54 protein-coding genes and 2 pseudogenes (2 of these 56 only partly in view) are annotated in these 57,671 nt (G+C 44.6%); 32 read left to right on the top strand and 24 right to left on the bottom strand.

The window, feature by feature from the left end; genetic code table 11:
- The 3 genes from H6G17_RS02400 to H6G17_RS02390 form a co-directional block, all read right to left on the bottom strand.
- A protein-coding gene (locus H6G17_RS02400; RefSeq protein ID WP_192153784.1) for an NAD(P)H-quinone oxidoreductase subunit 5 crosses the window boundary here: on the bottom strand, nt 1-1,237 show its 5' portion. 827 nt of this gene lie to the left of the window's left edge; the window shows 1,237 of its 2,064 coding nt (coding positions 1-1,237); its start codon is at nt 1,235-1,237; the stop codon falls past the left edge of the window.
- Nucleotides 1,238-1,609: 372 nt separating this feature from the next.
- Nucleotides 1,610-1,972 carry a thioredoxin family protein gene (locus H6G17_RS02395; RefSeq protein ID WP_192153782.1) on the bottom strand — a complete coding sequence of 121 codons (363 nt, stop codon included), beginning with the start codon at nt 1,970-1,972 and terminating at the stop codon, nt 1,610-1,612.
- 297 nt (nt 1,973-2,269) lie between these two features.
- Nucleotides 2,270-2,983: an NnrU family protein gene (locus tag H6G17_RS02390; RefSeq protein ID WP_192153780.1), complete on the bottom strand. Its 714-nt coding sequence runs from the start codon at nt 2,981-2,983 to the stop codon at nt 2,270-2,272.
- 386 nt (nt 2,984-3,369) lie between these two features.
- Here H6G17_RS02390 and H6G17_RS02385 point away from each other — a divergent pair, with 386 nt between their 5' ends.
- The 5 genes from H6G17_RS02385 to H6G17_RS02365 all read left to right on the top strand — a co-directional run bounded on the left by H6G17_RS02385 (nt 3,370) and on the right by H6G17_RS02365 (nt 10,073).
- Nucleotides 3,370-4,377: a LysR family transcriptional regulator gene (locus H6G17_RS02385; RefSeq protein WP_192153778.1), complete on the top strand. Its 1,008-nt coding sequence runs from the start codon at nt 3,370-3,372 to the stop codon at nt 4,375-4,377.
- 196 nt (nt 4,378-4,573) lie between these two features.
- Nucleotides 4,574-5,923 carry a serine/threonine-protein kinase gene (locus tag H6G17_RS02380; RefSeq protein WP_192153776.1) on the top strand — a complete coding sequence of 450 codons (1,350 nt, stop codon included), beginning with the start codon at nt 4,574-4,576 and terminating at the stop codon, nt 5,921-5,923.
- A 102-nt stretch (nt 5,924-6,025) separates the two neighbouring features.
- Nucleotides 6,026-7,447, top strand: a complete 1,422-nt coding sequence (locus H6G17_RS02375) for an ABC transporter substrate-binding protein (RefSeq protein WP_192153774.1) — start codon at nt 6,026-6,028, stop codon at nt 7,445-7,447.
- A 29-nt stretch (nt 7,448-7,476) separates the two neighbouring features.
- Entirely contained in the window at nt 7,477-8,199 is a 723-nt protein-coding gene (locus H6G17_RS02370; protein WP_015157337.1) for an MgtC/SapB family protein, read from the top strand.
- Nucleotides 8,200-8,630: 431 nt separating this feature from the next.
- Nucleotides 8,631-10,073 carry an ABC transporter substrate-binding protein gene (locus tag H6G17_RS02365; protein WP_192153772.1) on the top strand — a complete coding sequence of 481 codons (1,443 nt, stop codon included), beginning with the start codon at nt 8,631-8,633 and terminating at the stop codon, nt 10,071-10,073.
- A 39-nt stretch (nt 10,074-10,112) separates the two neighbouring features.
- Here the strand turns inward: H6G17_RS02365 and H6G17_RS02360 are convergent, their stop codons facing one another.
- The gene (locus H6G17_RS02360) at nt 10,113-11,075 is read right to left on the bottom strand and encodes an AEC family transporter (RefSeq protein ID WP_192153770.1); all 963 of its coding nucleotides are present in this window, start codon (nt 11,073-11,075) and stop codon (nt 10,113-10,115) included.
- 769 nt (nt 11,076-11,844) lie between these two features.
- On the opposite strand from H6G17_RS02360, the gene H6G17_RS02355 reads away from it, so the two are divergent.
- The 3 genes from H6G17_RS02355 (at nt 11,845) to H6G17_RS02345 (ending at nt 14,762) form a co-directional block, all read left to right on the top strand.
- Nucleotides 11,845-12,609 carry an HPP family protein gene (locus tag H6G17_RS02355; protein WP_192153768.1) on the top strand — a complete coding sequence of 255 codons (765 nt, stop codon included), beginning with the start codon at nt 11,845-11,847 and terminating at the stop codon, nt 12,607-12,609.
- A gap of 270 nt (nt 12,610-12,879) precedes the next feature.
- Nucleotides 12,880-13,296 (top strand): hypothetical protein, encoded by a 417-nt coding sequence (locus tag H6G17_RS02350; RefSeq protein ID WP_192153765.1) that lies wholly within the window; start codon nt 12,880-12,882, stop codon nt 13,294-13,296.
- Nucleotides 13,297-13,694: 398 nt separating this feature from the next.
- Nucleotides 13,695-14,762, top strand: a complete 1,068-nt coding sequence (locus H6G17_RS02345; RefSeq protein WP_192153763.1) for a PstS family phosphate ABC transporter substrate-binding protein — start codon at nt 13,695-13,697, stop codon at nt 14,760-14,762.
- A 41-nt stretch (nt 14,763-14,803) separates the two neighbouring features.
- Here H6G17_RS02345 and H6G17_RS02340 read toward each other — a convergent pair whose 3' ends face one another.
- Nucleotides 14,804-15,520: a Crp/Fnr family transcriptional regulator gene (locus H6G17_RS02340; RefSeq protein WP_015157330.1), complete on the bottom strand. Its 717-nt coding sequence runs from the start codon at nt 15,518-15,520 to the stop codon at nt 14,804-14,806.
- 573 nt (nt 15,521-16,093) lie between these two features.
- Between H6G17_RS02340 and H6G17_RS34480 the strand changes: the two genes are divergently transcribed.
- Nucleotides 16,094-17,041 carry a DALR anticodon-binding domain-containing protein gene (locus tag H6G17_RS34480; RefSeq protein ID WP_192153761.1) on the top strand — a complete coding sequence of 316 codons (948 nt, stop codon included), beginning with the start codon at nt 16,094-16,096 and terminating at the stop codon, nt 17,039-17,041.
- A 251-nt stretch (nt 17,042-17,292) separates the two neighbouring features.
- Here H6G17_RS34480 and H6G17_RS02330 read toward each other — a convergent pair whose 3' ends face one another.
- Nucleotides 17,293-18,114 (bottom strand): Cof-type HAD-IIB family hydrolase, encoded by an 822-nt coding sequence (locus tag H6G17_RS02330; RefSeq protein ID WP_192153759.1) that lies wholly within the window; start codon nt 18,112-18,114, stop codon nt 17,293-17,295.
- 157 nt (nt 18,115-18,271) lie between these two features.
- Nucleotides 18,272-18,871 (bottom strand): hypothetical protein, encoded by a 600-nt coding sequence (locus H6G17_RS02325; protein WP_192153757.1) that lies wholly within the window; start codon nt 18,869-18,871, stop codon nt 18,272-18,274.
- 434 nt (nt 18,872-19,305) lie between these two features.
- On the opposite strand from H6G17_RS02325, the gene rpsD reads away from it, so the two are divergent.
- Nucleotides 19,306-19,914 carry a 30S ribosomal protein S4 gene (rpsD, locus tag H6G17_RS02320; protein ID WP_192153755.1) on the top strand — a complete coding sequence of 203 codons (609 nt, stop codon included), beginning with the start codon at nt 19,306-19,308 and terminating at the stop codon, nt 19,912-19,914.
- Nucleotides 19,915-20,093: 179 nt separating this feature from the next.
- Here the strand turns inward: rpsD and moaA are convergent, their stop codons facing one another.
- On the bottom strand, nt 20,094-21,083 hold the full coding sequence (moaA, locus tag H6G17_RS02315; protein WP_192153753.1) for a GTP 3',8-cyclase MoaA: 990 nt from the start codon (nt 21,081-21,083) through the stop codon (nt 20,094-20,096).
- Between the two features lie 93 nt (nt 21,084-21,176).
- Entirely contained in the window at nt 21,177-22,622 is a 1,446-nt protein-coding gene (locus H6G17_RS02310) for an MFS transporter (protein ID WP_192153751.1), read from the bottom strand.
- A 288-nt stretch (nt 22,623-22,910) separates the two neighbouring features.
- Between H6G17_RS02310 and H6G17_RS02305 the strand changes: the two genes are divergently transcribed.
- The gene (locus H6G17_RS02305; RefSeq protein WP_192153749.1) at nt 22,911-23,417 is read left to right on the top strand and encodes a PH domain-containing protein; all 507 of its coding nucleotides are present in this window, start codon (nt 22,911-22,913) and stop codon (nt 23,415-23,417) included.
- A 68-nt stretch (nt 23,418-23,485) separates the two neighbouring features.
- Here H6G17_RS02305 and H6G17_RS02300 read toward each other — a convergent pair whose 3' ends face one another.
- Nucleotides 23,486-26,395 (bottom strand): hybrid sensor histidine kinase/response regulator, encoded by a 2,910-nt coding sequence (locus tag H6G17_RS02300; RefSeq protein ID WP_192153747.1) that lies wholly within the window; start codon nt 26,393-26,395, stop codon nt 23,486-23,488.
- On the opposite strand from H6G17_RS02300, the gene H6G17_RS02295 reads away from it, so the two are divergent.
- Nucleotides 26,396-26,542: a hypothetical protein gene (locus tag H6G17_RS02295; protein ID WP_192153745.1), complete on the top strand. Its 147-nt coding sequence runs from the start codon at nt 26,396-26,398 to the stop codon at nt 26,540-26,542. It begins immediately after the preceding gene.
- A 31-nt stretch (nt 26,543-26,573) separates the two neighbouring features.
- Here the strand turns inward: H6G17_RS02295 and H6G17_RS02290 are convergent, their stop codons facing one another.
- The 5 genes from H6G17_RS02290 to H6G17_RS02270 form a co-directional block, all read right to left on the bottom strand.
- On the bottom strand, nt 26,574-30,197 hold the full coding sequence (locus H6G17_RS02290) for a GAF domain-containing protein (protein ID WP_192153742.1): 3,624 nt from the start codon (nt 30,195-30,197) through the stop codon (nt 26,574-26,576).
- Between the two features lie 96 nt (nt 30,198-30,293).
- The gene (locus H6G17_RS02285; protein ID WP_015157320.1) at nt 30,294-30,818 is read right to left on the bottom strand and encodes a chemotaxis protein CheW; all 525 of its coding nucleotides are present in this window, start codon (nt 30,816-30,818) and stop codon (nt 30,294-30,296) included.
- 13 nt (nt 30,819-30,831) lie between these two features.
- Nucleotides 30,832-31,194, bottom strand: a complete 363-nt coding sequence (locus H6G17_RS02280) for a response regulator (protein ID WP_015157319.1) — start codon at nt 31,192-31,194, stop codon at nt 30,832-30,834.
- Between the two features lie 77 nt (nt 31,195-31,271).
- Complete coding sequence (locus H6G17_RS02275) at nt 31,272-32,510, bottom strand: response regulator (protein ID WP_192153740.1); 1,239 nt, start codon at nt 32,508-32,510, stop codon at nt 31,272-31,274.
- A 778-nt stretch (nt 32,511-33,288) separates the two neighbouring features.
- Nucleotides 33,289-33,840 (bottom strand): hypothetical protein, encoded by a 552-nt coding sequence (locus tag H6G17_RS02270; protein ID WP_199316351.1) that lies wholly within the window; start codon nt 33,838-33,840, stop codon nt 33,289-33,291.
- Between the two features lie 287 nt (nt 33,841-34,127).
- Here H6G17_RS02270 and H6G17_RS02265 point away from each other — a divergent pair, with 287 nt between their 5' ends.
- The 5 genes from H6G17_RS02265 to H6G17_RS02245 all read left to right on the top strand — a co-directional run bounded on the left by H6G17_RS02265 (nt 34,128) and on the right by H6G17_RS02245 (nt 38,067).
- A complete protein-coding gene (locus tag H6G17_RS02265) occupies nt 34,128-34,475 on the top strand; it encodes a DUF433 domain-containing protein (RefSeq protein WP_192153738.1) in 348 nt (115 codons plus the stop codon).
- A 23-nt stretch (nt 34,476-34,498) separates the two neighbouring features.
- Complete coding sequence (gene recQ / locus H6G17_RS02260; protein WP_192153736.1) at nt 34,499-36,625, top strand: DNA helicase RecQ; 2,127 nt, start codon at nt 34,499-34,501, stop codon at nt 36,623-36,625.
- A 190-nt stretch (nt 36,626-36,815) separates the two neighbouring features.
- On the top strand, nt 36,816-37,121 hold the full coding sequence (locus H6G17_RS02255) for an RNA-binding protein (RefSeq protein ID WP_106167977.1): 306 nt from the start codon (nt 36,816-36,818) through the stop codon (nt 37,119-37,121).
- Nucleotides 37,122-37,354: 233 nt separating this feature from the next.
- Nucleotides 37,355-37,867, top strand: a complete 513-nt coding sequence (locus H6G17_RS02250; protein WP_192153734.1) for a hypothetical protein — start codon at nt 37,355-37,357, stop codon at nt 37,865-37,867.
- Nucleotides 37,864-38,067: a hypothetical protein gene (locus tag H6G17_RS02245; protein ID WP_015157311.1), complete on the top strand. Its 204-nt coding sequence runs from the start codon at nt 37,864-37,866 to the stop codon at nt 38,065-38,067. The genes H6G17_RS02250 and H6G17_RS02245 overlap by 4 nt, the downstream gene beginning before the upstream one ends.
- Here the strand turns inward: H6G17_RS02245 and H6G17_RS34475 are convergent.
- From H6G17_RS34475 to H6G17_RS02215, 7 genes and pseudogenes are all read right to left on the bottom strand, one after another.
- A pseudogene (locus H6G17_RS34475) lies at nt 38,020-38,226 on the bottom strand (hypothetical protein); the annotation flags it as partial. The gene H6G17_RS02245 and the pseudogene H6G17_RS34475 sit on opposite strands and share 48 nt — an antisense overlap.
- Nucleotides 38,227-38,267: 41 nt before the next feature.
- Nucleotides 38,268-38,621, bottom strand: a pseudogene (locus H6G17_RS02240) (DUF86 domain-containing protein).
- Complete coding sequence (locus H6G17_RS02235; protein WP_192153732.1) at nt 38,618-38,911, bottom strand: nucleotidyltransferase family protein; 294 nt, start codon at nt 38,909-38,911, stop codon at nt 38,618-38,620. Before H6G17_RS02235 ends, H6G17_RS02240 begins: the two are co-directional and overlap by 4 nt.
- Nucleotides 38,912-39,058: 147 nt before the next feature.
- Complete coding sequence (locus H6G17_RS02230) at nt 39,059-40,345, bottom strand: glutamyl-tRNA reductase (protein ID WP_192153730.1); 1,287 nt, start codon at nt 40,343-40,345, stop codon at nt 39,059-39,061.
- A gap of 123 nt (nt 40,346-40,468) precedes the next feature.
- Complete coding sequence (gene glpX / locus H6G17_RS02225) at nt 40,469-41,506, bottom strand: class II fructose-bisphosphatase (protein WP_192153728.1); 1,038 nt, start codon at nt 41,504-41,506, stop codon at nt 40,469-40,471.
- A 370-nt stretch (nt 41,507-41,876) separates the two neighbouring features.
- Nucleotides 41,877-42,728 (bottom strand): pentapeptide repeat-containing protein, encoded by an 852-nt coding sequence (locus tag H6G17_RS02220; protein WP_192153727.1) that lies wholly within the window; start codon nt 42,726-42,728, stop codon nt 41,877-41,879.
- Between the two features lie 5 nt (nt 42,729-42,733).
- The gene (locus H6G17_RS02215; RefSeq protein WP_192153726.1) at nt 42,734-43,378 is read right to left on the bottom strand and encodes a hypothetical protein; all 645 of its coding nucleotides are present in this window, start codon (nt 43,376-43,378) and stop codon (nt 42,734-42,736) included.
- Between the two features lie 252 nt (nt 43,379-43,630).
- Between H6G17_RS02215 and grxC the strand changes: the two genes are divergently transcribed.
- From grxC to grxD, 7 genes are all read left to right on the top strand, one after another.
- Entirely contained in the window at nt 43,631-43,942 is a 312-nt protein-coding gene (gene grxC / locus H6G17_RS02210) for a glutaredoxin 3 (RefSeq protein WP_192153725.1), read from the top strand.
- Nucleotides 43,943-44,052: 110 nt separating this feature from the next.
- Nucleotides 44,053-44,568, top strand: a complete 516-nt coding sequence (gene tadA, locus H6G17_RS02205; protein ID WP_192153887.1) for a tRNA adenosine(34) deaminase TadA — start codon at nt 44,053-44,055, stop codon at nt 44,566-44,568.
- 11 nt (nt 44,569-44,579) lie between these two features.
- Nucleotides 44,580-44,729, top strand: a complete 150-nt coding sequence (locus H6G17_RS02200) for a hypothetical protein (RefSeq protein WP_192153724.1) — start codon at nt 44,580-44,582, stop codon at nt 44,727-44,729.
- Nucleotides 44,730-44,804: 75 nt separating this feature from the next.
- Nucleotides 44,805-45,605: a 1-acyl-sn-glycerol-3-phosphate acyltransferase gene (locus H6G17_RS02195; RefSeq protein WP_192153723.1), complete on the top strand. Its 801-nt coding sequence runs from the start codon at nt 44,805-44,807 to the stop codon at nt 45,603-45,605.
- Between the two features lie 191 nt (nt 45,606-45,796).
- Nucleotides 45,797-46,453: a hypothetical protein gene (locus H6G17_RS02190; RefSeq protein WP_192153722.1), complete on the top strand. Its 657-nt coding sequence runs from the start codon at nt 45,797-45,799 to the stop codon at nt 46,451-46,453.
- Nucleotides 46,454-46,524: 71 nt separating this feature from the next.
- Nucleotides 46,525-46,785 (top strand): BolA family transcriptional regulator, encoded by a 261-nt coding sequence (locus H6G17_RS02185; protein ID WP_015157300.1) that lies wholly within the window; start codon nt 46,525-46,527, stop codon nt 46,783-46,785.
- A 64-nt stretch (nt 46,786-46,849) separates the two neighbouring features.
- A complete protein-coding gene (grxD, locus tag H6G17_RS02180) occupies nt 46,850-47,173 on the top strand; it encodes a Grx4 family monothiol glutaredoxin (protein WP_015157299.1) in 324 nt (107 codons plus the stop codon).
- 237 nt (nt 47,174-47,410) lie between these two features.
- Here the strand turns inward: grxD and H6G17_RS02175 are convergent, their stop codons facing one another.
- The gene (locus H6G17_RS02175) at nt 47,411-47,662 is read right to left on the bottom strand and encodes a DUF6761 family protein (RefSeq protein WP_106544800.1); all 252 of its coding nucleotides are present in this window, start codon (nt 47,660-47,662) and stop codon (nt 47,411-47,413) included.
- A 530-nt stretch (nt 47,663-48,192) separates the two neighbouring features.
- Between H6G17_RS02175 and H6G17_RS02170 the strand changes: the two genes are divergently transcribed.
- The 3 genes from H6G17_RS02170 to H6G17_RS02160 all read left to right on the top strand — a co-directional run bounded on the left by H6G17_RS02170 (nt 48,193) and on the right by H6G17_RS02160 (nt 51,012).
- Nucleotides 48,193-48,999: a response regulator gene (locus H6G17_RS02170; RefSeq protein ID WP_192153721.1), complete on the top strand. Its 807-nt coding sequence runs from the start codon at nt 48,193-48,195 to the stop codon at nt 48,997-48,999.
- Between the two features lie 159 nt (nt 49,000-49,158).
- A complete protein-coding gene (locus tag H6G17_RS02165) occupies nt 49,159-50,274 on the top strand; it encodes a Gfo/Idh/MocA family oxidoreductase (protein ID WP_192153720.1) in 1,116 nt (371 codons plus the stop codon).
- A 42-nt stretch (nt 50,275-50,316) separates the two neighbouring features.
- Complete coding sequence (locus H6G17_RS02160; protein ID WP_192153719.1) at nt 50,317-51,012, top strand: Eco47II family restriction endonuclease; 696 nt, start codon at nt 50,317-50,319, stop codon at nt 51,010-51,012.
- Here the strand turns inward: H6G17_RS02160 and H6G17_RS02155 are convergent.
- A complete protein-coding gene (locus tag H6G17_RS02155) occupies nt 50,984-52,069 on the bottom strand; it encodes a DNA cytosine methyltransferase (protein ID WP_192153718.1) in 1,086 nt (361 codons plus the stop codon). The genes H6G17_RS02160 and H6G17_RS02155 overlap by 29 nt on opposite strands.
- Before the next feature lie 199 nt (nt 52,070-52,268).
- Between H6G17_RS02155 and H6G17_RS02150 the strand changes: the two genes are divergently transcribed.
- The 5 genes from H6G17_RS02150 to H6G17_RS02130 form a co-directional block, all read left to right on the top strand.
- Nucleotides 52,269-52,472, top strand: a complete 204-nt coding sequence (locus H6G17_RS02150) for a hypothetical protein (RefSeq protein WP_192153717.1) — start codon at nt 52,269-52,271, stop codon at nt 52,470-52,472.
- A 526-nt stretch (nt 52,473-52,998) separates the two neighbouring features.
- Nucleotides 52,999-55,305: an ATP-binding protein gene (locus H6G17_RS02145; RefSeq protein WP_192153716.1), complete on the top strand. Its 2,307-nt coding sequence runs from the start codon at nt 52,999-53,001 to the stop codon at nt 55,303-55,305.
- On the top strand, nt 55,253-55,693 hold the full coding sequence (locus H6G17_RS02140; protein ID WP_192153715.1) for a response regulator: 441 nt from the start codon (nt 55,253-55,255) through the stop codon (nt 55,691-55,693). Before H6G17_RS02145 ends, H6G17_RS02140 begins: the two co-directional genes overlap by 53 nt.
- Before the next feature lie 144 nt (nt 55,694-55,837).
- Nucleotides 55,838-57,019: a hybrid sensor histidine kinase/response regulator gene (locus H6G17_RS02135; RefSeq protein WP_192153714.1), complete on the top strand. Its 1,182-nt coding sequence runs from the start codon at nt 55,838-55,840 to the stop codon at nt 57,017-57,019.
- Nucleotides 57,020-57,239: 220 nt separating this feature from the next.
- A protein-coding gene (locus H6G17_RS02130; protein WP_192153713.1) for a ferredoxin--nitrite reductase crosses the window boundary here: on the top strand, nt 57,240-57,671 show its 5' portion. The gene runs 1,137 nt beyond the window's last position; the window shows 432 of its 1,569 coding nt (coding positions 1-432); it begins with the start codon at nt 57,240-57,242; its stop codon lies beyond the right edge, outside the window.

Here is a 57,671-nt window from a genome sequence, read left to right as displayed (position 1 = left end):
CAGCAAAAGGCGGAATTCCCGAAATTGCCAAACAGCCAATTAAAAAAGTAATTGCCGTGACTGGCATATAGCGCCGCAATCCTCCCATGAGTCGCATATCCTGCGCCAAAACGGGGTCGTGACCGACAACAGCTTCCATCCCGTGGATGACTGAGCCGGAGCCAAGGAAGAGCATTGCTTTGAAGTAAGCGTGGGTCATTAAGTGGAACAATCCCGCACCATACGCGCCTAAACCCATTGCCATCACCATATAACCCAATTGGGAGATGGTGGAATAAGCCAAGCCTTTCTTAATGTCGTTTTGAGTAATTGCGATCGTTGCCCCTAAAAATGCTGTAAACGCACCAGTATAAGCAATCACATTCATTGCTGCTGGTATGCCTTCAAACAAGGGATACATCCGAGCGATCAAAAATACCCCAGCTGCCACCATCGTCGCCGCATGGATCAAAGCTGAGATGGGGGTGGGACCTTCCATCGCGTCCGGTAGCCAGACGTGTAAGGGAAACTGAGCTGACTTGGCAACTGGTCCTAAGAAGACGAGAACGGCGAATACAACTGCCAAGAAACTGCTGATGGAACCTGATTCAACCAGAGTTTGCAACCGTTCGCCAATTTCACCAAACTCAAAACTGTTGGTTGCCCAGTAAAGTCCTAGAATACCCAACAGCAAACCAAAGTCACCCACACGGTTAACGACAAATGCTTTTTGACAAGCATCTGCTGCTGCCTTGCGATCGTACCAGAACCCAACGAGCAAGTAGGAACACATCCCTACTAATTCCCAAAAAATATAAATCTGGACGATATTTGGGCTGACCACCAGACCGAGCATGGAAGAACCAAACAAACTCAGGTAGGAATAGAAGCGCACGTAACCTGGGTCGTGAGCCATGTAGCCATCGGTATACACCATCACTAGAAGCGCCACTGTGGTCACTACTACTAACATCATGGCTGTCAGATGGTCGATCGTATATCCCATACTTAAATGGAAATTTCCGGCTGCTGCCCATTCCAGGGTTCTGGTATAGGGCGCGTGTCCTTGGATTTGACTCCAAAGAATCGCGAAAGACAGTGCCGTTGCTGCTCCCATTAAAGAGATGACAAATACAGCATTGAGTTGCCGCAGGCGGTTAGTCGCCTGATTTGCCGATATTAACCCCAGACCGACCAGCATCGCCCCGACCAAGGGTAACACCGGAATCAGCCAGGCATATTGATAGATAGCTTCCATCACTTGCGCCTACTTTGAGAACTTTACTACTAACTTAATGAAGCTATTAGCTTTTTTGTCTTTTGTCATTTGTCATTTGTCATTTGTATGGAACTGATTACAAACAACTGATGATGAATAACCTCTGACGACTAATCGCTTGCTCCAAACTGTTAACAATTGTGACACATGGCTCCGATCGTAAAATACCCCACCTGAGGGAACCTAGATGGGGAAAATTTACTATGACTTTAGCTTTAGTGAGGGGTGAGGAGCGAGGGAAAGAAGGGGTGTAGGGTGTGGGGTGTGGGAAGTGTGGAAAGTGTGGGAGGAGACAAGGGAGAATTTTCGATCGCGCTCTCCCTTGTCTCCCTTGTCTTTTTTCCCTAGCTCCTAACTCCTCGCTCCTATTTCAAGTCGAACGGAGTTAGCGTAGTTGTACTGAATTGACTCTAGGACTTGCCGAAGTTCATCTCGACTGTGTAGGCGATCTAATCGCTGTCTGACAATACCTTTCTCAATCAAAATCAGTGTAGGTAAGGTTGTGAGTCGATAAGTATTGGATAATCTAAAATTTTCATCAGCATTTACACCGACTATCTTGACGTGCTGGCTACCATGCTTGTGAAACTCTGATAGTACAGGTTGGATTAAATGACACAACCCACACCAGGGAGCCCAAAAATTGACTAAAACTGGAACTGAAGATTCTAAAACTTCTTTTGTAAACGTCCGCTCGTTAACTGACAATACCATGTTTCCTCTAGGCGGAATTATCTGAGTTTGCTATCAACTTGGAATTATGCTACATCGATTCGGGATCAATTAAAAAGTGGGAAATATCGATTTTGTCAGCTATTGGGCAATACGGTTCAGATAAGACGATCCCCCCAACCCCCCGCTGTCAATTGGGGGGCTATGATTCCCTCCTTTTGAAGGAGGGCAAGTCCAGATCTTCGAGGATCGATCGCATTTAACTGAACCGTATTGAGTTATTGGGGAGTCGGGAGTCGGGAGTCGGGAACTTCCAAGTAGTTAATTCTGAATTCCCCACTACCAGGGAACTCTTGCTGTAGCTTGGATCAGTAGTGGATGCGATCGCCACAATAAAAAGACAAAAATGGCAACACCTATGTATGCAGGGCGGAGAAATTCTTGCCAATATAATGTTTGTCGTCCCTGCACGATCGCTAGAAAGGGAATGATGGAGGTGCGAGACTTAACTTTTTCAAATGCTTCTGAATAACGTTGACTCAAGCGGCGATCGCCATGCCACACTCCAAAGAGATGATGCAAGACTAAGCCAATGGAAGTGACGAGGGTAAAACTCGTCCCCAACCACAAAGTATGGGCAATACACCAAATCAACTGTCCTACCATCTGCGGATGACGGGTGATGCGGATAATTCCCGTCTCGTAGAGATGGACTTCGGGTTTTTGGACTGCGGCAATTTCCAGTAAGTTAAATGTAGCGGGATAAAGAAAGAGGAAAGAAACAGCAGATAGCACCCAAACAATCTCGCGTACGCCTGGGACAGCTTGCACTTGCCAAAGTTGCGCTCCGTCGTAGCGATGGTTGAAAAAGTAAATTACCAATCCGACAGCTAAAGGTAGGCTGACGCTAGCAAATAAGACTCGGTAAAGCCTAGCACCAATTGCTTTTTCTGCCTGCATTCGCAGGGCGGCTAGACCACTATGGGCGATCGCAAATCCTAGTAATAGACCCAGCATGACAAAATGGCTGGGCGTTAGCCAACTGTGATTCATCTAGGGATAAAGGGGTAAGGGAGCAGGGAGCAGAGGGGCTTCAGGGGCTTCAGGGGCTTCAGGGGCAGAGGGAGACAAGGAAGAGTAGGAAAAGGGGAGACAAGGAGACGTGGGGAATTTCCCCACTCTCACCTCATCCCCTCACCCCATCCTCTTCCCCGACTCCAGACTCCCGACTCCCGACTCCCGCTTTCTATTAGTAAATTTTATATATTTTGTTCCTGTAAAGCTCCGATCGCGAATTATTAGGTAACTTTATATATTAATGTGGTGTTAGGGTCATTTTTGCGGAATGTTTCCCACTTTGAGCAGATGACACATTCGCGTTCTCTCACTAATCGAGTAGGTTACCTGAAGTCTCCTTTCGTATTCATGGATATAGCTGTATGTCTGACCTACCTTTCACCTTAGATCAGTTACGCATTCTTAAAGCGATCGCTGCTGAAGGGAGCTTCAAGCGTGCCGCTGACAGTCTTTATGTCTCTCAACCTGCGGTGAGCTTGCAGGTGCAAAATTTAGAGCGGCAATTGGACGTGCCTTTATTCGACCGAGGCGGACGTAGAGCGCAACTGACAGAAGCAGGGTATCTGCTGCTCAATTATGGCGAAAAAATTCTCAGCCTATGTCAAGAAACCTGTCGGGCAATTGAGGATTTGCAAAACCTTCAAGGCGGAACTCTGATTGTCGGTGCTTCTCAAACTACCGGCACGTACCTGTTGCCCCGCATGATCGGCATGTTTCGGCAAAAATATCCTGATGTCGCAGTACAGTTGCACGTCCACTCAACTCGGCGCACTGCTTGGAGCGTGGCAAACGGACAGGTAGACTTAGCGATCATCGGTGGAGAAATTCCCTCGGAGCTACACGAATCTTTACAGATCGCTCCTTACGCCGAAGACGAGCTAGCCCTGATCCTTCCAGTGCTGCACCCTCTAGCAAAAGCAGACAAAATCTATAAAGACGACCTCTACAAGCTTCAGTTCATCGCTCTCGACTCCCAATCGACCATTCGCAAAGTCATTGATTCTGTATTAACTCGCTGCGAGATCGATACGCGACGGCTCAAAATTGAAATGGAACTCAATTCAATTGAGGCAATTAAAAACGCCGTGCAGTCAGGGTTGGGAGCGGCTTTTGTTTCCGTTTCTGCGATCGCCAAAGAGCTACAAATGGGTATCTTGCACCGCTCTGTAATTGAGGGGGTCGTGGTGCGACGGACACTAGCAGCAATCTTAAACCCCAACCGTTACCGCTCGAAAGCTGCCGATGCGTTTATCCGCGAGATTCTACCTCAATTTACAACTCCTGGTTGGGGCAAGGAACTGTTAGAGTCGCCGCGAGTTGCCAAGGAAACTATAGAAGTTGTCACGCCAGAGGTAGAAGAAGTGAATTGAGTTGTTTGAAGTAGACAGCTAAATTAAAAGCTATAGAGAAGAGTGGTGCGCTCAGGAACAGGGCGTAGGGTATGGGGTGTAGGGCGTGGAGAATTAGTAATTGGAATTGTCCCCTCTGCTTCCTTGTCTCTCCTCTCTCCCTTGTCTCCCTTGTCTCCCTTGCCTCCTAGCTGCTAGCCATTAACCCCTGCCGTTCATGGAAGTTTTCTGCACTCGTTTAGGCTGTCCCCGTCCGCTCAATCATTTTGCCGATCTCGATAACAGCGCCATTCTCAAAACAACAGAACAAAAATATTGCACCTGTTGCGGTATGCCGCTGATTTTACAGGGGCGCTATCTACCAGTAAAACTACTAGGACAAGGGGGATTTGGCGCGGCTTTTTTGGCACGCGATCGCTACACGCCTGGGATGCGTCAGTGTGTCGTGAAGCAATTCAAGCCCTCTGGTGACTTGAGCGCGACTCAGCTGATGACTGCCCAAACTCTATTTGAACGGGAAGCAGTCGCCTTAGAGCAACTTGGCGATCGCCACGACCAAATCCCCGATTTGTTGGCTTTTTTTGAATTGAGCGTCCCGAGTTGGCAACCTAATAAACAGGAACGTTTTTTTTATCTCGTTCAAGAGTTTATCGACGGTGAAACTCTAGAAGCAGAACTAGAATCTCAAGGTCGGTTCTCCGAATCGCAGGTCTTGCAACTGCTCTACGCCATTTTACCCGTGTTACAGTTCGTTCACGAACAAAAAGCGATTCATCGGGATATCAAACCTTCTAATATCATCCGCGATCGCCACGGTAAGCTTTACTTACTCGATTTTGGTGCGGTCAAACAAGTGACGAGCCAAGCAGGAGGAGCGCAATCTGCTTCGACCGGAATTTATTCTATGGGTTTTGCCCCTCCCGAACAAGTCTCAGGTGGGGAGGTTTACCCCTCTACGGACTTGTATGCCTTGGCTGTAACCGCAGTCAACCTATTCACTGACAAAAAACCTACAGATTTATATGATGCCGGTCGCAATCAATGGCATTGGCGAATGCATGTTGAAGTTAGCAATGGGATTGCCAGCATTCTGACCAAGATGCTATCAGCTCAACCGCAGCAGCGCTACCAGTCAGCTGCCGAAGTCCTAGCCGCCCTGCACCACCTCGATCGCCCCACCCCTACGCCACCTACTCCGCCATCGATAACTAGGCGACCGAGTTTCGCTCTGTGGGAGGTTTTAACGGGAGCGGCTTTTAGCGGTTTTGAAGGCGCTTTACTAGCGATCGCGCTTTCCAGCCTTTTTCCCACTCCCGCTATTGGTTGGGCGATTGCTGCTGTGATTTTGAGTGGTCTAGTTTTCGCCTTATCTCGTCGCTGGATCGAAAAAGTAGATTTATTAATTGTTTCAGTAATTTCCTTGGTAGTTGTGGTTTTTATCCCTGCCCTACACGCCAATCTCAGCGTTTCTAGCATTTTGGTTCTGGCGATCGGTGGCGGACTAATTGCAGTTGCCCTCACAGCTTTATTTAAAATAATTTATCAACTGCTCGATCGAATTCTTTAACGAGGGAGCAGGGAGTAGGGAGCAGGGAGTAGGGAAGAACTCACCTCTTGTCTCTCTTTCTTTCCCTAGCCCCTAACTCCTAGCCCCTAGCCCCTAATTCTTATGTCGCGTAAAAATGAAACAGTGCTTCTGCTACTATCGCTACTAATTACGCTCGGATTAGTAGGGGGAGGAGCTTTACTATTCAGTAATTTTTTTGGCAAATCGTTTGTCGGTATTGGAGATCGATCTAACTCGACTGCTACAGATGGTACTTCTGCAACTGGAAAACCAATTAGTTTTGGCGAGAAAACGTTATTTTCAGGGAAGATATTACCAGCAAAACAGGAAGGAATAGAGGCGATCGCGGCTCGAAATTGGAGTGTTGCAACCGAGAAATTGCAAGTAGCACTAACACAAAATCGCAACGATCCCGAAACCCTAATTTTCCTTAACAACGCCAAGATTGCCGATCGCAAAAGCTACGCAATTGCTGTTGTCGTTCCCACTGGTACTAGTCCTAATGGGAGTTTGGAAGTTCTCCGTGGCGTTGCGCAGGCACAGACTGAAACAAATCAAACGGGAAATATTAATGGTGTTCCCTTGAAAGTGGCGATCGTCAACGACAACAATCAAGAAGACCAAGCTCGACAAGTTGCTTCAACTTTGGTCAACACTCCCGAAATTTTGGCAGTTATCGGTCACTGGGCAAGTCAAGTCACCCTTGCGGTCGCATCCATATACGATGAGGGAAAGTTAGTCGCGATCTCTCCTGTCAGTACTTCTGTCAAGCTTTCCGGCATCAGTCCCTACATTTTTCGTACCGTTCCCAGCGATTATATTGCCGCAAGAGCTTTGGCAAATTACATGCTGACCAATTTACAGCAAAAGAATGCTGCTGTTTTTTTCAATCCCCAAAGTGCTTACAGCCAATCCTTAAAATCTGAGTTTGTCACAGCGGTTCTACTCGGAGGTGGGAAAGTTACATCTGAGTTTGACTTATCAGACCCTAGTTTTAGCCCAGCTAACAGCATTAACCAAGCCATCAAGCAAGGGGCAAAAGTCCTGATGTTAGCACCTAACACTGGGTCTAGTACTAGCATTATCGACAAAGCCCTACAGGTCGTGCAAGTCAACCGCAGACGATTGCAACTTCTAGGTGGTGATGCCATTTACAACTCAACCACGCTAGAGGTCGCAGGAGACGCGGCTGTGGACATGGTAGTCGCTATTCCGTGGGATATTGACACCGATCCGAAATCTCAGTTCGTGCGTCAGTCACGACAGTTTTGGGGAGCTGAGGTCAACTGGCGTACCGCTCTTGCCTACAATGCAACCAAGGCTTTGACTGCGGCAATGCAGAAGTCTCCCACTCGTGAAGGGATTCAACAAACTCTTGCTAGTACTGATTTTTCTACACCTGGCGCAGCGAATTCAGTGCAGTTTCTTCCTTCTGGGGATAGTAATGCACCAGTGCAGATAGTACAAGTCGTGCGTCAAGTCAATACAAATACTGGCTATGATTTCGTACCAGTGCGACAATAGCAATCTGGTTGCAACCAAACGAAAAAACAATGACTTGGGTAGATTTTGCAATTCGCCTACTACTGGCATTTATTCTCGGTGCGGCAATTGGCAGCGAAAGACAATGGCGGCGAACTCGCTCAGTACTGAAAACAAATGTGTTGGTGTCTCTTGGTGCTGCTATGTTCGTCATGCTCTCGGCAATGATTCCCGGCGATGCCAGTCCTACACGTATAGCCGCCCAAGTGGTCTCAGGCATTGGCTTTTTAGGTGGCGGTGTAATTTTGCGGGAAGGAACCAGCGTGCGCGGACTCAATACCGCAGCTACCCTCTGGTGTGCTGCTGCCGTGGGTAGTTTGGTCGGGGCGGGATTGCTATTTCAGGCTTATTTCGGCACTTTAGCAGTGGTAGGGGCAAATCTACTTTTGCGCCCGATGGTACAGTGGTTTCAGCAGTTAGACGAGCAATTGATTACGCACACGAAAGCAGAAACTCGCTATTGCTGTCGCCTCATTTGTTTAACTGAAGACGAAGTAGCTGTGAGGGCTGTGCTACTGGCACAAACTACACCAGGACAAATGATATTGAATGAATTGTCTAGTAAAAATATTAACAGTAAAGATCTCGATAACTTCTCTTCAGTAGAAATCAAGGCAGAATATACTTCCAATGGTCGCAACGATCTGTTGATGGAAGAGATTGTCATGCAGTTGCGATCGCAAATAAAAGTGACTGCAATTAAGTGGGAAGTAGTTACAGAAGATACAGATTGAGCGGAGCGCGATCGCCAAACTCTTTACTGCTATAGTTAGGTAAATCTCTTATACGTATAGGCTTAGACTCAGTAAATTTGCGTAAGTAATTTCACGGTTAAAATCAGCTGCATTATATTTTTTCCGTAAAATTACGGTTGGTACGCAAGTAGTTGTGGCTCTATTTTGTTTGGTTATGGGTCAAATCAAATATTATTTATTTATATGTTAAAAAAACCAACTTTCAAGCTGTAGCTTTGTTTGTGGGTATTCATCTCGTACTATTATTGCGTTCGCCCAAAGTGCTGTTGCTAAAAAGAATATGATTTAGATCCTTATAGATTCTTCGACATCTGGGCTGTACCAAGTCATGGCGATACAGAAAATATGAGGCTGGGAAAGTTATCTAGAAATGTCTAACAATACTTGACTTAACTCCCGTTCCAAACTTTATGTTACAAAGTAAAAAAAACACTGTCCTGGTTCTCTATCTGATCGCCCTCTGCCTGATCGGTCCGCTGATTTTTTGGTTGAGTTATCGCAGTGGTAGAGGAGGGCAACAAGCAACTCAACCATCTCTCAATGGATTGCTCAATCCCCCCAACCGCAACCCAGCTTTGCAAAAACGAATTAGTTTGGGTAATAAAGTTTTATTTACTGCCGACAATAATCCAGACAAACAAGCAGGAGTACAAGCTTTTGCCGCAGGAGATTTTTCCACGGCAGTCACCAAATTTAATGCGGCTTTGCAGGTGAAGCGCAACGATCCCGAAACTTGGATTTATTTAAATAATGCTTCGGCAGCTGCAATTAGCAATACAGTTAAGATCGGTGTTAGCGTTCCTGTAGGAGGTAACCTAAACGTTGCCAGAGAGATGCTGCGGGGCGTGGCACAGGCACAATACGAGATCAATCACGGTGGCGGGATTGGCGGAAAGCTGGTTCAAGTACAAGTTGCCAACGACGATAATAACCCCATTGTTGCCAAACAAATCGCGGCTGAATTTGCCAACGATCCAGAGATTTTGGCTGTCATAGGACATAACTCCAGCGATGCATCCATCGCCGCTGCTCCCATCTATCAAAAAAGCGGTTTGGTGATGATCTCGCCCACCAGCGTAGCGCGTAACTTAAGTGGAGTTGGGAGATTTATCTTTCGGACTACGCCAAATTCAAGAGCGATCGCTGATGCTTTGGCTAGCTACGTCGTGAAAACAGCACGCAAAACCAGAATTGCAATCTGTGCGGATTCTCAGGCAGAAGCAAGTCGCTCGTTTCAAGAGGAGTTCACTTCTAGCGTGTTTGAAAATGGCGGTTATATCACTAGTACCCCCTGCGATTTTGCTGCTACTAATTTTAACCCTAGCGAAATTCCCTCTCAGGCAGTCAGCGATGGAGCAGAAGCTTTGCTGCTAGCACCAGATGTAAATAGAATGGGTCGTGCAGTGGAAGTAGCGCAAGCAAATCGCAGTCGATTGACTTTGTTCGGCAGCCACACAATGTATACGTACGACACGTTGCAGCAAGGACAAGCTGATGTTAATACTATGGTGCTTTCTGTACCTTGGCATCCTTCTGCTTTCCCCAATAGTTCTTTCATTGCCAATGCTAAGCGGTTTTGGGGTGGGGCTGGTAATTGGCGAACTGCATTGAGTTACGATGCAACAATTGCTGTTTTCACGGGTTTAAAAGCGAGTACGAATCGCGAACAGTTACAGAAAGCTTTGTCTAATACTGGTTTTATGTTTAAAGGGGCAACTGGAATAGTCAAGTTTTTACCGTCAGGCGATCGCCAAGAATCAGGAACTCTAGTCAGAGTTCAGCCTGGTAGATACTCCGGTACGGGTTACGATTTTACTCCCCTACCTAGTTCGGTTGACACGAGCCTTCGTTGATCGAGAGACGACGCAGAGAAGTTCCACGCAGAGTCTCTATTATCTAAATAAATAAAACCATAGGGGAAGTACCAGTGGTAGCAAAACTGTACTGAGAACAATCGTACTGGCAGCTAGCGGACGATTGAGGTTGTACTCTTCTGCTAAAATCGCATTGGCGAAAGCACTCGGCATTCCAGACATCAAGACTAAAGCCAACCGTGCTTCGTGGGGAAATCCCAAGCATGTTATTACCATTCCTGCCAAAATGGGCAGAACAAATGTCTTGATCGTACTGGGAACGATCGCCCCTCGTAGATTTTCAATTCCTTGAAGCCGTGATAATTGCATTCCAATCAACAAAAAAGCTCCAGGTATGACTAAATAGACTATTGCTTGAAGTAAGGGATCGATGAAACTGAGAATTTGCCAAGGTTTACTGTAGTAACCCAGCGCAAACGCCCATAAAGCAGGAACGCGCAAAATGTCTCGCCATGCAGCTTTCCATTTATTATTTGCTGTGATTTGCCCAAAATAACTTGCTAAAAATACTCCCAGTCCGTAACTACCAATTAGATTGTGCGTTACGCCATACAACACTACCCAAACTAAATAGTCTTGACTGACAAAAGCTGGAACGATCGCTAACCCGATGAAGCCGGTGTTTCCCAAAATTGAAGCGAGGACAAAACTACCTTGTTCAGCGCGATCGCTAGGATAGAAACTATCGGACAATTGTTTTACCCATGAAACTGAGCGGTACTGAGTTAGTTGTTTGAGTAACTGCAAACTGACATAAGCTAAGCCCAAACCCAACAACAATATTGCAATTGTCAAGATTGGGGGCAACCAAATCGATTGCGATAAATTTGACTTGCGCGTCAGTACTAAAATTTGCAGTGGTACGCCCAGCCAGTAAAGAAGGCGACCTAGCAAATTGGGAAAGGAACGAGGAATTATTTCTCTTCTGAATAAGAATGCACCCAGACTCGTACAAAAAACGCTTGCTGTAATTTCTATCATCAGTTTCGTTCTATCTCAACAGCACCCATGAATTAGCAATTCAACAACCACAGTTTCAAGTTAAATCGCGATCGCTTAGTTTAGTTTCGCTACCATTACGTAACAAATTAAGCTCTCATTACGTAACAATTAAAACTAACCCAACAAACAAATATGTCTCTGTATCAAGCCACAATTCATAGCTTTACTAGCATTTCCATGCAAATACACGGAAGCTAAAAAGCTAATCTTCGGATTCTACTTAGCCGTGCAGCAAAAATACTGCAACCAAAGTTACAGTAAAATTACGATAAATCTCAAAGCTATTCCATAACACTAAGAGCAATTAAAAATTTGATGAATAAAATTAAAACATAAGATTAACTCTCTTAAAATAAAATTTTTGAATACCATCGAATAAAAAAATAACACTTCAATCGACTCTGAAATGTCTTGTCAGATTTTAACTACAATAATTCAATATAGTTATACAGCGATAAACATTTTAGCGAGCTAGTAGCGAGCGATCGCTGTAAATATTTTTTGAAAAAATTAATTTATCCATTTAATTTATTTGATAGTTCTAGCGTTATTGCGAGCGTAGTTTGCTCTAACTTGCAAGTATAAAATAGTACTTTTTCGTTGATTGTATGCAGTTAGAGCAATTTCAAAATGCGCTTCTTTCATGAGTCATAATATTCCGTATCAGTTAACACAATTTATAGTAGTGCGATCGCAATATCACAGAATTAATCTAAGTTTTTGCAATTCATTATTTAGCGATCGAAGTATGAAAGACATTAGTAAAACTGCGGCGAAACCAAATACAAATACTAGCTCTATGACAAAACTTACCAAAGCTATGTCTACCTTTGAGTTGACAAGCAAACAACAACAATTCCAGCAGTATCAACAGCAACTAGAACAACAGCAACAGCAATTAATCATTCAGCAGCAACAACTAGAGCAACTCACAGCCGAACTAGCTGCTTTGAGAAAAAGTCGTTCCCAGTCTACATGGAGCTTTCGATTTAAATCGGCTCGACTCAAAAATTTCTTGGCTAAAATTCACGGCAGCTCTAAATATCAACCCCGCTTTCCTTTAAAACAAATTGTTTTTTCTTACATAGGTAGTTTTATTGGCATTGCCGCGCTAGCTTACATCAGCGTTAGTACGCATTATCCTCTAATCGCAGCTCCTTTCGGAGCGGCTGCCGTTTTATTATTTGCTGCACCCGATAGTCCTCTAGCACAGCCACGCAACTGTATTGTCGGCAATTTTCTCGGCGGATTAGTCAGCTTAATTATGGTACATTTATTCGGCTCAGAACCTTGGGTAATGGCTTTAGCTGTTGCTACAGCAATCAAAGTCATGCAACTGACAAAAACTCTCCATCCACCAGGAGGAGCAGTTGCTTTAGTAGGAGTGATGAGCCGTGCTGAATGGAGTTTTCTGTTTACACCAGTATTAGCAGGTTCAATTGTTTTAGTCTTTTGTACTTTTGTTTTTAACAATCTCATGCCAGGTAGAACTTATCCAAAACACTGGCTGTAATCTGTAGAAGGAGGCAGAAGTTAGAAAAGTAATTGTGAAAAAGCTGCAATTAATGCTACGAAATCAAAAACTTTTCTGATGTAAAATGTTGATTTTGTTGTTGGTATAAAAACTAATATAGCAATCCAAATTGATTTGTGAACGTTTTCCCTGTAGAGACGTTACATGTAACGTCTCTGCACGAACCATCGATTTTACGATTCATCTAGAATTGCTATATCCACTTCTGACTCTTCTTTATTAAAAAGCTTGCGATTCAGGAAATTAATTATGAGTCAGATACATCCAAAAAGAAAACGAGCCGTTATAGTAATTTTAGCTACAATTTTTGCTGCGGGGATAGTCACAGTAACTCCTGCAATGAGCTTAGAATTATTCAAGCAAATATTTTTGACGGTTGCTAATGTTGCTATGTGTACTGTCGTCTGGGATATATACTTTGATGAGGAACTAGCAACCAAGGATACTAAATCTATAATTTTTGAGTTGGGACTGATTAGTATAATTTGTGCCGTTACTGCATTCATTAGTGCGAAAGCAGTTTTAGCTTTACTAGGAAGATTAATTATATTAGTAGGAGCATTCGGCTGGGTTATAGCGGGGATAATTGCTAGCGTAGCTACAGCTATTTTGGGTATAGCTTGGTTATTTTACTGCGACGATCTTTACAGACACTCTAACCATTAGCTCGGCTATCAATCTGGCGATTCATATTACAATTTGCATTTTGCATCAAGTCTTGCATCATCGGACAAACCGATGATTTTTTTCCCATCAATCTCTATATGTAAATTTAAGCACCTTTTTGTGTAGTTGTGTGTATACTATTTGTGCCAAAAGCAGCTAAATATATATAGTTAATCGTCCTGACAAGATTAAGGTTAGGTTATGATAAAACAGACATAAGAGTTTAATTCATAGGATTACTGAGAGCAAAACACTTAACTTAAGTACTTTGATTTCATCATAGGACGATCGCTTGAATTAGAGGCGATCTCACAGGAATGCAACACTGCTTTGCTGCGGGGATAATCTGTACGTAAGCAAGTATATGTTGCACTTATTACAGCACTTATCATTCTGTTATGTCGTTGCAAAAAAATGAAACAGCTGTTCTCGTTCTGACTCTGTTGATCGTAGCTGGGGGTTTAGCTGGTGGTTTTTGGTGGCTGACGAGAAATTCTAGCACTAGTGTCGAACTCAGCGATCCTCAGCCAAGCTCTATTTCCACCCCCAACACATCCGATATAACTTCAGATCCAGAATTGAGTGGCTCAAGTTTTAGCAGTGTTTCAGGCATTCCTAAAGGGTTATTCAGCTATGGTGGTAGTACTTCTTGGGCAGCAATTCGACAAGCGATCGAGCCGCAAATTAGGGCAGCTTATCCAGAATTTCAGTTAAGGTTTGTAGAACCGACAAATGCTTCCCCAGGAACCAGTATTGGGATTAAAATGCTGATTGAAGGTAGGCTTACCTTTGCTCAGTCGTCTCGACCCTTACAAGATCGAGAGGTATCTCGCGCTCAGCAAAGAGGATTTAATTTAAAAGAAATTCCGGTAGCAATTGATGGTTTAGCGATCGCAGTTCACCCCAGCCTCAATATACCAGGACTAACCTTGGCACAGCTTAAAGCAATTTACACTGGCAAGGCAAATAACTGGAAACAACTCGGTGGTCCTAACCTGCCCATTCAACCCTATTCCCGTCCGATGAGCGAGGGTGGTACGGTCGAGCTTTTCAGGCAAGACATTCTATCAGGTCAAGCATTAGCTGTCAACGTTGAATTTGTCGGTACGACAACTCAAGCTTTACAAAAGTTAGCTAGTAACCGTGGCGGAATTTACTACGCCTCGGCTCCAGAAATCGTACCTCAGTGTAGGATTAGACCCTTACCACTAGGTCGTCAGCCAGGGCAATTTACTCCTCCCTACCAAGAACCTTTAGTAACAGCGAATAACTGTCCTCAGCGGCGCAATCAGCTCAATACAGATGCTTTTCAAACCGGACAATATCCTCTGACACGCAACTTGTACGTTGTCGTCAAGCAGGATGACGATTTAGCACAGCAAGCAGGAGAAGCTTATGCTAAATTACTGCTGACGCAGCAAGGACAGTCAGCGATCGCCAATGCTGGATTTGTGCGAATGCGCTAGGCATAGGATTATAGAGACGCGAAACTTCGCGTCTCTATAATTCAACTAGCTCGATTGATTGAATCGGCTGGCAAACAGATGAGATTATCTTCTTGAGCGATCAGTAAACCGCGTTGGCGTAACTTACCCATTAAACGAGTCACCGTAACTCGCGTCGAACCGATCGCACTACCAATTTGGGCGTGCGTCAGCGTAAACGGGAGAGAGTATCCACGCAGAATCTCGGGATCTTCTTCACTTGTCGCTGGTTGCCCATATTCTTCTACCAGCAGGGTTAAGAATCCCAAGAGACGATCGATCGTCCGTCGCTGTCCTAAAGCACTCAGCCACAGTAACTTGCGCTGATGTTGGTAGCGAAATGCATCGAGAACTTCCCGCCGAAAGTGGGGCCAGTTATCCAAGTCATGCCAGTACATCCACACGACTAAAGTGGGTTCTACGTGGGCATAAGCTTGGAGCGTAAACGGAGATTGGGCAACAATTTCAAACGGCTGTCCAGCGCCAACAAAGCCTAAAAAAGCTTCTTCAGGTGTTCTGTTGATGCGCCGAGATGATAGCTGACTAGTTGCGCTAACTTGAGCTGTACCTACAAGTCGTACAGCACCTCTTTGAACGAGATAGAGCAGTCCAGGTCGAGCTGGAATGCGTTCGTCTTTACTGAAAGAGCGAACGCGATAGTGTTCCTGCGCCCAGTCAAGAATCCGTTGCCAGGTTAAAAATGGTCTTTGCGACTCTGGAGAAGCGGATGGGGAATGCATAATTTGCAGCAGTTGGCGATAGACGAAACGTCACTGTGAAGCTCAGCCATTGCCAAATTGGTTGGCAGGTGAACTTTACTCCTCAAACCAGTAAAGCGCGATCGTAGCTAAGCGAACTTAGCTATAGATTTGTTTTATTTGTCTTGCAACACAATCCTAGTATTCTCAATCACTCAATTACTTAATCAATTCTCCTACTTTTCAGTTTTTTTTATCCGTGTAGTTCGTGTTTAAAACAACAGATAAGTGTAAACAATCAAACCAGGGAATTGCAAGTAACAGTTGTACAAATGATTGTAGTTGAGCTAGGGAAAATTGTGACAAAATATTGTCAACAACATAGGACTGAGTTTTTTTGTACCGTAAATCTACTGAAATCACCTGATTTTTCAGCGAAAGCTGATAAATTTTTCAGTAAGATTACGGATGGACGAACGCTATAGCAATAGTAGGTTTTGCTAGGGTACAGTCTTCTCAAGCAGCCATTCAAAAAATAGAGGTTAAGCAATTCGTTTGCATGGAACCTTGGTAAATCCCCCAGGTAGGGATAGGGATTTTAACTATAAATTAAAAGTGGATCACCGATCGCCTCCATTAGCTGAGTTAACACCTAAGCAAGCGCTGTTACAGCAGGTACAAGCAGCGCTAAGTTTGTATATATTAGACACTCCGTCCTTAACAGATCGTAAAAGTTATATTCCTTTACAGTTATCTAAACAGCATCCAGTTGTTTATAGTTGCGCGATCGCATTTAAATTAAGTAAACTTGTCAACTCCCCAACTATAGAAGTTGCTCAATCTATATCGCAGCTAATTGCCCAACAGAACCATCAACAAAACTTGATTCTTCAAGTTGTTCCCCCAGGGTGGATCTACTTAGAATTAACTCAACCCAGTCTAGCTGCTTGGTTGCAACACTGGATTGAGACACTACCCTGTTTAGGGAGCAGGGACGAGCTGGGAGCAGGGAGTAGGGGAGAAGAGAGTAGAGGGGTAGAGGGAGCAGAGGGGCAGAGGGGCAGAGGGGCAGAGGAGCAAGGGAGTAACTACCAATTAGCAATTACCAATTTTCTATTTCCCATCCAATCCGCTCATGCTCGTTGTTGTTCTCTATTGAAAATGGCTCATGAGGAGAAAATAATTACAATTAAGTCAAGAAATTGTGACATTATCTCTTCATGTCTACAAGTCATATCACCTCAACCTATTCCTTGGTTGAGTGAAGCAAAAATTTGTTTGCATCACCCATCCGAGTTAAATTTACTCCTCGAATCAATTGAAGTATTAGACGCTCTCTATTGCCCCGATCCTACTCGCAAGTCTTTAAATTGGTTGAAAGTAGCTCTGAATCTGAGTCAAGCTTTTCAAACTTTTTATAGTCAGTGTCGCATTTGGGGAGAAGTCAAAAACCAAAATTTCAACTTAGCACAAGGGCGACTTGGTTTAGTAGCGATCGCTCAATCTGTATTCAGAATTCTATTAGTAGAAGTACTAAATAGTTGCGCACCCTTAGAACTTTGAACTAGCGAACAGTATAAAACTGGTCACTGTAAAGGCATCTTGCTCTATAGGCAAATCTTATCTGTCTTTAGGTAGAAATTAGCGTTCAAGGGGGTGACAAATCAAAAACATTACTCTAATATAAGGGTGTGTGAGGAGCGAACCAGTCAGGACACCAAGACGAAACACGGACAGTCGTTGGTGTCCTTTCTGATTTTTGGTCATTCGTCGTTAGTAAAATACTCACCAATGACAAATGACAAATGACTGATTTAAAGTAAGAATTTTTCAATTGCAACTGCGACTCCGTTCTGCTCGACGCTAGGCGCTACCCACTGAGCGATCGCCTGTACGTCAGATGGAGCATTACCCATCGCTACACCGATATCCGCATACTCTAGCATCTCTACATCGTTAAAGTTATCACCAATTGCCATCACGTTAGCAGGTGCGATTCCCAGGAGTTCTTCAGCTAAGTAACGCACGCCTACACCCTTATTAATCGAAGGGTTAGTTGCTTCAAAGAAGGTAGCAACGGATTTAGTCAGGTACAGTTCAGCAGGGGTATATTGCTGGCGCAGACTGCTGAGTAAGTTATCGATGATTTCGGTATCGTCGCACAAAGCCAATACTTTCGTTGGTTCTGTTGTTAAAGCTTGGCGTAAATCTCCCACCGCGATCGCTTCAATCCCAGAGCGTTCGGAGTAAAGTCGGGTTTCAGAAGTCAGTTCGCGCACGTAGAGGCGATCGTTGATATAGAAATGAACCGAAAGCAGCGATCGCAATTCAGGTTGCTCGAAGTAATCTAACAGTTGAATTGCTGTTTGCTTGGCAACAGTCCAATGACGGTGCATTTTCTGGGTAGCTGGATCTTGAATCCAAGCACCTTGATAGGCAAGTAGAGGCAAAGTCGAACCTATCTCATTATGGAAACGCAAAGCAGAACGATACATTCGTCCTGTTGCTACAGCCACTTGTATGCCTTTTGCCCGCACTGCTTGAATCGCTTTTTTAACTTTGGCATGAATTTGATTTGACTTACCCGCGATCGTCCCATCAATATCGAGGACGAGTAATTTAATTTCTTGGTTCATAACGGGGAGTCAGTTATCAGTTATCAGTTATCAGTTATCAGTTATCAGGAAACCGTATGAGCGGGTTTAGTCAACAATTCATGGCTACGACCAAAAATCTTGCCGCAAAACCCGCCCGTACAGGAGTAATTCCGAATTCCGAATTCCGAATTCCGTTCTAAGGTGCATCTGGCGCGGGAGTAGTTTGTTCGGGTGTTGCAGGTGTAGTCAGAGCCGGAGATGTGACTGGTGGTTGTAATTGACCTTGGGGAATGAAATTAGGTGCAAAATCCAAAGGGCGATCGCCTGCACTAATACAAGTTTCCATTGCTTGGGTAGGAGCTAACTCATTAATTTCTCGCCGCAATCCAACGACACATTCAGCATAACGAATTGGTAATAAACTGCGACCGCAAAAGTCTAGGACACCTGGTACGGGTTGCCCTTGGCTATTTTCGCTAATGCCAACTACACATCTCGACAACTCTATAGGTCGGCGGGCTTGGGTGCAAGTCGCTAAAGCATCTTGGGCAGCAATTTCCGTCTGCTCCTCAATTCTCGTCACGCAACGAGCGACATCCTTCGGGTAAAGCGCTCCCGCACAGGCTCTGGCTGCTGCTTCCGGTGAAACTCCAGAATTGAGCATTCGCCCCGTACAAGCACGATAGCCGTTGCGTAAAGAGTCAGTGACAATTTCAGCCCCAGTTGCAGGAAAATTGCTACCGATCCAACCAGCGATCGCCAACGAGCCAGCCACTAAATACATTGTTTTCCCCATAACACTCCCACCAAGAAATTTGTAAATAACTACAATTTGAGGGTATCAGTTATCAGTTATCAATTATCAGTGACCGAAGCCATTGACGGAAGTTTGTTGGCTGCGATCGCCATTCACTCTTGACCCCTCATCCCTCGTTTGCTGTACAGTTTAGCATCCCTAGATTTTTCAGTTATCAGTTATCAGTTATCAGTGAGGAAAGGGTGTGGGGTGTGGGGTGTGGTGCGTGGGAAATTTGTTGTTGGTTGTTGGTTGTTGGTTGTTTTTCTCCCTCAGCAACCTTGCGCAACCTTGCGCTCCCTCAGCTCTCTTTTCCCCTGCTCGTCCCTGCTCCCTGCTCCCTACTCCCTGTTAGGGCTTTTCAGACACAAGCTTTTAGACTTATAATTATAGTTTTGGAATAGTTCGCGCAGAATTAAGCAGAGGAAGATTGAATGTCCCGCTATCGAGGACCAAGACTAAGAGTTGTTCGTCGCCTGGGCGATCTGCCAGGTTTGACTCGGAAAAATGCTAGACGCTCATACCCACCTGGACAACACGGACAGGCTCGCAAGAAGCGTTCTGAGTATGCTATCCGTTTGGAAGAAAAGCAAAAGCTCCGCTTTAACTACGGCTTGACTGAAAAGCAGTTGCTGCGTTACGTGCGGCGGGCAAGAAGAGTGACTGGCTCTACCGGACAAGTGCTGTTGCAACTGTTGGAAATGCGTTTGGATAATACCGTTTTTCGCATGGGTATGGCTCCCACTATCCCAGCAGCGCGGCAGCTAGTGAATCACGGTCACGTTATGGTAAACGGTCGTGAAGTTAATATCGCTAGCTATCAATGTCGTCCAGGGGAGGTCATTGGGATCAAAAATAAAGCGCAATCGCGGCAGTTAGTAGAAAATAATCTTCAGTACCCTGGTTTGGCAAACCTACCCAGTCACCTCGAATTTGATAAGAATAAGCTGGAAGGTAAAGTTAACAGCTTGATCGAGCGCGAATGGGTCGCCCTGCAAGTGAACGAACTGTTGGTAGTTGAATACTACTCCAGACAGGCTTAATTTCGATGGCTGCACTCGTGCGGCTGCGGTGCGCCATTGACGAGCTTATGATTAAGTTTTGTAATTTTTAATATCAAGCCCTCCGATTCCGTCAATTGGAGGGCTTGTTGATTTTTACCCGTTTGATTAGGGGCGGCGCACAGAAATTGGGGGTAGGGGCGCACAGCTGTGCGCCCCTACTATCCGCCAATTTGAGACATGGTACGGGCATAAGTTCCAGCAGATGTTCCAGATTCTCTTTGTTTGTAATTAATCTCCGATTTCAGGGCAAGTAGTTGGGCTACTTGATCGCGAATTTCAGTAGTAGGAACGCCAGCGCGCAGGGCAGATTTAAGGTCAATTTGTCCCATTTCGTTGAGTAGACAGGGACGCAGCCAGCCATCAGCAGACAGACGCATTCGATTGCAGCGATCGCAAAAACATTCTGACATTTGACTGATAAATCCCAGCGTTCCTTTTGCCCCAGGAATTTGAAATACGTCAGCTGGTCCATTACCCCGCACTTGCGACTCGACTAAACCATAAGCCTCGCAGATGCGCTGGCGTAACTCAGCCGAAGCAACCCAACCGCGATCGCCAAATAGTTGTGAGTTACCGATCGGCATAAATTCAATAAACCGGACGTGCCAGTAACGAGTTAGGGTAAGGGCGGCTAAATCTAAGACTTCGCAATCGTTTACCCCAGGAATCACGACGACATTCAGCTTTAAGGGGTCGAAACCCACCCGATGCGCGGCGAGAATGCCGTCCCAAACCTGCTGCCAGCGAGAACGTCCGCGACTGCCTGCAATGCGATCGAACACTTCAGGATCGAGGGAGTCAAGGCTGATATTGATCCGTCTTAACCCGGCATCGTAAAGATTTTGTGCCTTGTTTGCCAACAAAAATGCGTTTGTTGTCATCGCCAGGTCTTGAGTTTGAGGTAGAGTTGCGATCGCCCGGACAATTTCCACAACCTGCGGATGCAGTAACGGTTCGCCACCAGTCAATCGAAATCGCGTAAACCCTACCGGAATGAATACCTCGCGAATTAAAGTGAGCAATTCCTCAGCCGTCAATAGCTGATGTCGCAAAATATAATCCAGCTCTGCACCTTCGGGCATACAATACTGACACCGAAAATTACAGCGGTCGATTAAGCTAATTCGGAGGTAATCTACTTGATTCATGCTGTTTAGTCATTGGTCATTGGTCATTGGTCATTGGTCATTGGTCATTCGCAAATAACAACTGACAATGAACAAATGACTTGTAACTAATTACTATTGTGCAGAATTAGTCGCGCTTGTTGTTGGCTCCTGTGTTACTAATTGCGGTTTCCGTAGGTGACGCAAAACTTGCTTGAGAGGCTGGCTGCGCGGTTCGCGGACGAAAATTAAGGGGAATAAAGCAAGTAAACGCACAATAGTAGAAATAATAAACACTCCAGGTAGACCCCCGATCGCATCTAAAGTTGTGAGTTGGCTGCCTACAGTTGTCCCCAAAGCGCCAAATACACCAGCAGTGGCAGCAGCGATCGCAAAATAACTGGAAGGATGGGACTTGGGTGCTAATTCCATTTGGATATTGTTACTACACAAGTCAATTGCTGCCCACAGGGAACCTTTAACCAGGTGAATGAGCGGCAACCACAGCCACAACGATAATAAGTTATTTCCCGTTCCCAGCCAAAATAAAGGTAAAACTCCAACTAAAATCCCTACGATCAACAATAAGGGACGATTACCCAGGCGATCGGCTAGCTTACCCCAAATAAGCAGCATCACCAAGTTCGTGCCTGCATGGAGACTCGTATATAAAGACACCCAATTGAGGTCTAGTTTTAAATTGTCTAGCAAGTAAAGGTTATAAAACGGCACGATTAAGTTAACCGCAAATGCCCACAAACCGAAGTACAGCAGAAATTTGACGAAATTTAAATCTCGGAACAAGCTAAAAATTGGCGGCGGTTGTATGACTTCTGCTACTGCTAGAGCATTTGATTTTGATGGCGATAACAGCGATGGTGGTGGCAATTGGGGATTGACATCGACCATAAAATTTTGACATGCCAAACTGAGAATTCCTGCAATAATTCCCAATCCCAAGACAATCCCGTATCCTTGAATGGTGCTACCAGGCAGAATTGAAATCGCAAATCCGGCTAGTGGTACAGCGATTAAAGTCGTCAAACTTGCCGCACTATTGCGCAAGCCAAAATATCGACCCCGCAAGCGATGGGGGACTAAAGCCGCCATCCAGCTCAACCATGAGGAAGTACCCAAGCCTGCAAGAATGTTGCTAGCAAAAATTGTTACCAAAGTCAAACTGACTAATTGGTGGGAGTTAGTATTAAACCAAACAATCCAACAAATACCTGCGATGGGAATTAACCATAACAGTCGTGCGGGGATAAAAGTCCACCAACAAAAAAAGTGACGGCTGCTACTTCGTTCGGCTAAGTATGCTCCTAATGGTTGTAGTAAACTCGTCAGCATTGGAATTGAAGAGAGCATTCCAACTTCTAAAGGATTTGCCCCCAACTGAAGCAAAAAGTTAGTTAGTAAGACACCACTGGTAACGCTAGAAAAGATGGCAGCAAAGACACCATCGATAGTAGAAGCCTTGAGGCTAGTCCGAAGGACGGGTTTAGAAATTATCGGCGGCTGGTGGGTGGTGGTTAATTCTGTTACAGCCGCTAGAGGTTGCGTATTGCTGAGAGCTGACAAGGTTTCTACAAGAGTTGAGTAAATAGTGAGTTTAGGCGATCGCGCTCTGCCAACTTAACATTTTCCAACGCCTATAATTAGTGGTAGAAAATACCCGTTTAGCAGCGTTTCGAGCAGCATAAGCTAGACCGAAAGAGGTAGGCAAGTGTCAGGAGGAAGAAAGATTTTGCTATGAATTGGTAATGGGTAGTTGGTAATGGGTAATGGGTAGTTGGTAATGGGTAATGGGTAGTTGGCGATCGATACTACAGTCAAACTATTATGAAGTTTGAAAAGTGGAGAAAACTTATGTATACGGGTACAGTTTTCAATGCCCCTTGGGATAAGTCACTCATTTTCAGTACGATTCTCTTCAGCGCTATTTTGCTAGGGATAGCTTTGATTGGTTTATTAGTGGGAGAGGAACGGAACAATTTTTTCTGGCTGCTAGCAATGGTTGTACTACCTCTAGCAATTCTTATTGCATCGGCGCTATTCGGTGTTAGAGGGTACGAACTAACAAATGACGCACTTTACATTCAGCGCTTTGGCTGGAATTCTAAGATTTCATTAACGCAGCTAATCAATGCTGAGAGCAATCCGCAGGCGATGGACAACTCGCTACGGACGTGGGGAAATGGGGGATTATTTGCGATAACTGGACGGTTTCGCAACGATCGCCTTGGTTCCTATCAAGCTTATGCAACCGATCCCCTGCGATCTGTAATTTTGAGATTTCCGCAGCGCACGATCGTCCTGACTCCAGATAATCCAGAACAGTTTGTCAGAGAAGTGTTAGCGCGGCAAAGGATGTAAGTAAGTCAAAAGTCAAAATCAGCCACTCACTACTGACAAATGACGAATAACAAATGACCAATGATAAATTAACGAACCAACTGAGCCACAGTTGCCAAAAGTTCCTGATGCGATCGCGATTTATTAATATAATCAGTTGCGCCTAATTCCATTGCTGCCGTCCGATTTTCTGCATCAGTATTAGCAGTCAAAATTACAAAGGGCATTTGGGCGCAACTTGAAGATTGGCGACAGTAGTGGAGTAATTCCAAGCCATTCATTTCTGGCATTTCTAAATCGCAGACGATCGCCCCAAAATCGGGATGCGATCGCAATTGTGTCATTGCTTCACGACCGTTATCTGCTTGTACCACTTGATATCCAGCCTGTTGTAGCGTCAGGGCTAGGGTTTGTCGCCAAGTGAGAGAATCATCGACTAACAAGATTTTTGCTCCCACAGCAGATGGTTCTGATTGTAGCTGCGGGATTGAAAGCATAGGCGTAACGCTATTAAGTAAACTGCTATCCCGATCGCTCCTCACCTGCCCCATGCCCTGAGTTACTTGTCGCTCTAGTACGTACTTTGCTAAAGCAGTACTGTCAATCGCGAGGGTAAGTTTGCCATCAGCCAAAATACTACCACCATAAACATAGCTAGGCGGAACGATCATCGGGTCTAGCGGTCGAATCACCAATTCTTGTTCGCCGATCGCGTGGTCTATTTCTACTGCTATAAGTTGATCTTGATAGCGTAGCAATACAATGCGTCCTTGTAGAGCGGTGGAACTATTGGCGGGAGACGTTAGCGGCGCAAAATAGGGCAAAATTCCTTTCAGGGGTAAAACAGGAATTAACTGTTCTGCATTTGCTTCACCCCATCGCAATACCTTACCTCCCCGCCAAGGGCGCAACTGTTCTGGTTGAGGGAGTAAGATTTGCTCGATCGCGCTCCCGAGTAAAGCATAGGTAGTAGAACCAACCTGACAGAGAAATAATTTTGCAATTGTCAAACTTAAGGGAATTTGGAGGATGAAAGTCGTACCGCGTTGGGGTTGAGAATAAACTGCGATCGCCCCTTGGAGAGATTGTAACTGGGCGCGAACTACGTCTAGTCCCACACCTCGTCCAGAAAGGTTGTTCACCTGAGCCGCAGTCGAAAAGCCTGGTTCAAAAATAAAATCCATCAGCTGAACTTCGCTGAGACTGCTAGCGTCAACTGGTGAAACTAAACCCATTTCGAGCGCTCGTTGGCGAATGCGATCGTAATTGAGTCCTTGTCCGTCATCTTGGATTTCAATTGTCAGGTGACTGCCTTGATGAAAAGCACGAATGGCAATTCGACCCGTTGACGCTTTCCCCAATTGCGATCGCTTGGGCTTAGGCTCAATACCATGATCGAAGGCATTGCGCACCAAATGCAAAAGGGGGTCGTAAAGTTTTTCAGCGACGGCTTTATCTATTAATACTTCTTTACCGCTGAATTCCAGCGCTACAGACTTATCGTGCAGAGTTTCTAGTTGTCTTAAAATGGGGGGCAGACGGTCAAAAACAACGCTGACGGGAATCACTCTTGCCGTCAAAAACTCATCTCGCACGCTATTTAACAAGCGGCTTTGTTTTTCCAACATCTGGCTAGACTGACGAGTATAGATGTCAATTTCATCCCCAGTTGCTTGCAGTTGCGCTCCATTTGCTAATAAAGATTGCACCAACACGGCAAGTTTACTAGAACGGTCTTTTTCCTGTAAGTCCAAGCGCTGCTTGAGTTCCATCAACATTTGCTGTTGCTGTTGGATTAATTCAAGTAACCCCTGCATCCCGCCTTGTAGTTTTTCATCTTGTAAAGTCTGGCGGTTTTGATTAGTCAGCAATTCGCCAATAGAATAATTCAGCCGCTCTAAATGCCCGACATTAACTCTGACTGTATCCGACATAGCAGCATCTCTTTTCGCTAAGGATGAAGGTGGCGATACCGATCGCTCGGAGTTAGTATTGATTGCTGTGGTGACTGTCTCTGACGGCTCTGCTTCCTCATCCTCTACAGGTTCGGCGATCGTCCAGATTGACTCTAGCAAGGAGTCTTCATCTTCGGGAGTCGGGAGTCGGGAGTCGGGAGTCGGGAATGAGAGGTGAGTGGTGCGTGGTTTTTCTCCCCCAACTCCCTCAGCTTCCTCAGCTTCCTCAGCTCTCTTCTCCCCTGCTCCCTGCTCCCTACTCCCCGCTCCCTTGACTAATTCCAACAACTGCGCCGAAGGACTCCCGCCTCCACTACGATCGCCTGCTAGGATAGATGCTTGCCCTTGTTGAAAATCTGCTAGGGCTATTTGGGCAATAGTTATCGCTTTGTCGGGATAGTTAGCTAAAGCTACGATCGCTGCACTCGCGATCGCCCCAAATCCCGGTAAATTTAAAGACTCTGCTAAACCCAAAAAGACTTCGGCTTGAGTTTGCAGGGCGATCGCGATCGCCTCTACATCACCAGCAACTAAAGCACGATCGATCTCTGCCAAGCGTTGAGCTACTCCAACTTCAAAAATAGATTTAGTAACATCAAACCCCAATTCATCGGAGTTAGGAATTTCCACTTCCGGCGCGAAATGAACTCCCAATTTCGCTTGCAATTCGCTAAAAACTGCGGCAGCGCGATCGAAGACTTCAGCATCTTGGCTGTGGCTGCCAGTAATTTCAGCCATCAAAGGGATACGCAAGCAGTCATAAGCTTCAAATAGTAAAGCTTCCGTTTCGCGATCGAGCGTTACTTCCGGTCGGCACAGATGGCGGAAAATATCTTCAAAAGAGTGTGCAAGCTGCCTTATACTATCCAACCCAACACAAGCCGCCGAGCCTTTAAGCGTGTGAGTTGCCCGCATTAAAGTATGAACCTTATTCATACTCCACTCGGTTTTCAGATTCAATAATTCCTCTTCCAAAATTTGTAGTAATTGCGGTGCTTCTTGGAGAAAGTAAGCGTAGCTTTGTTCGTGGAGCGAGTCATTCATATGGTTAGGGAGCAGGGAGCAGGGACGAGCTGGGAGCAGAGGGAGCAGGGGAGCAGAGGAGAATCACCACGCACCACGACGCGGCTACAAGGCGCGAGAACACCTCGCCAACCGCTCTCTCCACCATGCACCACTTGTTACAAATGACAAATGACGAATGACAAATGACAACTGTTAACTACTCACTGGCATTGACTTTAAACTTACTAGCACTGGCTTGTAGTTCTTGTGCCATGACTAGCAATTCGTGGAAGGCGATAGATAGCAGAGTGGCATCGTCGGAGGTTTTGGTGGCAATATTTGCCACTTCGGATACGGCTTGAGTGACGGACTGGGACTGCTGAGTTTGCGATTGGGTGGCTTGATTAATCCCGGCAACGAGTTGACCGATTTCGGCGGTGGCTTCCACGATCGCAGTGAGGCTAGAGCGGGTATCGCTAACTAAATGATGAGTCGCGATCGCCTGTTGCACGCCTGTTTCCATTGCTTGACTGACTTGCGCCGTGCCTGCTTGGATCTCTTGCACGAGCTTGCCAATTTCTGTGGTTGCCGTGGCTGACTGACGGGCGAGCGATCGCACTTCATCGGCAACTACGGCAAAGCCTCGACCGTATTCTCCGGCTCTAGTCGCTTCAATCGCAGCGTTAAGGGCGAGGAGTTGGGTTTGTGTCGTAAAGTTGCCGATCGCGTCTACGGCTTTAGAAATCTTTTGCGAGGAAGCACTCAAGCGCTGGATTAATTGGCTGGTTTCTGCGACTGTCTCCCGTAAGGCAAGAATGCCCTCCACCGTGCGGTTCATTGCTGCATCCCCTTGCTGTACGGTCTGGTGGGTGCGTTGCGCCGCTTTTTCTACCTGTGCGGCATCGACAGCTACAACCGTGGTGGCATCAACCATTGCTTGAATTTCGTTCATGGCACGCTGCAACGCTGTCAATTGTTGCTGTGCTTGTATCGTCAGTGCTGACATTGCCGACTCGCTATTTTGGGAAGTCTGGCTAACTTGTGTCGATGCCGTTTGTAATTGCGTGACGATTCGCCGCAGGCTTTGCAAGGTGTTATTGTAAGCATCGGCGATCGTCCCGACTTCATCATCGGTGATGGGAGCGCGGACTGTCAGATCGCCATTCAGCGCGGGGCGCACGGCAACGAGTAGCTGCATCGCTCTTTGCTGAAGTTGTTCTTTGGCTGCTTTTTCTCGTTGGACGAGTTGTTGCAACTGGTCTGTTTGGTGGCGAATTTGCTCTAGATAAGTAACTTTCTGTAATGCCGCACCGACTTGGTTGCCTACCTGTGCTAATGCACTGACTTCTGTTTCTTCCCATTCCCGGGGTGTAGAATTCTGATAGGCTGCGAGTAAACCCCAGAGTTCCTGCTGAACGAAAACAGGGACGATCGCGTAGGCTCTGGCTTCCATTTGCTCTAGTAGCTCCACATGACAGGCAGAGTGTCCTGCTGTATAAATATTGTTTACAGCTATAGTTCCTCCTTGGCGATAGCGTCCGCCTTGGGTGTCTTGTAAGTGGCTGTCTTCAATTACGGGTAAGACTTCCAGCAAGCTACTCCACCCAGCAGCCACGGATTCTGCGACAAACTCGCCGCTCCAATCGGGCTTGAATTTATACAAAGCAACGCGCTCGGCTGCTAGCATTTGCCGCACTTCTTTCGGAATAATTTTGTAAATTGCCGACTCCGTATCGAGCGATCGCAGTAAGCGACTGGTAATTCGAGTCACGGCTTGTTCTATAGTTGCCGCACGGCTCAATTTTGCCGATGTTGCTTGGACTTGCTGTAATGCTTCTGCCTGTTGTAGCGCAATCCCCAAAGGGTTACGTACTTGCAGCATAATTTCTATTTCCTCTGCTTGCCAGTGGCGCGCTCCAGAATTTTGATAGGCAGCCAACAAGCCCCACAGCTTATCCCCTTGATAAACTGGTATGGTGATGTAGGCTCTGGTTTGGAATTTATCGAGCAATTCCATATAGCACGCCGAAAAATCAGCCTTGTAAACATCATCGACTTGAAGATATTGCTTGTCTCGCAGCGAACTACCCTTGTTATTTTGTAAGAAAGTATCAACGGTAGTCGATCCTGGCGCAGGTATATCTTTGACGACACAGCCTTCATCTTCCGTAAAGTTATGCTGGAGGCTATCGTCTTGTTTTTGCGCTTCTAGTAGCGATCGCCATCCAGGAGCAATGGATTCCGCTACAAACTCCCCACTCCAATCGGGATTGAAGCGATAAATCACAACTCGATCTGCTTTGAGTAATTGGCGTAATTCGTAGGTTGTGGTTCTAAATATATTATTGATATTCAAAGACTGCCGGATCTTATCGATAATCCGAGTCACGGTACGTTCCCGTTCGGCAGCTTGGGCAATTCGATCGGCTTGAGACTGCAATTGCTGACGGACTTCTGCCTGTTGCAAAGCAATTGCCAGGGGATTGCTCAGTTGCAGCATGATATTAACTTCCCCGTCTTGCCAGTGGCGGGAACCAGAATTTTGATAAGCAGCTAGCAGTCCCCACAGTTTCATCTCTTGGAAAATCGGCACGATGACATATGCCCGCGCTTGGTATTTCTCTAAGCTGGCGATATAACAGGGAGAAAATCCTGCCGTGTAGATGTCATCCACGCGCTTAAATTTTTCCCCTTTGGCGTAGCCACCACCTTTTGTATCTTGCAAATAGGTATCGGCATCGACGTTAGGGGTATAGGCTGTTAAGTTTCTTAACGTACAGCGGTCTTGGGTAGCGCGATCGCTTTTTAAAACCTCGTCTCCCTCCTGCGCTTCAATCACCGAAACCCAGCCAGCAGCGACGGACTCCGCAATAAATTCCCCACTCCAATCGGGATTGAAACGATAAATTGCCACTCGATCTGCTTTGAGTAACTGGCGTAATTCTTGGGTAGTCGTGCGGAAGATGCTGCCAATATCAGGGGAACCCTGAATTCTTTCAATCACCCGCGCTAAAACTTTTTGCTGTTCGCCGAGCGATCGCAAAAGAATCTTGTATTCTTCTGGTTGTACGAGCAGGGCTAATTCAGTGGCAACTCGATCCAGCAGACTGATTTCGCTTTCCGTCCAACTACGAGGACTCTGGCATTGCTGCGCCACCAATAGACCCCATCCTCCCTCTGGCAAAGCAATCGGGACGCTTAAGCTAGCACAAACTTGAAACCGTTCTAGCAATTGAATTTGATAGGGACTCAAGGAAGCTTGATAAATATCTGCTAGAGCGATCGCGGGCGAGTGTTGGTACGCTTGTAAATTTTCTGCCCCAAACATCCGCACTGCTAGAGTTTCCCCTAAACTCGGGGTAAAATCTCCCACCATTGCTTCCGCTAAAACAACACCTTTTTCCTCATCCAAAAAACGATAAATTAATACTCGGTCGGCTTGCAGATACTGACACACTAGATGAGCTGTCGTTGGTAACAGTCCGTCTTCTGCTGCCGCTTGTCGCATCACGCTGGCGATCGCGCTCAATCGATGCCGTTCGCTTTTGAAGCTACTAGAAATTGCTACAGTCTGGTCTTTCATTCCCATTTGAAGCATTTGCGCTAATTGCTCTAACTGGAGAAACTTAGCTCTAGCTTCCGGTGCATTCAACAATCCCGCTTGTTCTAATTCCGCTTTCATGGCATTGACGAGTGCGGTAGGCTGAGTTGCATCTACAACTGTGTCACTAGCAGACTGCTGCGTGCTATCTAAAGGTGGCAGTGTTTTTGTGCTACCGCGATATTGTTGTCTTTGCTCTGAAAGTTCCTGTTCTTGCTTAAATAAATTTTTAAATTGCATTAGTTGTTAGTTAATGGTTGTTAGGGAAGTGAGTAGTGAGTGGTGCGTGAAATATTCCGAATTCCGAATTCCGAATTCCGAATTCCGAATTCTCCCCTATCCCCTATGCAGTTGCCACATCGGACAACGGGCGATCGCCTCGGGATCGAGGACTATAGCATCGGCTTGAGGCAAGTATCCTTGTAAAAAGGGTAAGGTTTTGGCAGCAAATAAACTTGCTGTTGCTGGTTGAATCTGACTCGGATCGTGCCATTCGATATCCTGCACTTGCGATACCACTAAACCCATTGACTGTCCTTCAATCTGCATGACGATCGCCATCAGCGGGACGCTGGCAATTTCTGAAGCGACAAGGGGTGGATAGTCGAGAAAGAGATTCAGATCGACTAGCCACAGCATTTTTCCCCGCCAGTTGCAAATTCCCAAAATGCATTCAGGCATGGCGGGTACGGGTAATATTTCTGCTAATACAATTTGTATAACTTCGGCAACGTGAATTAAAGCTAGCAAACCGCTATCTTGGGAGCCGAGGCGACAGCGGAGAAACTTTTCCTGGGAGGATGGTGCTACTCCATCCAGTCGCAACGAACTCGTTTTAGCTAGAGAATCAAGTATCTCCATAAGTTCTCTAAAACTATAAAATAAACTGTTGGATGACTTGCAGTAATTGTTGTTGGTCTACTGGTTTAGCTATGTAAGCATTTGCACCTAACATAGAACCCCACAGGCGATCGACTTCCGTACCTTTGGAAGAACAAATCACGATCGGGATTTTCTTGGTTGCATCATTTGTTTTCAAGCTGTGACAGAGTTCAAATCCACTTTGACCAGGTAAAATGACATCCAAGATCACCAAGTCTGGTGTTTGCAATCTTAGCTGTGCCTCGGCTTCTTCACCGCTTTGCACGCCAATTACCGTTAATCCTATTTGTCTGAGATAGCGGGTTAATAGTTCGGCATCAGTCAAACTATCTTCTACTAACAAAACTGTACTCACAAACTCTCTCCTACCAATTGCTCCAATTCAATTGTCCCGCTTACCACTCCACTCGCGACAACAAGGTACGGTCGATTTCAATCAATTCCATATTCCATCGCTGGTTTCTCGTCCGCAAGGCGAGTATTTCGAGCGCCGAATTCTAAATATTTTCTCACCACGTTGAGGATTTTCGGCGCTTCGATTGGTTTTGAGATAAAATCTGTCGATCGCACGACTTTGGCACGGACGCGATCGATAATCCCGTCGTTACTGGTTAAAATAATAGCGGGTGTATCTTTCAATACAGAAGTTCGGCGGATTTGGGCGCAAATTTCGTAACCGTTGGCGATCGGCATGACCAAATCTAAGAAAATTAAACTAGGTTTATGTTCTAAAAGCATTGGTAGGGCAAGCACGGAGTCTTGCAAGCTGATGTATCTATAGCCTGCTTGGGTGAGAATTCTGCCTAACAACTGGCTATCTCTGGGACTGTCATCGATATAGGCTATGAGAGGACTCGTCGTCTTTGGCTGTGCGGTAGAAGACTGGGAACCTCTGTTGATGATGTGTTCCAGCTTCTCGCCAATATCCCCCACTTCAATCGACTTCATCCAGCCGCGCCGGATATAGGGGAGCAGAGATTGGGTGAGTAATATAGGGTCTTGTCGCAATCTCAAGGCTAAATCTCGCAGCGTTCGCTTACCATCTACCATCGATACTAGACTGCGGTAGACGACGGGTGAAGATTGTTGCTGCAATTCTTCGCGCTGCCAGATCAACGGAGCCACATTCGGTGAAAACTCTTCTAGTCCCGCTTGACACCATTTCTGCCAAGCCTGCTTTGCTTGCTGCCAAGAACGGTCTGGAGAGAGAAAAACTAAAGGCGCAGCATATAAGTTTTCTTCGGGAGTAAAAGTATAGCTCAGGGGCGGAAGGGAGCGATCGCGCAGCCACTGTTCCTGTTGCAGAATATCAAATAAGACTTCTGCTACGCTACCTTGAACCACCGATACCATTTGCTGGCGCAGTATCTCTCGTTTGCTCATCAATGTAGCTAAAAACTCATAATCGTTGCTGCGATATTTTTGTTCTTGGTAAAGGTGTATCGGATCGACTTGAATTTGGGGGCAGTACTGCGCCAACTGACGCAGCCAGCGTCGCTTAGGATGCACTCCGCCTGCATCCCCAATCAGATGACCCAAGTGAAAATACAAACTCCACTGCTGCCGTCCATTGGAGTCTTGAATCTTCAACCTACCGTTCCTTAATTGCCCTTGGCTCCAAGCTTGTAGCCAGTTGTTTAGTTTCACTGTATATAAATGACTCTCAGTCATTGCCGATTCCATGTGGCAGATGCTTGTATTGGTAGTTGGTATGTGACAATCTAGTTCGTATTGACGCGAGATGTTCGCGCCGACTCACCTTCTCGGTAGAGCAGGTCAGCATCAAATGCTACCTGCTGAATCGAGTGGTTCTACTCCTGGCATTTCACTCCATCGACTCGGTTACTAATTCTGATTAATAAGAATAAGAGAATTTGTGAATACTTAATAGTACTAGAAGCAAATTGTCAATTGCCAGTAATAATCTTTAGAAAATTAAGCTACTTGCAGATTTATATCGCTGTATTGCTCTGACTTTTTTCATAGAGCATAAAGTCTAAGCCCTCCTGAAGTCAAGCAGTTGTCCCACCCGAGCCAGCTTTCGCTATTCTCTTTTTTGTTTGCCCCTACTTCAAATTTATGTATATTAAAATACTATAACTTGCACCTGAATATGCTAGTGCGCTTTCTCTCGTTTCTAGACTAGAGCGATCGCAGAGATTTCTGTTTGTATAATAAAGCCTTGTCGTTTTTGAAGGCGCACGATATGAACTAGAGCTATATGTAAGGGCGCGATCGGCAGTACCATTCTCCCCATCAATACCAATAATGATACGCGATCGTAATACTGATGCTTGGTCTGGGTGACGAATATCGTAAGTCTGTCCGCCTATGATGTAAATGCGCTAGGGTATAAACGGTTGCCTACGATTAAAATCGCGTATATCTTTTGGTTTCATACTAATATTTTAGCGTAGGGGGGCATTGTTCACCTTATAATACCTACTAACTAAATATTCTTGTATGTTTGCTGCCAGCTCTTAAGTTCGCATATAGATATCGAGCGCACAACACCAGGAAAGCTATCATTTTGAAGCTCTATATCTGTCGTAAATATTCCACATTTAAATAAATCACTTGGTAAATTGTGGAATTGACTGAATGCATTTCTTAATTTTATCACTTGCTCAAAAACTTTCTTTCGATGTTCTTTTCTTGTATTTCTTGCTGTGCTGCCCGTTGCCTGTGTATTAATGTATTTAGTTTCTATTAAAAACAGATTATCCTTATCTGTAAGGTAAACAAAATCACACTTACCCAAATCGGTACAACCTTTCAAAGGAGATTTTTCAAATAATAGCAACTCCTGACACTCAGGAAATATTTGGTGAATATTGAGATATAAATACGCCTGTAATAACAATTCTTTATCGTAAGGGAATGGGACGACCGCTTTAAAGAAATTAATAATATTCTTTTGTGCGTCAGACTGAATTTCTGTTCGACATACAGAGACAAATTCCTCAAGGACATTAACCATTACTAATAAATCATCTGCCAATCAACTCATATATGCAATTGTATTAGTCATAAATTTAGAATGTCATACGTGAAAATTAGTAAAAATCAATATAATGATTCAAAATCTGTAGTAAATTTACTAATAGTTGTCAGATTCCAGTTTATTATGATGTAGAAGATTTTGAACAAGATATTAAGAATCTGCGGGAAATGGGTAGGCTGCGATCGCTGTCAGCAATTCTTCAGCTATGAATAACTAGGATTTGCCTGATAGGATTTAAGGTGGCGATCGCTTATCCTGATATTACTCATAATTTAGACACCAAAATGTCACTTACTCTTGTTAATGAACCTATCCCACTCGTAACCGATGCGGATGGTATTGTTCGCGTCAGTAAATCTCGTGTCACGCTAGATACAATTGTTACTGCTTTTCTTGAAGGTGCTACGGCAGAAGAAATTGTAGAACAGTATCCATCACTTCAGCTTTCAGATGTCTACTCAATAATTGGTTATTACTTACGACATAAAGCCGAAGTTGATACGTATCTTTTAGAACGCCAGCAGCGTGCAACTGAAGTACGTCAGGAGGCGGAAAGACGATTCAGTCCAGAGGGAATACGCGATCGCTTGTTGGCAAGGCGCGATCGAGAATTAGGGCAAAATACAATATAGTCATCCCGTACAATACCTCAACCATGTCTCGGTTTCAATCCCTGGAAGCAGCACTCAAAAACTATTTTGGCTACGATAGCTTCCGCCCTGGACAAAAACAAATCGTCGAACAAGCACTGCAAAATCGGGATCAATTGATTGTCATGCCCACGGGTGGCGGGAAATCTCTCTGCTTTCAGCTGCCAGCACTGTTACAGCCAGGTTTAACCGTGGTGGTATCCCCTCTCATCGCACTGATGCAAGACCAGGTGGAGGCGCTGCGAGACAACGGAATTGGGGCAACTTTTCTCAATAGCAGCCTCAACTTACACCAAGTGCGATCGCGGGAACAAGCGATTCTCAGCGGCAAAACTAAACTCCTCTACGTCGCCCCAGAACGCCTGTTAAACGAAAAATTTCTGCCTTTTCTCGACTTAATTCGCGAGAAAATCGGGATTGCAGCTTTTGCAATCGATGAAGCCCACTGCGTCTCGGAGTGGGGACACGACTTTCGCCCCGAATATCGCCAGTTAAAACAGTTGCGTCAGCGTTACCCTGGTGTACCAACCCTCGCCCTCACCGCTACAGCCACGGATCGCGTCCGCCAAGATATTATTCAACAGTTAGGATTATCACAACCTAGCATTCATATTGCGAGTTTCAACCGCCCTAATCTTTACTACGAAGTTCAACCAAAACAAAAGCAAAGTTACAGCCAACTACTACAAATTATTCGCCAATCGGAAGGATCGGGAATTGTCTATTGTCTCAGTCGTCGTAAAGTAGATGAGATTGCCTTTAAGTTACAACAAGACAAAATTGCGGCTCTACCTTACCATGCAGGTTTAAGCGATACAGAAAGAGCGGAAAATCAAACCCGTTTTATTCGCGATGATGTCAGAGTTATGGTAGCAACGATCGCCTTTGGGATGGGAATTAATAAACCTGACGTGCGATTTGTCATCCATCACGATTTACCTCGAAATATTGAAGGTTACTATCAAGAATCGGGACGGGCGGGAAGAGATGGTGAAACAGCCCGTTGTACTCTATTTTTAGGTTACGGTGATATCAAAACACTTGAATATTTAATCGAGCAAAAAACTGACGTACAAGAACAACGTATTGCCCGTCAACAGTTGCGTCAGGTCATTGATTTTGCCGAAGGAACAGATTGTCGGCGCACAATTGTCTTAGGCTATTTTGGCGAACGATTTGCCGGACAATGTAGCGGTTGCGATAATTGCCTTGCACCCAAACCAGTTGCAGATTGGACAATCGAGGCGATGAAATTTCTTTCTTGCGTGGCGCGTTGCAAAGAGAAATTTGGCATGAATCACATTATTGATATCTTACGCGGTTCTAAAAATCAGAAAGTTCTGCAATACAGTCATAACAAACTTTCAACTTACGGAATTGGCAAAGATAAAACTGTAGAAGAATGGCGATTGTTAGGGCGATCGCTACTACACCAAGGTTTACTAGATCAAACAACTGATGGTTATTCTGTTTTAAAACTTAATGCTGCAAGTTGGGAAGTCATGCGGCAACAGCGTACGGTTTCAATTGCAATCGATACTACCCCAAATCTCTCGGCGCAACCGTTAGAAGCACGAACGGCTGAAGTCGAAATGCTGTTTCAAAAATTGCGATCGCTGCGTAAAGAAATTGCTGACGAACAATCAGTCCCACCCTATGTCATCTTTGCCGATTCTACGCTGAAATTGATGGCATTGCAGCAACCACAAACTTTAACTGAATTTGCTAAACTTTCGGGTGTGACCTCACATAAAATAGCCCAGTATGGCAAAAAGTTTTTAACAGAAATTCAGGCTTATACTCAAACTCAAACCCAAACTTCAAATATACCAACTGACACCGAACAATTTACATTACATTTATACCAGCGAGGATTAAGCATAGCAGAAATTGCCCAAAAGCGAGATTTGCGCCCGACAACAATTATCCGCCACCTGTCAGATTTGGTGGAAAAGAATCAAGATGTAGATTTAGATCGTTTAGTGAATCGCGATCGCCAGATTAAAATTTGTCAAGCTTTAGAAAAACTTGGCGATATTTCCCTTACCCCAATTCGAGAATATTTAGGCGAGGATTATTCCTACGACGAAATCCGCTTGGTGAGGGGACGCTGGCGAAAAGACAAAAATTGAAGCTGGCTCTAAAAGGTCAACTAGCGCGCTATTGAGATCGCGATCGCGGCGATCGCGATCGTCCAAAAATCTCATAATGCGGTAGCATATAGACGAGACAATGAAATTCGGTTGTATTGTTTGTGATTAAAATCAACAGGCTTCTCTCCGAAATCTGAATCTCTGCACCTTCTGATTTTGGAGACAATGTATGTCAATTTATGTAGGTAACTTATCATATGAGGTAACGCCAGAAGACCTCAGCGCCGCTTTTGCACAGTATGGCTCTGTAAAAAGAGTTCAATTACCAACCGACCGCGAAACAGGTCGAGTGCGTGGTTTTGCATTCGTAGAAATGGATACAGATGCCGAAGAAACCACTGCTATTGATGCCCTTGATGGCGCTGAGTGGATGGGGCGGAATATGAAGGTTAATAAAGCAAAGCCTAGAGAAGACAGAGGCTCGTCTGATGGTAGACGTGGAAGCAATAACGGGGGCTACTCTCGTCGTTACTAAACTTTGAGACAAAGAATTCGACTCTAAGGTTTGAGGGTAGACAAGGAGTCTGCCCTTTTGTTTTTGAAAATAGCTTGCGGAGCAGGTTGGCTAAATTCTAGCCTAGTTGATTTTATGACAAAGGAACGCAGCTAGATTGGAATGACTGCATTTTCGCAACTACAAACACCATGCTTAGTATTGACACAATAGCCAGACATGAAAGCAACTTAAGTAGAAAAACCACTTAAAATATGACTCCAGAAGCAATACGCATCGTTACTCAATTAAGGCGTGAGTTTTATTCTCTCTTTGCTACAGAGATGGGAGTTCCAGTAATTATTACTAACAGTAACTCATCCGCTAGTAATCCTTCTATAGCTTCTTGGGTAGATCGTCAACAAAGATTAAACTATGTATATATTTACGTCCACTTATCACCTGATGAATTAATCCCTAACCGTCCATTTCTGCTGAAATTAGCTATTAATAAAGGTGCTGGTATAGCTACATCTACGAAACAGCATCAAGACTATCAAAAACTGAATCAGCGTTGGTACTTCGAGTTAACTCTATTGCCAGAAGAAATCTTAGATTTTCTGCCCTGGATAGTTAGCTTAGTTAAGTCTCATGAAAAAGGTTTTAACTCATTTGCGCTAGAACCACCACACCCGTTTGAGGTCAAGATGTCTCATCTACCATTATCTGGTGATATTTGGACTCAGAAAGCTGGACAGCAAGCTTCTCATACTCTGGTAGTCCAATGAAAATTCAAGCATTAAACATTCAGATTGGCGATCGCATTGTTGCCTATTGTAATAGCAAGAGACAAATCTGTACTGTCAAGCAAGTACTAGATTCCGGTCAAGGTAGCATCGCACTGACAGTATGTCCTTCTGGAAATAATCGGCTTTCACTTTCACGGGTGATTCGGTTCCACCAAGATGCTTCTGTCGATGTCCTGTAGAGACGTTACATGTAACGTCTTTACAGACAAAACTAATTCGATCGCAATTAGGGCAAGCTTACTGTTTAAGCCCGCCTCCAGATTTTCAACGATCTCTGCTGCTAGCACATCGGGTTCTGGTGGATTGTCTAGAGCGTACAGGCTCTCATCCTTAAAATAACGTTTGCCTTACTTGGCTGATCGGATTACACAATCTCTTATTAAGAAAAGTCTTTTACATCTCGCAAAACTTCCGAAATCATTGTTTTCAACTGTGGCACATCCTCTTCAACTGCTCTCCAAATGATTTCTATATCCGTATTGAAATAATCATGAATCAGCTTATCTCACATTCCAGCAATATCTCGCCCGGGAATATCAGGATATTGGCTTCTCACTGAATCGGGGATTCGCTTCACGGCTTCGCCAATAATTTCGATCGCTCTTGAAACGGCAAACACCTTCTCCAGGTTTTGTGAGAAATCCTCAAAGTTAATGCCTGTCGTAAACTGCTCGATCGCAGCAACAGCATCCAAAATATCCTGCAAGTAGTCTGCAACTTCCCGCTTACTCACAGATAGACGACCTCTGCCAAAATCCGCTCTCCAATGCGTGGTTTTAAACCAGCCTTATGCACCAGAACGACCTTGACTCCCAGATTATCGCTGAGATAGTTCTCTAAATTGACAAATTTCAACAAGCTTGGTGTCTCAAAAAACTCCACTAGCACATCCACATCGCTAGTTTCGGTCTGTTCTTGCCTAACGTAAGAACCAAAAACCCCTAACTCTCGAACTTTGTAACGTTCCTGTAACAATGACTTGTTTTGTACAAGCCACTGCTTAATCTCTTCCAGCGTTTTCATAAAGCCTAACTTCCTCAAGGCAAGCACAGCAAATAATCTAGCTTACCCTGCTCTGTTCCGGCTCTGAAATTGTGGTTAGGACGGGCTGACAAAGATCCTTGTATTTATTCAAAGATATCTGGTGAACCCGCCCCTACAAATGACAAATTACCCAAACTGTTCCTCAGCATCCAAATTAAACAGAACTTGAAGAGTTTGCATACAACGCCGCCTCGCCTCAATATCCTGCTGCGATCGCAACTGTACCATCGGATCGTGCAAAATTTTATTCACGATTCCTCTCGTTAAAGCTTCGATCACTTCTTGGTGCTTTTCGGCAAATTCCGAACCCAAACGCGATAAAGCTTTTTCTAACTCTTGTTCGCGGATAGTTTCGACTTTATGACGCAAGCAACTGATCGTAGAAACAGTTTCGAGCGATCGCCACCACACGTCAAATGTCTCTACTTCCTCATCCAGCAGCTTTTCAGCTTCCATTGCCATTCTGCGACGGCTTTCTTGGTTTTGAGCCACCACAGCCTTTAAATCGTCTACGTTAAACGCTTGTACGTGTGCTAAATCGTTGACATCCTCATGTACGTTGCGCGGTACGGAGATGTCAATTAGCATCAATGGACGATTTATTTCTAAGGCAATTTCTAATTTAGCGCGATCGATCAATGGTTCTGTAGCCGAAGTACTAGTAAATACCAGATCTGATGTTGCCACGACTGGCATCATTTCTGACAGTAAACAAAGTTTTAAATCTGCATGTTGAAATTGATTCGCTAAAGCTTGCGATCGCTTTAAAGAACGATTCAAAATACAAATTTGACTCGCACCTTTTGCCACCAAATGTTTGACGAGTAACTCCGACATTTTACCCGCCCCAACGATCGCCACTCGGCAAGCTGCCAAATTAGCAACTTTCATTTGGGCTAATTCTACTGCCGCAGAACTAATCGAAACCGCACCAGTACCGATACTAGTTTCAGAACGTACCCGTTTGCCAGCCGTAATTGCTTGTTTAAACAGCTTATTCAGAATGAGTTTGATCCCGTTATATTGTTGTCCTAAACTGTGAGTTTGTTTTACCTGAGCTAAGATTTGCCCTTCTCCTAACACCAAGCTATCCAAACCAGCCGAGACTCGCATCAAGTGCATGACTGCATCTTGGTGGAGCAAAATAAATAAATGTTGTCTTAAATCGCGGACTGGTAATTTGCTGTGTTCGCCCAAAAACTGGGTCACTTCTCGAATCCCTTGTTCCGTTTCTGGAGTAACGATATAAATTTCCAGACGATTACAAGTGCTAAGTATTGCTGCTTCGGTAATATGCGGATAGCTACACAAAAGAGCGATCGCGCCTTCCAACTGCGATTCTGGAATACTCAGCTTTTCCCTAACTTCTACTGGGGCTGTTTTGTGACTCAGCCCAACAACCACAATGTTCATGTCTCCTCCCAAATGAGGGGAGTCGGGAGTCGGGAGTTGGGAAGAAGTGGTGCGTGGTGAGTGATAATTTCTCCCTCTGCTCCTCTGCTCCTCTGCTCCTCTGCTCCTCTGCTCCCTCGCCTCCTACTTCAGTTGCAGTGTCTTTGGTTCGTCAAACATATGGATCGTGTCTACAAACCGCGCCGTGCGAGATTGGCTGGAGATAACTAAACTTTGGGTTCTGGCTCCACCTTTGAAGAAGCGGACACCTTCCATCAGCGTACCTGGGGTAATACCACAAGCAGCAAACAGGACGGTTTGACCCGAAGCTAACTCTTCAGCATTGTAAACTCGGTCTGGGTCATTAATTCCCATTTCTTTCAAACGGGCAATATTTCCCTCTTTACTTTCGCCAATCAAACCAGTTTTGACTACTTCTGGATCGTAGATCAATTGTCCTTGGAAATGCCCGCCCAAACAGCGCAATGCAGCGGCGGAAATTACGCCTTCTGGAGCTGCGCCAATTCCCATCAAGGCATGAATGTTCGTTCCTGAGAAAGCACAGGAGATCGCGGCGGAGACATCACCATCGCTAATTAAGCGTACTCTTGCCCCTGCTTGGCGAATTTCTTGAATCAGTTCTTTGTGGCGAGGGCGATCCATCACGACCACAACTAGCTCCTCTACGGCGCGTCCGAGGCATTCTGAGAGGATTTTGAGGTTTTGGGTAGCCGATTTATTAATATCGACATGACCGCGTGCTGGGGCTGGTGCTGCGAGCTTTCTCATGTAAAAGTCAGGAGCAGCAAACAAACCGCCTTTTTCGGCGATCGCTAACACAGCCATCGAGCCGTTTTGTCCGTAGGCGACTAAGTTAGTCCCTTCACAAGGGTCAACGGCAATGTCAATTTCAATTAATTCATCTGGGTTACAGTAATCTTTGGCATCAGTACGGGTACAAATCCCGACTTCTTCGCCAATGTATAACATGGGGGCTTCATCCCGTTCGCCTTCACCGATGACAATCCGACCCCGCATGTAAATTTTATTCATTCTTTCCCGCATGGCTTCTACCGCCACTTGGTCAGCAGTGTTTTTCTCGCCTTTACCCATCCAACGGGAAGATGCGATCGCTGCTTGTTCTACAACTTCAATAATCTCTAAACCTAGAGTATTTTCCACGCGGTCTGTCCTCCCAATGCTCTGTTTGCTGCTGTTGTTTTGCGGCTGTATCAGTACATAAGTCTACCAAACGGCGTAACCCCGTGGACTACAAGTATTTACTCAGGTTTTGTTAAGTTTTGCTGCTGAGGATGGGTAAGGGGTAAGGGGTAAGGGGTAAAAGGGAATTGAGGAGGCGATCGCAGCTTCAATTTTTTTGCTCGTCTTTTAGTACTTATATACTCATAATGTAGAGTCAGGGTGTTTCAGATTGAGCGACAATTAACATCGGAGGAAGTACTCATGATTGCAACTTTGAGTTTTGCTTTGCGCCTACTCTACGAGAACGCTCCGCGTATGCGTCTTGGCGCGACACAAAATTTTCCTTCCTCTAACGGCGAACCTTCCCATCAGGCATAATTGCCCCTGAAAAAATAGCCTTACTCAAATTAGCTCCATCCAACTTAGCTTCGCTTAAATTAGCACCTGTAAAAACAGCTCTACTCAGATTAGCCCCCCTCAAATCTGCCTTAATCAAATTAGCATCCGTAAAATTAGCCTTACTTAAATTCGTCCATCTCAAATCCGTCATGTAAAGCTCCGCTGCACTCAAATCGGCTCCAAATAAATACGCACCACCAAAATGAGCCTCGCTCAAATTAGATTGACATAAATTAGCACGATAAAAATAAGTAGCGATCGCCTCAGCCTCATATAAATTCGTACTACTCAAATTAGCATGATTGAAATTAGCTCCAGTCAAATTAGTATAGACAAGACTAGCTCGACTCAACTTCGCTCCACTCAAGTCTGCTTCGCTAAGAGTAGCTCCAATAAATTCAGCCGCCGTCAAATTAGCATGGCTGAGATCTGCGGCTTTTAAATCGACACCCCGCAAGTCTGCTCCTATCAGGTTGGCATAAGCTAAATCTGCACCCATTAGCTGAGCTGAAATTAACTGAGCATCAACTAATTCTGCTTTTTGCAAATTAGCGTCAATCAATTCAGCTTCGCACAAACTAGCTGCACTGAGATTAGCCCCACATAAATTAGCTGCAATCAGTTTAGCGCGATCGAGATTGGCTCTTTTTAGATTAGCCTTGGTAAGATTAGCACCCCTAAAATTAGCCCCACACAAATTAGCTGCGCTCAAGTCAGGTACAATCTGCACGTATGAAGAGCGCCACTCCAACCAAGTAACCGCACCCTGTTGCAGTATCGCCAGATGCTCCCGATTTGCCATTCCTACTACTCCTTGCGCCCACCAACAGCGGGATGTTCGCGTCCGAGGGCATTTTCCATCGCCGCCAACGCCGCACTCGAACCCGCAATAATATCTCGTTCTTCCCCACCCAGGTAAAGCCGTCCAAAACTACCCACCGCTTGAATCTCTAGAATATTAATCAAAGCTGCTTTTTCTGCTTGATTTGCGGCTAGAGCTGCATAAGCCGCAGGTTGAACTTCTAATACATACAATGTTTGTCCTGCCAAAATCATCTGTCCTCGGCGGGTGCGGTTAATCAATTGTGTTTGGTGCGGATCGATATTGCGAATAATCTGACTCGACATCACTTGTGGCTTGAGGCAATCTCGTTCGCGCACTCCCATTGCTTCCATCACCGCCTTACCCGCTGCCCGCGTCTCCCCCTGGCGACTAGAATGGACTTCTAGCAATCCATAAAGCCGTTCTACCACCTGCACCCCTGGACGCACAGAAGCAGATTTTAGGGCAATATCCATTAAGCGGATCACCTCAATCCCTGGCGAGACTTCAATCCACAGAGAAGCATCACCTGGTAATGGCAAAAAACCTGCTGCCACCGTTCCCATGTAAGCTGCGTGTTGAGGTTGTAAGCTGTCTATAAACACATAACTGCGTAATTCAATACCCAAAACTTAAATCTCCAAGCTCGTCATTGGTCATTGGTCATTAGTCATTTGTGAGTTTCTAGCGATCGCCAGTAAAAATACCAATAGAGGCATAATTAAAGACTTATAGTGAAGGTGAGAGATAGTACCGATTACCAATTACCAATTACCAATTATCAAACTCTCACGTAGGCTGACTGTAGTTAAGTATAATCAGAATTAATCTGCGATCGCGTTCGTAAAATTTCTGCCCAGAATCCTGCCAATAATATAACTATGTTGGATTTCCTCAATCCGATTCTCAACCGTCATCCAGAACGAGTCAAAGCCAACGTCGAGATTTATACCTGGCAGACTTGCCCCTACTGCATTCGCGCCAAATTATTGCTGTGGTGGAAGGGTGTCAACTACACGGAATACAAGATTGATGGTGATGATGTAGCTAGAAACAGCATGGCAGAACGCGCCAACGGACGGCGTACCGTTCCGCAAATCTTCATCAATAACGAGCATGTCGGCGGCTGCGACGATATTTACAAACTGGATAGCGAAGGCAAATTAGATCCTCTCCTCGCTCAGCCAGTCTAACATTTGTTATTTGTAGGGGCGCATAGATGTGCGCCCTCTGTATCCAGTAGAGACATTTGTAGGGGCGCACAGATGTGCGCCCTCCAGATCCAGAACACAATATCAACAGCGTGACAGTTGAAGCCCCAGAATACATCATCCACCGTCAATGGATGCAACGGGCGATCGCCCTTGCCCAAATTGCCGGGGAAGCCGGAGAAGTTCCCGTTGGTGCAGTCATTATCGATTCAAGTGGTAACGTCATTGCCGAAGCAGAAAATCGACGCGAACGAGATAACGACCCCACAGCCCACGCAGAAATTATTGCTTTGCGCCAAGCTGGTAAAACCTTACAAAACTGGCATCTCGATCGCTGTACCTTATACGTTACCCTAGAACCCTGTCCTATGTGTGCGGGGGCGATCGTGCAAGCACGAATTGGTTTACTTGTCTATGGTGCAGACGATCCGAAAACTGGGGCTATTCGCACCGTCACCAACATTCCCGATAGCGCCTGTTCCTACCATCGTCTCCCCGTTCTCGGTGGCATTTTAGAATCCACCTGTCGCCAACTATTACAGGCTTGGTTCCGTAGTAAAAGAGGGAGTAGGGAGCAGGGAGCAGGGAGCAGGGGGAAAGAGAGCTGAGGGAGCAATTCATGCATTCACGCATTCAAAATTTACCACTCGCCTCTTACCTCTCGCAAGATCGCAAGAGCGCCTTTCACCAACTACCAACTACCCATTACCAATTACCTCATTACCCATTACCAATGACAGACGCTGCTAAAACTGTCCCCTATGTGTAGCGATCGCGACTAAAAAAAATTAGGGTGGAATTAAAGCCATATAACTTTACGTTCGCTTACACACTCGCCACCCTCATGATTCAGCTCGATTCTTCGCACACTGAGATTGGGACAACCAAAAATACCAAGGTGGCTGCAAGCTCTCACGTTTCGCCTTGGTTAACGCCCATAGTCTATCCTATCGGACGGCGTTTGGTCTTCCCCTTTTATTTTGACAAGATTGAAGTTAGCGGATGGGAAAACTTGCCGAATGGAGGTCCTGTCATCGTAGCACCTACCCACCGTTCTCGTTGGGATGCGCTCATGGTTCCTGCAATCGTGGGTAAGATTGCCACCGGGCGAGATCCGCGATTTATGGTGTCCATAGACGAAATGAAGGGTATCCAAGGATGGTTTATTAGCCATCTCGGAGGGTTTGCTGTTGATGTGAAGCGTCCATCCATTGCTACTCTCAGACATGGCATAGAATTACTACAACAAGGAGAAATGCTAGTCATTTTTCCTGAAGGTGGCGACCTGAAAAAAAATCGCGAATGTACGCTGAATTCTCTTCAACCTGGTTTAGCTCGCCTTGCACTACAAGCCGAATCAAGTCAGCCAAACTTAGGTGTCAAAATATTACCGCTCGGTATTTACTATAATCCTCCCACCGTACCGTGGAGATCTCAGGTTAGGATTAGTATTGGTTCTCCTATCCAAGTAGGAGATTACAGCACGGGTTCGATTAAAAAAGATGCGAAGCAATTGACACAAGATTTAGAACTAGCACTTAAACAGTTGGGCAATAAAACGCAAGCAATCGTAGAGACGCAAGCAACCGTAGAGCAAGACAGCGCTCCTTCCCTATACTCTGAAAGAAAAGAATCTTTTATTTAAAACAATAGCTTCAGGTATCGCCGCCGAGGGAACAAACTCAAAAGTCAAAAGTCAAAAGTCAAAAGTTAAAAGTCGAAAGTAACTGCTTTCTATCCCCGACTCCTGACTCCCGACTCTCGACTCCCCGATAACTGATAAGATACCCGAAGTTCAAAATCGGTCTTGTGTTTTTTAGCGCACGGAATTAAGCCATGATTTCTGCTGGAACTCAACGCTTCCTTTACCATAGCTGCATAACATTATTTTCGGCGATCGCAGCTATTACTTTGCTGTCCCCAACTTACGTCCAGGCGCAAACGCCACCAGCACCAGCTACTCCTAACCAAGCTCAACCTATCGATCCAAAAAATCCTAACATCATTCAACCTTCTGCCCAAAATAATAGCGTTTTGAGCGTGGCTGGAGGTCAACGGCTGATGTCGGAAGCTAGCAGCGCTATCTCCTCTCAAAACTACGACACAGCGGTGAAAAAATTGCAGGAGGCGCGTCAGGTTTTCAATCAAATGTCTAATTTCTACCAACAGCTAGCTGGTAACTTTCAAGGTATTGACAATCGCGTTGCCGATAGCCAGCGTAAGAAAGCATTGGATACTGCCCAAATGCGCGATGATGCGACTTACCAACTGGCATTGGTACATCGAGCGCAAAACAAGCCAGAACTTGCCGTACCGCTGCTGGTTCAGATTGTTAACAGTCAAAACCCAACTAGAGATTTGGGCAAAAAAGCCTATCAACAGCTGTTCGAGTTAGGATTTGTTGACGCGCCTTTTCCTCGTACTGGCGATACGGGTAATGCGCCGCAACGGAGTGAAGCTAAGCCTCCCGAACAATCTGCTCCAAAACAGTAGCGAAGGGGCGATCGCTCATCTATCCTTAGAAATAGTTAAATTAGAAAAGAGTTCAGCAATTAGGAATTGAAATGATTAGTCCTCAGCAAGTTGAGGAAATGATTAAGGTAGCGATCCCAGATGCCCAAGTTCAAGTACAAGACTTGACTGGAGGTGGAGATCATTACCAAGTAGTAGTCGTTTCTTCCCAGTTTGAAGGTAAGGGACGAGTACAACAGCACCAACTCGTCTACAGCTCCCTCAACCAAGCAATGTCATCAGAAGCTATCCATGCCCTAGCACTAAGGACTTACACACCCCAAGCCTGGCAAGCTGTCAGCCAAGTGGTGTAAGCTGGCTTCTCCCATAATTCTACTAGGCGCTAATACCTCATCCTCAAGACTAGGAATAACAGCTATGACTCCAGAATTGAAAGAGCGACTCGATAATCTCGTTCAACAAAACAAAATCTTGGTTTTCATGAAGGGCAACAAATTGATGCCTCAGTGTGGTTTTTCTAACAATGTTGTGCAAATTCTTAACACTCTGGGAGTTCCCTTCGAGACTGTTGACGTTTTAGCAGACTCTGAAATCCGACAAGGAATTAAAGAGTATTCCAATTGGCCTACCATTCCTCAAGTTTATGTTAACGGTCAATTTGTGGGCGGCTCTGATATTCTGATTGAAATGTACCAAAGTGGCGAGTTACAACAGATGGTAGAAGTCGCACTTGCTTCTTAACAATTAACGATTTAGATAGAAATTCATATAGGGGCGTACACTTGTATGCCCCTACTCATTTGCGACAAAGTTTATTTTTAATTGTTGGCAATTTTTAGCTAATTTTAAGCATCAGCATAAATAGCTGACCGATCTAAGTTCGATCTTACCCGCTCGGAAGAAGCCCAATTTAATTCAAAATTCAAAATTTTGATTTGATTTTCCACTGAATCCTATTTCGAGCCAATCTACAATAACTTAACGGTAGTCTGATTCTGGTTCTGGCTGAACCGGCATTTCAAAGTTATACGGATCGTATAGAAAGCGGGTTGCTTCTTCCTCTAAACGATGAATTAGATAGGGTTCGAGGATGTTGGAATGCCTCATGGCTGCAAGATAGCCGTCTAAATACAAACGTAAATCGTCCGTGCGATAGCCTCTCTGCCACATTTCGACCAGGGCATCGGTCAGTTTCTGATAGTGGCGAATTGTTTGAGTATCTTGTAACATAGCGCAAGATGAAGGGATCGAATGTGCCTTGAAAATGTGTTTCTTAAAGGGATTTGCCGGGATAGAACTTTTAAGTTGTCTGCTCTAAGCTGAGTTTTTCAAGCAGCGATCGCGCTTACTAGCGACATAGAAATTATGCATTTCTTCTTAGTAAGAGTGTATTCAGTTTTAGCAGGTCGATTTTATCGTGAGTCCTCTATACTAAGCTAATGTTCGAACAATTACTGTACTGTATATAATTTTTGTCTCATTTATTTCATCATAGACTAAATTAATCCCAAAAAGTTTGTATCTCTAGGGCGATTTTTACCGGGTGTCGGTCTTGACCAATTTGCAGTTAGATGCCTAAGCTATCGGGCAAGTCTCAGAGTATTAAGTTTTTTTAAGTTTGTTTTTAGAAAAACATATTAACCGATGTCTGTTCGCTCGTCAAGACTGCCAGAGAGTTGATACTGAGGTAGCAGCTGTTACAAAAGCGTGACACAGGCTTTGATACCTTGAGAGTCACGTATAAAAGGAATCTTGCACCTGTGACCTCGGTTTGTATAGAAATTGTAGAGGGAAATCCACATCTGCGATCGCTACTCAGTTGGCACTTACAACAGGTAGGCTATCGAGTATATCAAGCAGCTAGTCTCTATCAAGCGCGAGACGTATTTTTAACGCGCCAGCCCACACTGGTAATTCTCGATGCTGAATTAGCTGATGGTGACGGGACAGAGTTTTGCCGTTGGCTACAGCAACAACAGCAACCACTGATTCTGATGCTATCTGCGCGCAACACCGAAGCGGATATTGTCACTGGCTTAAAAGCAGGAGCAGACGATTACTTGTGCAAACCCTTTGGGATGCAGGAATTTTTAGCGCGAATCGAAGCGCTGATTCGCCGTCAACGCACGCCAGCCGCACCAGCTTACTTGGACTACGGTACTTTGCAAATAGATCTAGTCCAACGTCGCGTTTACTTCAAAGGTGAATACATCGACCTCACGCCTCAAGAATTTAGTTTACTTTACGTCTTGGCGCAAGCTGGAGGTTTACCCCTCAGCCGCTCCGAATTACTGCGGCGTGCTTGGCCTGATGCTATAGATAATCCCCGTACCATCGATACTCACGTCTTGTCATTGCGGAAAAAAGTCGAAATCGATCCGCGTCAACCAAGTTTGATTCAAACTGTGCGTAATGTAGGGTATCGCTTCAACGCGGAAATTCTCAAAGCCAACAGCGTACAACCAACTGACATTTCCCAACGCCAAACCGCAAATCACCACTCCACTTTAGAAGAAGCGAGGGAGAAGTCGGAAGCCACCAGTCAGAAGTCAGAGGTGTTTTACTAGTAAGTCAAAAGTCAAAAGTCAAAAGTCAGAATTAACTGCTCGTGCGCTCGTGCGCTCGTGCGCTCCCTCTGCCCCCTGCTCCCTACTCCCCGCTCCCTGCTCCCTGATAACTGCATATCTGTCGCACAATAAGAAAGAGCAGTGGCATGAAATTGGGTTATGTCTTCAATTGGTGTGGCAGTAGTTGGAACGGGTTTTGGACAAAAAGTTCATTTACCTGGGTTTAAGGCTCATCCTCGGACGCAGGTTGTAGCAGTGTATCACCGCGATCGCGACAAAGCTCAGGCGATCGCTCAAACTCATAACATCCCTCATGCGAGTTCTACGCTAGAAGAAATTGTCGCTCTACCAGAAGTCCAAGCAGTTAGCATCTCTACGCCGCCGTTTCTGCATTACGAAATGGCAAAAACAGTACTGCAAGCAGGTAAGCACCTGTTATTAGAAAAACCCACCACGCTCTCAGCTACAGGAGCGCGAGAGCTGTACCATATAGCCAGAGCTAACAATCTCGTCGTGACTCTAGATTTTGAATATCGCTTCGTTCCTGCATGGCAAAGGTTAGCCGAATTACTAGCTGAAGATTATGTCGGTGAAAAACGCCTAATTAAAATTGATTGGTTGGTTCCCAGTCGCGCCGATGCTTCCCGCCCCTGGAATTGGTATTCTCGTAAAGATATGGGAGGTGGGGCTTTGGGGGCGCTAGCTTCCCATACTTTTGATTACACGAGTTGGTTGTTTGGTGCGGTGCAAAAACTGTGCGCCCAGCTCAGTACTAGCATTCCTCTACGACTCGACCCGCTGACGGGGGAAATGAAGCCAGTAGATGCTGATGACACCTGTATGCTGATGCTAGAGCTGGCAGACGGTACGCCTTGCCAAATTAGTATTAGTTCGGCAGTGTATGCAAATCGCACGCACTCAGTAGAGGTGTATGGCGATCGCGGTACTTTAGTATTGTGCAGTCAAAATCAAAAAGATTACGTCCACGGCTTTCACCTCTGGGCTGCTTCCGCCGGACAACCACCTGTAGAATTAGAAATTCCCATGCGATTGGGATTTGACAAAACCTATACAGACGGACGCATCGCCCCATTTATTCGCGTAGTTAACCAATGGGTGAGAGGAATCGATAGCGGAGAATCCTTGACTCCCTCCATCCGCGAAGGTGTTTACTCGCAATTGTTAATGGATCTCAGCCATGCATCTCACCAGCAGCGCGGTTGGGTAGACGTACCAGATTTAGATAAATATCTTGTTTGTATTGAGAGAAATTAGACGTATTTATCAACACTTGAGAAAACACGATAATAGATATTCATGAGTTATCTTCCCTTTATTTCTGATGAAGCTTTAAAAAAAGCAGTTAAAAATGTAGTTGATTGCATTTTAGAGACAGAGCAAAAGCAAGAAAAAGAGATGTATAAAAATGTGATAGATCCTTTTTCAGCAGTTTTTGACGGTACAGTGCAAGGCTTTAGTTTGGAAGTATGGCTTAAAAAGGAAAAGTCAAGACAGGTTCAGAAAACAGTACAAAATAGAATAGGTCATTTTCATCAAGAGATTTTAGGTGGTGTTTCTGGCTGGACAAATCCTGTTCAGGGAGTAGATGTATGTAACCAAGAGAAAAAAATCATAGCAGAGATAAAAAATAAGCATAATACGGTCAAAGGAAGTGATAAATCTGGTATTTATGACTACTTGTTATTCTGTTTGAGTAAACCAGAGTATCAAGAATTTACTGCTTACTATGTTGAAATTATTCCTAAAAATAAAATAAGATACAATCGACCCTTTACTCCTTCAGATAGAGAAACTGGAAAGAGAAAACCTGTGAATCAAAAAATCAGACAGATCGATGGTCAAGCATTTTATGAATTAGTTACTGGTGTACCAGAAGCTATAAGTATGCTGTTTAATGTACTCCCAGACGTTATTAGTGATGTTTCAGAGCTGAAGACACTCGATCGACAACAGAAAGCTTCATTCAGGAGCTTATTCGATCGGGCTTACTGACATGATATTGATCTGTTACATTTGATAAAGCATTAATTATTGCTCGTCCTAAGTGATAAGCAAACTTTACAGGCACAGCATTTCCAATCTGTTGATACTTGGAACTAATACCACCAATAAATTCCCAATCATCAGGAAAGGTTTGAATTCTGGCATATTCCCTTACAGTAAAGGGTCTAGTTTCATCTGGATGACAACGCTCAGTTTGTTTCTGCGAAGGCGAAGTCGTCAAAGTTAAACTTGGTTCATCCCAAGCAATTCTACGCGCCATACCTGTTCTTCCACCTGAGAGATAATAGCTTTTCATCATATAGCTTTTCTGAATATCCTCTGGCAAGTCTCGCCAACAACCGCCAGGCGGAACTAAAGCTAAAATAGCAGCTTTTTTAGAACTGTATTTTACTCCCTCTGAAAGTGGAACATTTTTTAATGCATCTCTCAGGGTCAAAATTTTTGCAGAAGGGGCAGGATATTGAAAGCGAATATCTGGGCGAGTACCAATTATAATAATTCTTTCTCTTTTCTGCGGTACATCATAATTAACAGCATTCAGTAAACGATATTGAATGTTGTAATCTAGTGATTCCAGAACAGATAAAACTGTTTTAAGGGTTTCACCTTGTTGATGACTGATTAAACCTCTGACATTCTCAGCCAGAAATAATTTAGGCTTAACCTCTTTAACACAACGTACAAATTCATAAAATAAAGTACCGCGAATATCTTCAAATCCCAAACCTTTACCTGCATAGCTAAAAGCTTGACAAGGAAATCCTCCTGTTACAACATCTGCACTCATACCATCAAAAGAAACTTTTGAAACATCAGCATGAATGACACTCCAATTTGGACGGTTATGCCTGAGCGTTGCTACAGCATCTTTATCGATCTCGACTAGCGCTTTTGCACTTAGCCCTGCATATTCTAAGCCAAGTGCTAGACCTCCAGCTCCCGCGAAAAGTTCAATGACAGTAGCTTTAGGAGTAGTTAAAGCTTGAAGATGGGGAGTAGTGTACGGAATATCTGGGAGATTGAACAGGTCTAGCTGCGTATGCATAATCAAAAAGTATAAGCGATCTTTCTAATAAACTAGAGGCACTCCCGTACTATCTTTGGTGCGTGAATCACTCCATTATGATTCAATCAGCTAATTAGCTAATTGTCAACTTATATACATTTAAGTATAATTAATAGGTGACTCAGCTAATTAGCTAAGCTATAGTGAGAATTAATACCAGTTAGCAAGAGTAGACAAAATGGCGCAAACGCAAAGAAAGCCTGTATACATCCAGCCAGAACATCACGATATATTAAGGCGAATTGCTTATGAAGAGCGCTGTAACCTCTCAGATGTACTAGATGTAGTATTAGAACAAGCAGATTGGATAAAAGTTGCAAAAGAGGCAAACAATAAACCTATTCATAGAGCAATGGAGAGAGGTAGTCAATATAAGGTCTAACCGCGCAGAATTTTCAATAGCATATATGATGTGAGGCGAGATCGTGCAATAAATCGGTCTGAGAAAAGAAACCTTTGCACTAGTAGCCGCTCTATCTGTATGTAGTTAAATATTCTTAGATTGAATTTTTTATAAAAAGTTTATATTCCTATAAAATTAGCTCATATTAATTAACATACAAAACGCGATCGCGCAGAATTTTGTTTTGTCGAACATGATACACTTCCCTGAAGAATAAAGATTGAATTGTAGAGGTGGTTTTAATACTTTTCGGTTAAGACAAGATCCCCCCTAGCCCCTTTTTTAAGGGGGGGAATAAAGTCTCATTAAACAAGAGGGAACAAAGCCCCCTTTTTAAGGGGGTTGGGGGATCTCCAAGAGCTTTTCGTTACTGACAGAGCAGAAGTATTTTTTCACACATCACGGGAGCGACATTTAGATAATACTAAGATGGTCGATCGCCAAAAAATTGAAAGAGCGATCGCACTTCTATTGCTGCTCCCGTCATCAACTTAGGAGAAGCAATATGGTCATCGATTTTCAAGCTCAAGGTATCGACATTACTCGTTTAAAAGAACCAGCAATTCATACTTTTAATCAAATTCAACCGCATGGAATTTTAATTGTTTTAGCAGAACCAGATCTGACTATTTTACAAATAAGTAGTAATGCGATCGCTACGTTCGGAATTGCAGCCGAACAAATGCTACAAAGACCTTTATCAGAATTTATCGATCCTTTTCAGTTAGAAAGAATTCAGACTGGCTTAACTGCAACAGAAGATCTTGATATCATCAATCCCGTTAAGTTATGGGTACGAAAAAAAGGTGACGAATATTCTGTATTTGATGGCGTATTTCACCGCAATATAGAAGAATTTCTAATTTTAGAATTAGAACCAGCGCTAGCCCAAGAAAATATTCCCTTCCTCAGTTTTTATCACTTAGCTAGAGCATCTATTAATCGCTTAGAAGAAACTTCAAATCTCAGAGAGTTTTGTCAAATTATCGTCCAAGAAGTTCGCAACGTGACTGGATTCGATCGCGTCATGTTGTATAAATTTGATAACGACGGACATGGTTCTGTCATTGCTGAAGAAAAACTCGATAGCATGGAACCATATTTGGGACTACACTTTCCTGAATCTGATATTCCCAGACCAGCGAGAAAATTATTTGCCTCTAATTGGATTCGTTTAATTCCCGATAGCCACTGCGAACCTGTAACCCTCGTACCAGCAATTAATCTAATTAGCAAAGAACCTACAGAACTGACGAATTCTATTCTTAGAAGTGCCGCAGCTTGTCATTTTGAATATTTACACAATATGGGTGTAGGTGCTTCGCTGACAATCTCGTTAATTAAAGACCAAAAACTTTGGGGTTTAATTGCTTGTCACCATCAAACACCCATGTATGTTTCTTACGAATTACGCAAAGCGTGCGAATTTTTGGGACGGATGGTCTTTTCTGAAATTGCTTCTAGAGAAGAAACCGAAGATTTTGCCTATCGGCGACAGTTGGCTTACGTGCAGTCAGCTTTAGTCGAATATATGTCTCAAGAGGAGAACTTTGTTGATGGTTTGATTAAACACAAACCAAATCTTCTCAACTTAGCCGATGCCCAAGGTGCAGCAATTTGTTTTGGCAATACTTGCACGACAATTGGTAAAACTCCCGCAGCAGAAGACTTAAATTTCTTAGTTCAGTGGCTGAAAAATAACGTTCAAGAAGAAGTGTTCTACACCGATTCTTTAGCGCAAGTTTATCCCAATGCGGAAAGATTCAAACATGTTGCCAGTGGTTTATTAGCAATTCCAATTTCTAAGCGCAATTATGTATTATGGTTCCGTCCCGAAGTAATTCAAACCGTAAATTGGGGTGGCGATCCTCATAATGCTTACGAACTAAATCAAGAGAATGGACTACGATTGTGTCCGCGTAAATCTTTCCAATTATGGCAGGAAACAGTCAGCCTCACATCTTTACCCTGGAAACAAGTAGAAATTAAAGCGGCGCTGGAACTAAGAAAAGCAATTGTCAATATCGTGCTGCGCCAAGCTGACGAACTAGCACAACTAGCAGCCGACTTAGAAAGATCGAATGCTGAATTGAAAAAATTTGCTTACGTTGCTTCCCATGACTTACAAGAACCGCTAAATCAGGTAGCAAATTACGTCCAATTGTTAGAAATGCGCTATCAATCGCAACTCGACGCAGACGCGAAGGAATTTATTAATTTTGCTGTCGAGGGAGTCAGCTTAATGCAAACGCTGATCGATGATGTGCTGGCATATTCTAAAGTAGAAATGCAGGGAGTTGAGTTTGAACTTACGGAAGTTGATACGGCTTTAGATCGCGCTTTAGGTAATTTAAGACAACGCATTACCGAAAGTGGGGCGAAAATTAGCCGCGATCCATTACCGACTGTGATGGCAGATAGCACCCAATTGATGCAATTGTTTCAAAATTTGATTGGTAATGCGATCAAATTCCGCAGTGACAAACCATTAGAAATTCATATCTCAGCACAGCGTCAAGAAGAGGATGAGTGGCTGTTTGCAGTACGAGATAATGGAATAGGTATCGAATCGCAATTTAGCGATCGCATCTTTGTGATCTTCCAACGCCTGCACCCACGAGACGAATATCCAGGTACGGGAATGGGTTTAGCAATCTGTAAAAAGATTGTCGAGTGTCACAGGGGACGGATTTGGGTAGAGTCGCAACTTGGGGCTGGGGCAACATTTTATTTTACGCTACCCGTAGGAGGGCGCGATCGTGAGCGGAGAAACGGACGCAAAGCACAAAACGATCTTTTTGGTAGAGGATAATAAAGCCGATGTCCGCTTAATAGAAGAGGCATTGAAAAACAGTTCTGTACCGCATCAAGTGATGTCGGTACGGGATGGAGTCAACGCGATCGCATTTTTGCGTCAAGAGGGTGAGTTTGTAAATGCACCTCGCCCCGATTTAATTCTGCTGGATCTCAACTTACCCAAAAAAGACGGGCGAGAAGTCTTGGCAGAAATTAAAGCCGATCCTCAACTCAAAAGCATTCCTGTTGTCGTCCTCACGACTTCTCGGAACGATGAGGATATCGCCCATAGTTACGCTTTGCACGTCAATTGTTACATCACCAAATCTCGCAATCTCAGCCAATTGTTTCAGATTGTCAAGGGAATTGAAGAGTTTTGGCTCTCTACCGTTACATTGCCATAACGCTCCCCCCAACCCCCCTTTTTAAGGGGGGTTGGGGGGAGCGAGGGCTAAAACTTCTAGCGCATAATTGGTAATGTATGAGCATAGTTACTATTTAGCCCAAACAACCATCGCTACAAGAGGAGGGGGAAAAACCAGAAAACTATGCTTGCCAGTTTAGTAAAAGTCTTGTTAATTGAAGATAGTTTGGCAGAAGCCAGATTTTTACAAGAGATTTTGCGGCAAGCCAATCTCAGACACTTTCATCTGGTACATGTCAAGCGATTGGGAGATGCCTTAGCAGAACTGGATCGAGGGTTAATATCGTCACAACCCTACGATGCAGTTTTACTAGACTTGACTCTTCCAGATAGCCAAGGGTTGGCATCTTTACCTCTACTACTACAACAAGCACCTAGCTTACCGATTGTCGTTCTGACGAATACGAACGATGACGAATTAGCAATTGAGGCAGTGCGACAAGGGGCGCAAGACTATTTAGTGAAACGGCAGATCGATGCTAAATTGTTGGTACGATCGCTATGTTATGCGATCGAGCGCAAGCAGGCAGCAGAAGCTTTACAAGCCAAAAATCAAGCATTAGCAACCCAGGTGCAGGAAAGTGCAGTTGAGTTAGATAAAGCTAAGCAACTGAATCGATTTAAATCTGAATTTGTCTCAATGCTATCGCATGATTTTCGCAGTCCACTGACAACTATTCTTTTAGCAACTGGACTACTACAAAATAGCGAAAGAAAATTAACTGAAAAACAAAAACTAACCCATTTTCAACATATTAATGCTGCGATTAAAAATATGGCGCAGATGTTGGATGAAGTTTCTCTAGCGGGGAAAGCTGAAGCGGGACAACTTCAATGCCTACCTACCTATTTAGATATTCAAGATTTTTGTCAAGAACTAGTTGCAGAACTAGAACTGAGTGCAGCCAAAAAACAAATTGCTCTAGTTTTCACCTGTCAGGGTCAAACAGAAAAAGCATTATGGGATGAAAATCTACTGCGCCATATTTTAGCTAACTTACTCAGTAATGCAATTAAATATTCTTGCGCAGGCAGTAGCGTACAATTTAATTTAGCTGCTCAGCCAGAAATGGTAACTTTTCAAATTCAAGATTGGGGAATTGGTATTCCCAAAGCAGATTTACCACAGCTATTTCAACCCTTTCACCGCGCTAGCAATGTCGGTAGCACTCCTGGTACTGGCTTAGGACTGGCGATCGCTAAAAAGTGTATTGAAGCCTGCGGTGGCGAGATTTATGTGGAGAGTGAAGTTGGTAGAGGCACTACATTTACTGTCCTTATACCCGTAGGATGCGTTAGCTTCTAGCGTAACGCACCCTACAAATACTGCCATTTTACTACTATAGATAGATGCATTAAGTCTAAAAATAGATAGCTTCTACAAAATTAGAGTAACGGTAACAAAGCCTACGAACCCTTTCATCAAAGCCGAATAATCTAGCAACAAAAGGATTTTACCGAACAACCCGATCTGATGCGCAAATGCGATCGCACTTGCTGTAAAGTAACTCTCGTAGGCTAGATCGATGACACAAGCAGTTAAAAAACAGAAATTAAATAAAGTCGAACAAGCCAAAGCTAAAAAACACCCCTTACTACTCAAACAAGAACTAGAACACTTTGCCCAAATTGGCTGGGAAGCAATGGACGAGTTCGAGCGAGATTTCGGACTTAAGTGGTTGGGTTTTTTCCATCGTCCAGTGACTCCTGGTAAATTTATGATGCGGATGCGGATACCCAACGGCATCTTAACTAGCACTCAAATGCGAGTACTAGCAGAAATCGTACAGCGCTACTGCCAAGGTGCGGGATTTCAAGATCGAGGTAACGCAGACATTACCACGCGCCAAAACTTACAACTGCGTGGCATCCGCATCGAAGATATTGCCGATATTATCAACATACTGGCACAAGCTGGTCTAACCTGCGTCCAATCAGGGATGGACAACGTGCGCAAC

The organism is Chroococcidiopsis sp. [FACHB-1243] (assembly GCF_014696895.1).
Lineage (GTDB): Bacteria > Cyanobacteriota > Cyanobacteriia > Cyanobacteriales > Chroococcidiopsidaceae > Chroococcidiopsis.
The sequence above is the reverse complement of the archived record's forward strand: the minus strand, read 5'-3'. Positions and strand labels throughout refer to the sequence as shown.

Bases quoted from the DNA above. Each gene is read 5' to 3' on its own strand.
- H6G17_RS02250 (WP_192153734.1), top strand. From the start codon at position 37,355: ATGACTCCAGAAGCAATACGCATCGTTACTCAATTAAGGCGTGAGTTT.
- H6G17_RS02230 (WP_192153730.1), bottom strand. From the start codon at position 40,345: ATGAACATTGTGGTTGTTGGGCTGAGTCACAAAACAGCCCCAGTAGAA.
- H6G17_RS02155 (WP_192153718.1), bottom strand. From the start codon at position 52,069: ATGCATACGCAGCTAGACCTGTTCAATCTCCCAGATATTCCGTACACT.
- H6G17_RS02325 (WP_192153757.1), bottom strand. From the start codon at position 18,871: ATGGGGAAAACAATGTATTTAGTGGCTGGCTCGTTGGCGATCGCTGGT.
- H6G17_RS02255 (WP_106167977.1), top strand. From the start codon at position 36,816: ATGTCAATTTATGTAGGTAACTTATCATATGAGGTAACGCCAGAAGAC.
- H6G17_RS02375 (WP_192153774.1), top strand. From the start codon at position 6,026: ATGTCGCGTAAAAATGAAACAGTGCTTCTGCTACTATCGCTACTAATT.
- H6G17_RS02285 (WP_015157320.1), bottom strand. From the start codon at position 30,818: ATGGAGATACTTGATTCTCTAGCTAAAACGAGTTCGTTGCGACTGGAT.
- H6G17_RS02275 (WP_192153740.1), bottom strand. From the start codon at position 32,510: ATGACTGAGAGTCATTTATATACAGTGAAACTAAACAACTGGCTACAA.
- H6G17_RS02220 (WP_192153727.1), bottom strand. From the start codon at position 42,728: ATGGCAAATCGGGAGCATCTGGCGATACTGCAACAGGGTGCGGTTACT.
- H6G17_RS02340 (WP_015157330.1), bottom strand. From the start codon at position 15,520: ATGCATTCCCCATCCGCTTCTCCAGAGTCGCAAAGACCATTTTTAACC.
- H6G17_RS02185 (WP_015157300.1), top strand. From the start codon at position 46,525: ATGATTAGTCCTCAGCAAGTTGAGGAAATGATTAAGGTAGCGATCCCA.
- H6G17_RS02195 (WP_192153723.1), top strand. From the start codon at position 44,805: ATGATTCAGCTCGATTCTTCGCACACTGAGATTGGGACAACCAAAAAT.
- H6G17_RS02305 (WP_192153749.1), top strand. From the start codon at position 22,911: ATGTATACGGGTACAGTTTTCAATGCCCCTTGGGATAAGTCACTCATT.
- H6G17_RS02245 (WP_015157311.1), top strand. From the start codon at position 37,864: ATGAAAATTCAAGCATTAAACATTCAGATTGGCGATCGCATTGTTGCC.
- H6G17_RS02290 (WP_192153742.1), bottom strand. From the start codon at position 30,197: ATGCAATTTAAAAATTTATTTAAGCAAGAACAGGAACTTTCAGAGCAA.
- H6G17_RS02390 (WP_192153780.1), bottom strand. From the start codon at position 2,983: ATGAATCACAGTTGGCTAACGCCCAGCCATTTTGTCATGCTGGGTCTA.
- H6G17_RS02235 (WP_192153732.1), bottom strand. From the start codon at position 38,911: ATGAAAACGCTGGAAGAGATTAAGCAGTGGCTTGTACAAAACAAGTCA.
- H6G17_RS02150 (WP_192153717.1), top strand. From the start codon at position 52,269: ATGGCGCAAACGCAAAGAAAGCCTGTATACATCCAGCCAGAACATCAC.
- recQ (WP_192153736.1), top strand. From the start codon at position 34,499: ATGTCTCGGTTTCAATCCCTGGAAGCAGCACTCAAAAACTATTTTGGC.
- H6G17_RS02360 (WP_192153770.1), bottom strand. From the start codon at position 11,075: ATGATAGAAATTACAGCAAGCGTTTTTTGTACGAGTCTGGGTGCATTC.
- H6G17_RS02330 (WP_192153759.1), bottom strand. From the start codon at position 18,114: ATGAACCAAGAAATTAAATTACTCGTCCTCGATATTGATGGGACGATC.
- H6G17_RS02135 (WP_192153714.1), top strand. From the start codon at position 55,838: ATGCTTGCCAGTTTAGTAAAAGTCTTGTTAATTGAAGATAGTTTGGCA.
- H6G17_RS02160 (WP_192153719.1), top strand. From the start codon at position 50,317: ATGAGTTATCTTCCCTTTATTTCTGATGAAGCTTTAAAAAAAGCAGTT.
- grxC (WP_192153725.1), top strand. From the start codon at position 43,631: ATGTTGGATTTCCTCAATCCGATTCTCAACCGTCATCCAGAACGAGTC.
- H6G17_RS02345 (WP_192153763.1), top strand. From the start codon at position 13,695: ATGTCGTTGCAAAAAAATGAAACAGCTGTTCTCGTTCTGACTCTGTTG.
- H6G17_RS02190 (WP_192153722.1), top strand. From the start codon at position 45,797: ATGATTTCTGCTGGAACTCAACGCTTCCTTTACCATAGCTGCATAACA.
- H6G17_RS02370 (WP_015157337.1), top strand. From the start codon at position 7,477: ATGACTTGGGTAGATTTTGCAATTCGCCTACTACTGGCATTTATTCTC.
- H6G17_RS02265 (WP_192153738.1), top strand. From the start codon at position 34,128: ATGTCACTTACTCTTGTTAATGAACCTATCCCACTCGTAACCGATGCG.
- H6G17_RS02145 (WP_192153716.1), top strand. From the start codon at position 52,999: ATGGTCATCGATTTTCAAGCTCAAGGTATCGACATTACTCGTTTAAAA.
- H6G17_RS02395 (WP_192153782.1), bottom strand. From the start codon at position 1,972: ATGGTATTGTCAGTTAACGAGCGGACGTTTACAAAAGAAGTTTTAGAA.
- H6G17_RS02355 (WP_192153768.1), top strand. From the start codon at position 11,845: ATGAAAGACATTAGTAAAACTGCGGCGAAACCAAATACAAATACTAGC.
- H6G17_RS02385 (WP_192153778.1), top strand. From the start codon at position 3,370: ATGTCTGACCTACCTTTCACCTTAGATCAGTTACGCATTCTTAAAGCG.
- grxD (WP_015157299.1), top strand. From the start codon at position 46,850: ATGACTCCAGAATTGAAAGAGCGACTCGATAATCTCGTTCAACAAAAC.
- H6G17_RS02175 (WP_106544800.1), bottom strand. From the start codon at position 47,662: ATGTTACAAGATACTCAAACAATTCGCCACTATCAGAAACTGACCGAT.
- H6G17_RS02295 (WP_192153745.1), top strand. From the start codon at position 26,396: ATGGTTAGGGAGCAGGGAGCAGGGACGAGCTGGGAGCAGAGGGAGCAG.
- moaA (WP_192153753.1), bottom strand. From the start codon at position 21,083: ATGAATCAAGTAGATTACCTCCGAATTAGCTTAATCGACCGCTGTAAT.
- rpsD (WP_192153755.1), top strand. From the start codon at position 19,306: ATGTCCCGCTATCGAGGACCAAGACTAAGAGTTGTTCGTCGCCTGGGC.
- H6G17_RS02380 (WP_192153776.1), top strand. From the start codon at position 4,574: ATGGAAGTTTTCTGCACTCGTTTAGGCTGTCCCCGTCCGCTCAATCAT.
- H6G17_RS02350 (WP_192153765.1), top strand. From the start codon at position 12,880: ATGAGTCAGATACATCCAAAAAGAAAACGAGCCGTTATAGTAATTTTA.
- H6G17_RS02300 (WP_192153747.1), bottom strand. From the start codon at position 26,395: ATGAATGACTCGCTCCACGAACAAAGCTACGCTTACTTTCTCCAAGAA.
- H6G17_RS02365 (WP_192153772.1), top strand. From the start codon at position 8,631: ATGTTACAAAGTAAAAAAAACACTGTCCTGGTTCTCTATCTGATCGCC.
- H6G17_RS02200 (WP_192153724.1), top strand. From the start codon at position 44,580: ATGCATTCACGCATTCAAAATTTACCACTCGCCTCTTACCTCTCGCAA.
- H6G17_RS02165 (WP_192153720.1), top strand. From the start codon at position 49,159: ATGTCTTCAATTGGTGTGGCAGTAGTTGGAACGGGTTTTGGACAAAAA.